This is a genomic window from Micromonospora xinjiangensis, assembly GCF_056150165.1.
The window spans coordinates 177,131-232,981 of the sequence record NZ_JAXCFO010000001.1 but is presented as its reverse complement, the minus strand read 5'-3'; the positions used below and the strand labels follow the sequence as shown (position 1 = coordinate 232,981).

Sequence of the window (55,851 nt, the reverse complement as noted above, 5' to 3'; positions counted from 1 at the left end):
TGTCCCTGATGGTGGCGTCCAGGTCGTCGACCGCGGCGTTGATCCGCTTCGCGAGCTCCGGCCGGGTGCTCATGGGCGCCGCGCTCTGCAGTTGCAGGCCGGTGGCGAAGAGCCGCTGGATCACCACGTCGTGCAGGTCGCGGGCGATGCGCTCGCGGTCCTCCAGCACCACCAGCAGCTCCCGCTCCTCCTGGCCGCGGGCCCGCTCCATGGCCAGCGCGGCCTGGCCCGCGAAGCTGCTCAGCAGGGCGACGTCGTCGTCCGTGGCGACGTCGCCGCCGTCCACCTCGCGGGCGATCACCAGCACGCCGTGCAGGATGTCCGCGGTGGCCAGCGGCGCGATCACGGCGGGGCCGGTGTGCAGCAGCGCCGGCCAGGGCGCGGCGTGCCCGAGGTCGTCGACCCGGTCGTGACGGCCGGCGGAGACCGCCGCGCCGAAGCTGGTGTCCGCCGCCGGCAGCGCGGTGCCCACCAGCGCGCGGGCCGGCTCGTCGCCGCCGTCGACCACCTCCACGGTGAACAGCTCGGCGTCGGGGTCGTAGAGCAGCACCATGGCCAGCTGCGCCTCGGCCACCTCGCGGGCGCGGCGGGCCACCAGCGCCAGCGCGTCGGTGCGCCGGACCTCGCCGAGCAGCACCGAGGTGATCTCGGCGGTGGCGGCGAGCCAGCGTTCCCGCCGGTGCGCCAGCGCGTAGAGGCGGGCGTTCTCGATGGCCACACCGGCCGCCGCGGCGAGCGCGACCACGATCTCCTCGTCGTCCTCGGTGAACTCGGCGGCGCCCTGCTTCTCGGCCAGGTAGAGGTTGCCGAAGACGCGCTCGCGGATGCGTACCGGCACGCCCAGGAAGCTGTGCATGGGCGGGTGGTTGGGCGGGAAGCCGTACGACCGGGGGTGCTGGGTGATGTCCGGCATGCGCAGCGGGCGGGGCTCGTCGATCAGCAGGCCGAGTACGCCGCGCCCGTGCGGCAGGTCGCCGATCCGCGCGTGCACCTCGGGGGAGATGCCGTGCACGATGAAGTCGTGCAGCATCCGGTCGGCGCCCACCACACCCAGCGCGCCGTACCGGGCGCCGACCAGCTCGCAGGCGGCCTGGACGATCCGTTGCAGGGTGCTGCGCAGGTCCAGGTCGGTGCCGATGCCGACCACCGCGTCGAGGAGGGCGCGTAGCCGCTCCCGGCTGGTGACCACCTCGCCGACCCGGTCCAGCATCTCCTGGAGCAGTTCGTCGAGGCGCACGCGGGACAGCGGGCTCAGCCCGAGCGACGGCGTCGGTCGGGCCTCGGGCCGGGGGTGCGGAGCGTTGCTCGCCACCGGGCGATGCTATCGCCGGGACCGGGACGGCTCGACCTCCGGCGTGGCGGGCCGGGCGGCGTTCAGGTGAGGTCCCCGCGCACGGCGGAGGTGTCGACGACCTGTTCGGTGGCGAGCCGCGGGGTGTGCGGCGGCCCCGCGTGCGCCGGGTCCGCGATGCCCAACCGCATCACGAGGTACGGGTGGCCGAGCCCGGCCAGCAGCCCGCGCAGGGTCTGCCGGGTGCCCTCGACCTCCACCGCCCCGCTCAGCGGCACCAGGGAGACACCGAGACGGGTGGCGGTCAGCCAGGCGGCGGAGAGCGCCTCGCCGGCGTGCAGCCAGGTGTCCGGCTCGTCCTCGTCGCCGTAGAGCAGGCCGTAGACGGCCGCGCGGTCGTGCCCCGGCCCGGTCGGCAGGGTGCCCGGCCGGCCGAAGTCGCGGCCGGGCACCGTGGTCCGGGGCGCCTCCTCGGGCAGCACCTCGGCGGGCAGTCCGGTGCCGGTGCCGGCCCGGCTGGTCCAGTAGGCCAGCTCCTCGCGGAGCTGCGGGTCCTCGGCCTCGACCGTGTCGGCGTGCCCGGCGGCGGCCGCCAGCTCCAGCACCTGGTCGCCGTCGAGGATTTGCAACCGGCACCCCTCGGCGGAGACCACCTCGGTGATCTCCTTGACCGCCTCGGCCGGCACCGGCTCCTCGCTGACCGGCCGGCGGTCGGTGTGCCGGACCTGCATGCACTGCACCAGCCGCATCGCCCCCGGGTCGGGCTCGGTGGGCCGCAGCCCGGTCAGCCGGGCCAGCAGCTCCGGGTCGCGGGGGTCGGGCAGCCGCTCCACCACCGGCGTCCAGCCCTCGGCGGAGAGCGCCACCCGGGCGTGGTGCAGCGCGGTGCCGCAGCTCAGCGTGAGCAGCCGCCCCTCCGGGTCGCTCGCCGCGAGCTGCCGGCTGCGGACCGCCCGCAGCTCCAACGCGTCGGGCAGCACCCGCCACTGCCACGGCTGCGTGTTGTGCAGCGAGGGGGCGTGACCGGCGGTGGCGGCGGCCTCCGCGAGCGCCGTCGTCAGGGGGCGGTCCGCCCGGCTCTCCTGGCTCATCGTCACGACCTTTCGTCCGCGCCCGTGCCCGGCCGGATGCTCGCTACGAGGCCGTCGCCGCCCGCGTCGGCCAGGTGGTCGCCCGCAGGGTCGTCGCCGCCCACGCCCGAGGGTCGGCCGGCCGGTCTGTCTGACCCATCCTGCGCCATCGTGCGGGCCCCCGCACGGTAAGCAGGTCCCCACCACCCGGGACCTTCGGCCCGAGGTTGGCGCGTCGATCGGGAGGTCTGCGCCGGGAACCGGCCCGGATCCCGACGCACACCTCCGGGAGGACCCGGGGTCAGCGCTCGCGGACGATCGCGACCGGGCAGCGCGCGTGCTGGATGAGCTGCTGGCTCACCGAGCCGAGCAGCATGCCCCGCAGCCCGCCACGCCCCCGGGTGCCGACCGCCACCAGTTGCGCACCGGCGCTCGCCTCGACCAGCGCGGACGCCGGGCTGCCGGCCGTCACCTCCACGATGACGGCCAGCTCCGGGAAGATGCGCCGCCACGGCGCGAGCGACTCCTCGGCGGCGGCCCGCTCCGCCGCCGCCGTCTCCTCCGCGTCCGTGGCGGCGACGTCGGCGCCCGGCCGCCACGCGCCCGGCGGGGACCAGGCGCGCAGCACCCGCAGCGGCACCCGCCGCTGCGCCGCCCGCTCGACCGCGAAACCGAGCGCCACCAGGGACTGCTCGGAGCCGTCGACACCGACCACGACCGGGCCGTCCTCCGGGCCGGTCGGCGCGTCCGCGCCCGGCGCGCGCACCACGACCACCGGGCAGTGCGCGTGCGCGCTCACCGAGACCGCCGTCGACCCGACGAGCAACCCGCCGAACCCACCGTGACCGCGGCTGCCGAGCACCAGCAGGGCGGCCTCCGCCGACCGCTCCTGGAGCACCAGCGCGGGTGGACCGTCCAGCACCTCGCCACTGACCTCCAGGTCCGGGTGCGCGGCGGCGGCGTCGGCCGCCGCCCGCCGGACCAGCTCCTCGACCTCGTGCCGGGCGGTCTCGTCCGGCCAGACGGCCGGTGCCACGCCGGGACCGAGCCAGCCGACCACCGTGACCCACTCGAAGACGTACGCCAGCCGCACCGAGCGGCCGCTGCGGCCGGCCTCGTCCAGCGCCCAGCGCAGGGCCACGGTGGCGTCGGGGGACCCGTCGTAGCCGACCAGGATCTGCTCGCCGCTCATGCGCCGCTCCGCAGCTCCGGGTCGGTCGACCGCACCCAGCGCCACTCCGCCACCCGGGGGTCGTCCTCACCGTGCCGGCGGGTGTAGTCGCGGCACTCCTGGCGGGTGTCGACCATCTGCTGACGCAGGTGGGCGGCGCGGGCGGCCAGGCCGGGCACCCGGTCGATGACGTCGATGACCAGGTGGAAGCGGTCCAGGTCGTTGAGCATCACCATGTCGAACGGCGTGGTGGTGGTGCCCTCCTCCTTGTAGCCGCGCACGTGCAGGTTGTCGTGGTTGGTGCGGCGGTAGGTGAGGCGGTGGATGAGCCACGGGTAGCCGTGGTACGCGAAGATGATCGGCCGGTCCGCGGTGAAGATGGTGTCGAACTCGCTGTCGGAGAGGCCGTGCGGGTGCTCGCTGGGCGGCTGGAGGCGCATCAGGTCGACCACGTTGACGAGGCGCACCTTCAGGTCCGGCAGGTGCTGGCGGAGCAGGTCGGCGGCGGCCAGCGCCTCCAGGGTCGGCACGTCGCCGCAGCAGGCGAGCACCACGTCCGGCTCGCTGCCGGCGTCGCTGCTGGCCCACTCCCAGATGCCCACGCCGCGGCGGGTGTGCTGGATCGCCTCCGGCATGGTGAGCCAGTTCGGGGCCGGCTGCTTGCCGGCCACCACCACGTTGATGTAGTGCCGGCTACGCAGGCAGTGGTCCATCGTGGAGAGCAACGTGTTGGCGTCCGGCGGCAGGTAGACGCGGACGACCTCGGCCTTCTTGTTCACCACGTGGTCGATGAAGCCCGGGTCCTGGTGCGAGAAGCCGTTGTGGTCCTGCCGCCACACGTGGCTGGAGAGCAGGTAGTTCAGCGAGGCCAGCGGCTGCCGCCACGGGATGCCCCGGGTCACCTTCAGCCACTTCGCGTGCTGGTTGACCATCGAGTCGACGATGTGGATGAACGCCTCGTAGCTGGTGAAGACCCCGTGCCGGCCGGTCAGCAGGTAGCCCTCCAGCCAGCCCTGGCACAGGTGCTCGGAGAGCACCTCCATCACCCGGCCGTCGGGGGAGAGGTGGTCGTCGCCGGGCACGGTTCCGGCCACCCAGGCCCGGTCGGTCACCTCGAAGGCGGCGCCGAGCCGGTTGCTGGCGACCTCGTCGGGCCCGAAGAGCCGGAAGGTCTCCGGGTTGGCCGCGATCACGTCGCGGATCCAGTCGCCGAGCACGCCGGTGGCGCCGGCCATCGGCTCGCCGGGGCTCGGCACGTCGATGGCGTACTCGCGGAAGTCGGGCAGGGTGAGTTCCCGCAGGACCGAACCGCCGTTGGTCACCGGGTTGGCGCTCATCCGCCGGTCGCCGTGGGGCGGGAACGCGGCCAGCTCGGCGACCGGTGCGCCGGTGGCGTCGAAGAGCTCCTCCGGCCGGTAGCTGCGCAACCAGCGCTCCAGCTCGGCGAGGTGCGCCGGATTGCTCCGCACCTCGGACAGCGGCACCTGGTGCGAGCGGAACGTGCCCTCGACGGGGGCGCCGTCGACCTCCCGCGGCCCTGTCCAGCCCTTCGGCGTACGCAGGATGATCATCGGCCAGCGGGGGCGTTCGACGGGGCCACCGGAGCGGGCGCGGCGCTGGATGTCGGCGATGTCGTCCAGCGCCCGGTCGAGGGTGGCGGCGAGCGTCTGGTGCACCTGGGCCGGGTCGTCGCCCGCGACCACGTACGGCTCGTGGCCGTAGCCGCGCATCAGTTCGAGCAGATCCTGCTCGGGGATCCGGGAGAGCACGGTCGGGTTGGCGATCTTGTAACCGTTGAGGTGCAGGATCGGCAGGACCGCGCCGTCGCGGGCCGGGTTCAGGAAGACGTTGGAGAGCCAGCTGCCGGCGAGCGGCCCGGTCTCCGCCTCGCCGTCGCCGATCACGCAGGCGACCAGCAGGTCGGGGTGGTCGAACGCGGCGCCGTACGCGTGGCTGAGCGCGTACCCCAGCTCGCCGCCCTCGTGGATCGAGCCCGGCACCTCGGCGGCGACGTGGCTGGGGATACCGCCGGGGAACGAGAACTGGCGGAACAGCCGGGCCATGCCGACCTCGTCGCGCGTCACGCCGGGGTAGCGGTCGGTCCAGCTGCCCTCCAGCCAGGAGTTGGCCACGATCGCGGGGCCGCCGTGGCCCGGGCCGGTGATGAACATGGCGTTCAGGTCACGGGCGACGATGACCCGGTTCAGGTGGGCGTAGAGCAGGTTGAGGCCCGGGCTGGTGCCCCAGTGGCCGAGGAGCCGCGGCTTGATGTGCTCGGGAGTCAGCGGCTGCCGGAGCAGGGGGTTGTTGTCGAGCAGGTAGATCTGCCCGACGGTGAGGTAGTTCGCCGCCCGCCAGTACGCGTCCAGCCGGCGCAGCTCGTCGTCGGTCAGGGGGCTCTGCAGGTCGAGAGCGGTGTCCATGGTGACTGAGCCTCTCGCGGTTCGGGGAGTGCTGCATCCGGAAGCGCCATTCCTCCGGCCGATCCAGCCTGGCGGGTGGGGGCGCTGGCGGTTCAGGGTCGTTGGTCCCGAGCGGGACGGACGTCATGCCCGTTCGGTGGCGGTGTCGGTCACGCCGCGGACGACGATCACGGGCGACGGCGCGTGGTAGAGCAGGGACTGCGCCACCTCGCCGAGCATGCCCCGCCACGGTTCGTCACCGCGCGCCGCGACCAGCGCCAGCTGCGACGAGCGGGCCTGCTCGACCAGCACCAGACCCGGGTCGCCGCGGATGGTGTGGCACTCGACGGGCACGTCGGGGCGTCGGCCGGCGCACCGCTGCACGACCTCGGTGAGCTGCCGGGTGACGGCGTCCTCGTCCTCGCCGGGCTCGACCACCCGGACGGCGAGCAGGCGGGCCTCCCGTCGCGCGGCGCACTCGACGGCCCACTCCAGGGCGGCGTGCGAGGTGGGCGACCCGTCCACGCCGACCAGGACCGGGCCCTGCGGTGGCGGCTCCCGCCGGGCCACCAGCACCGGGCAGCCGGCCCGGGCAGCGAGCTGGATGGCGGGCGCGTCGGCGGGCACGCAGTCGTCGCAGGTGGCTATCCCGCCGTCGCCCACCGCCAGCAGGAACGCCAGCTCCGCCCGGCGGAGCAGGACGGGCACGCGGGGGCCCTCGACGATCTCGCCGGTGACGGTCAGCTCCGGCTCCACGTCCCGGGCTAGGTCGTTGGCGCGGGCGATCAGGTCCTCGGCGGCGTCGCGCGGGGCGGCCACGGTGTCCGCCTCGAACGCGGCGGCCCAGTCGAAGGCGTGCACCAGGTGCAGCGGCCGGCCGTGCGCGGCGGCCTCCTGCGCGGCGAGCCGGACCACGGGGAGGTTGCGCTCCGAGCCGAGACCGACCAGCACCGCTCGACCGGCGGCTGCGGTCATCCGACATCACCTCCCGGGCGTCGCGCCCGGCACGACCACGCTCCCTCGACCGAGGGTAGTCCGGTCACGGACGACGGCGGGTCGGTTCGCGGCCGTCGGTCACCTCCGTCTGTCAACAAGGGTTGACACGGCCATGCTGTCAACGTACGTTGACAGCATGAGCCATGCTACGGAACTCGCGGCGGCAGCCGGCAGCACCGACCCCCGGGTCGGGCTGCGCGCCGTCCGCGCGCTGCGCCGGCTGCTCGAGCGGCTCGAGGTGGTCCAGGTCGACAACGCCCGACGACAGGGCTGGTCCTGGCAGGAGATCGCCGACGCACTCGAGGTCAGCCGGCAGGCGGTCCACAAGAAGCACGCCGGGCGACCGGCGGTCCCCACCTCCTGGGAGGCGTGATGTTCGAACGGTTCACCGACCGGGCCCGCGAGATCGTCCACCGGGCACTGGACGAGGCCCGGGCCGAGGGGCGGCGGCCGGTGGGCACCGAGCACCTGCTGCTCGCCCTGCTCGCCGACGAGCACAGTCTCGCCGCCCGGGTGCTCACCGAGGCCGGCGTCGACGCCGACGACCTGCGCGCCCGCGTCCGCCGACACACCGAGACCGGCGGCGTCGGGCTCGGCGACGCCGACGCCGCCGCGCTACGGGAGATCGGCATCGATCTGGCCGCCATCGTGGCCCGCATCGAGGAGACCTTCGGCCCGGACGCGCTGCGCGAGGCGACGCCCGCGCCGCGCCGGCGCTGGGGGCGTCGCCGCCACACCGGCGGCCACTTCTCACCCCGCTCGAAGAAGGTGCTGGAGCTGTCGCTGCGTGAGGCGCTCCGGCTGCGGCACAAGCACATCGGCAGCGAGCACATCCTGCTCGGGCTGCTCCGCGAGGGCAACGGGCTGGCCGCGCTGGTGCTCGCCGAGTCCGGTGTCGACCTCGACGACCTGCGCCGGCGGGTGGAGACCGCGCTGCGTACGGCCGCCTGAGCGGGGACCGGGCCGGTGGCCGGACGCCGCCCGCCCCCGGTCGCCCGGCCCGGCAAACCTGTCTGTGGCACTTCCGACCCCGCCGTGGCCAGGGCTCGCTGAAGGTCGCGGGTTGCTGCACACTGACGCCGTGAATGCTGGACGGCAGAGGGGACCGGGGGGCGGCGACGGCGGGCTGCGCTCCGCCGTGGTGGTCAACCCGGTGAAGGTCGCCGATCTCGACGAGCTGCGGCGCACGGTCGACGACGCCCTCACCGCCGCCGGCTGGCCCGAGCCGCTGTGGTACGAGACCACCGTCGAGGACCCGGGCCGGGGCCAGACGGAGGAGGCGGTACGGGCCGGCGTCGACGTGGTCTTCGCCTGCGGCGGCGACGGCACCGTGATGTCGTGCGTCAGCGGCCTGGTCGGCACCGACGTGGCGCTGGCCGTGCTGCCCCAGGGCACCGGCAACCTGCTCGCCGCCAACCTCGGCCTCTCCACCGACCTGGCCGCCGGCCTGCAGGTGGCCGTCGACCGCGGCCGCCGGCTGCTCGACGTCGGCGAGGTGGACGGGCGCTACTTCACGGTGATGGCCGGCATGGGCTTCGACGCCCAGATGCTCGCCGCCACCAGCGAGGCGACCAAGGCGCGGATCGGCTGGCCCGCGTACGTGGTGGGCGCCGCCCGGCACCTGCGCGACCGTCCGATGCGGGTGTCGATCCGCGTCGACGACCGCCCGCCCGTGCGCCGCCGGGCGCGCTCGGTGCTGGTCGCCAACGTGGGGCGGCTCCAGGGCGGCATCCGGCTGCTCAGCGAGGCCGAGCCGGACGACGGCTGGCTCGACGTCGCCGTCCTCACCCCCCACCACCTCCGGCACTGGCTCTCCCTGGGCTGGGCGGTGATCCGCCGGCGCGGGCGGGTGCCCCGGATGGAGGTCTTCCGCGGTCGACGGGTGATCGTCACCGCCAGCCGCACCCAACCCCGGGAACTCGACGGCGACCTCATCGCGCCGGGTCGCCGGCTGCGCGTGGTGATCCGGCCGAAGGCGCTCTGGCTCTGCGTGCCGCAGCCCGAGCAGGCGCCGGACCTCGCCGTCGACGCGGACCGCGCCGCCGAGCGGGGTGAGGAGCTGGTCGAGGAGGCGCGCCATGAGTAGCACCCGCATGGTGCCGGAGACCCGGCTCATGGCGGACGAGGAGCTGTCGGCCGACGACGCCTGGCACACCCTGCGGCGGCAGGGCGGCTGGCACCTGCTGCGCGACGCCTTCGTCCGGTTCCGCTACGGCGACGGGTTCAGCCACTCCCGGGCCTTCGCGCTGCAGCTCTGCCTCGCCGTCGTGCCGTTCCTGATCGCGCTCACCGGCCTGATCAGCGAACTGGGCGTCGAGGAGGGCGGCGAGGTCGTCGCCGACACGGTGCTGGCGCTCACGCCCGGGGCGAGCGAGGCGGTGGTGGCCGAGCTGCTCGGCGAGGGGGAGAGCACCGAACGGGCCGGCGAACTGGCCCTCACCCTCGGTCTGCTGACCGGCCTGGTCGCGCTCACGACCACGATGGCCCAGATCGAGCGCGGCGCCAACCGGATCTACGGCGTGGAACGGGACCGCCCCGCGCTGTGGAAGTACGTGCGGGCCGCCGCGCTGGCGGTGGTCGCCGGCGTACCGGCGCTCACCGGGTTCCTGATCCTGGTGGGCGGCGGGCCGATGGGCGACTCGGTGCGGCGTCACTACCCGTGGGGCGAGTACGTCCACGGGCTCTGGGCGGTGGTCCGCTGGCCGCTCAGCCTCGCGTTGACGGTGCTCGCGGTGGCCGTGATCTTCCGGCACGCGCCCCGGCGCCGCCAGCCCGGCCTGTCCTGGCTGTTCTTCGGCGCCGGCATCGCCACCGTGCTCTGGTGGCTGACCAGCCTGCTGCTGGCCGCGTACGTCAGCCTCAGTGACGCGTTCGGCCAGACCTACGGCGCGCTGACGGGGATGATGGCGCTGCTGCTCTGGGCCAACCTCACCGGCATGGCGCTCTTCGGCGGGCTCGCGTTCGCCGCCCAGCTGGAGGCGCTGCGGATCGGCGTGCGGGAGCCGGCGCAGCCGGACCTGTGGGAGCCGGAGGCCGAGCGCGCGGAGGTCTTCGACACCGGGGAGATGACGGCGCTCTGAGCCGTACCCCGGCTGCGCGGGCCCTCGGTGTACGGGCGGCGCGGATCGGGTAAAGCCGCTCGCCAGGGACGGTGAGGGAGGTGCGGGGTGACCGCGGTCAGAGAGGCGCTGCGGCGACCGATCGGGCATTTCGCCGAGCGGAGCGTCGCCGGGCTGGTCGTCGTCACCGGGGCGGGCGCCGCGTTCGGCCTCCTGCTCGCCCTGGTGCGCTTCCGGTGGAGCCCGTTGCAGGCCGCCGACCGGGCGGTCGCCGAGTGGTTCAACGACCTGGTCGCGCCGCACGGCCCGCTGGTGACCGTGCTCCAGGCGCTGACCGACCTCGGTGGACGGCCGATCCTGATCTGGCTGGTCACCATCGCCGTGGTCGGCCTGCTGATCCGCCGCCAGCCCCGGCTGGCCGTGTACCTGGTCATCACCGGGGTCGGCGGGCTGATCCTCGATCCGTCCGTCAAGACGCTGGTCGGGCGGCTACGCCCGGTGGTCGACGTGCCGGTGGCCAGCGCGCCCGGCAACAGCTTCCCCAGCGGGCACGCCCTGGGCTCGTTCGTGGCGTACGGCGCGCTGCTGCTGGTCTTCCTGCCGGCGCTGGCGCCCCGCTGGCGCCGGCCGGCCATCGCCCTGGTCGCCACGCTGGTGCTGCTCGTCGGGCTGACCCGGATCGCGCTGGGCGTGCACTTCGTCTCCGACGTGCTCGCCGGCTGGCTGCTCGGCGCGGTCTGGCTCGGCGTCACCGCGTACGCCTTCCGGCTCTGGCGCCGTGAGCGCGGCCGGCCGGTGCCGCCCCTGAGCGAGGGGCTGGAGCCGGAGGCGGGGCACGACATCGCCCCCGCCCCGGCCGAGGAGCACGTGCTGGAGCATCCCCGCTCCGCCGTGGCCGAGCTGATCGTCGGCTGGGTGCTGGTCTTCGGCGCCCTCTACGGCTTCGGCATGTTCGTCAGCTACCACGCCGGGGGCACCTTCCTGGCCACCCTCGACACGGAGGTGCCGCGCTGGTTCGCGCAACGGCACACCACGGCCCTGACCGAGCTGAGCTGGTGGTGGAGCAAGTTCGGCGACACCCACGCGATCCTGCTCGTCTCGCTGGTGTTCTGCCCGCTGGTGCTCGCGGTGTGGCGGCGGTGGCGGCCGGTGCTGTTCGTGGCGCTGGCCATGTTCGGCGAGCTGACCCTCTTCCTCGCCAGCGCCCACGCGGTCGACCGGCCCCGCCCGCCGGTGGAGAACCTGGACGGGCCGATGCCCACCTCCTCCTTCCCCTCCGGCCACATCGCCGCGACGATCTGCCTCTACGCGGCCATCGCGGTGCTGGTGATGCCGCGCACCGACCGCTGGTGGCGGTGGCTCACGGTCGTGCTCGCCGTCGTCATGCCCCTCGGCGTGGCCACCTCCCGGATGTACCGGGGAATGCACCACCCCACCGACTTCATGGGCGCGATGCTGCTCGGCGCGCTCTGGATCGGCCTGCTCTACTGGGTGATCCGGCCCAACGCCGACGTCCACGCGGGCAACCGGCCGAGCATCGGGTCGGAGGACGTGGCCGACCTCGACGACGAGCTGGCGCGGGCCGCCCGGGTGGACTGAGGGCGCTGTGCTGCGGGTGATGACGTGGAACATCCGGACCGGTGGACGTGACCGTGACGGCGGCGACCGGCGGGACGCGATCGTCGAGGTGGTCGACGGCGAGCGGCCGGACGTGCTGCTGCTCCAGGAGCTGCGGGGGTTCGACGCCACGGGGGTGCTGGCCGGGTTCGCCGACCGGCTGGGCCTGCGCCCGCACCTGGCCGGCAGCCTGCTCGGCCAGCCCGTCGCGGTGCTCGTGCGCCCGCCGCTGCGTACCGTCGCCGCGGGTCCGCTGCGTCGACCGTTCCACCACGCGGCGGCGCGGGTGGTGCTGGCCACCGACGGCGGGCCGCTCACCGTGCTCGGCACCCACCTGAACCCGTACTCGGGCGGGTGGCGCCGGGTGGAGGTGGACTGGCTCGCCCGCGCCGTACGCCGGGCGCCCGGCGAGCTGAGCCTGGTCGGCGGGGACCTGAACACGCTCGACCCGACGACCGACCACACCGAGCGGATCAGCCGGCTGCGGCCCGTGCACCGGCGTCGGCACCTGCGTCGCGACGGGCGCACCGCGGACACCCGGGCGGTGCGGGTGCTGCTCGACGCGGGCCTGGTGGACCTCTGGCGGGCGGCCGGCGGGCCGGACGAGGGGCTCACCGTGCCCACCCGGCACGGCGGGGCCGAGTTTGTCGGGATGCGGCTGGACTACCTGCTCGCCACCCCCGCGCTGGCCGCCCGCGTGCGGGCCTGCCGGGTGGTGCGCGGTGGCGCGGCCGACCACGCCTCCGACCACTACCCGGTGGTGGCCGAGGTGGCCCTCGACGCGGCCTGATCCCCGGCCCGACCCGGCCGGCCCACCCGGGGTGGCCGGTCCCGGCGGGTCTCAGAACACCAGGTTGACCAGGACGGTGAGCACCACCGAGGCGAGCACCGAGAAGAGGATCATCAACAGGCAGCCGAGCCCGCCGCCGAGCGGCCGGACCTCCACGTTCCCGATTCGCATCGCACTCCCTCCCGTTCCCGTCCGTTACCCACACCGGATCGTCAGCGCTGAAGTCGCGGGCGGCTCGCCGCCACGGCGGCCGGACGCACGACCGGCCGGCCACCGTGCGCCGCCACCGAGGACCCCGTCACGGGAGCACGCCCGCGCGCCCGGAGCCGTCCCGCCGGGGTGCCGCCGCCAGCGGTCCGGTGTCCGGCGCGTCCAGCAGCCGGCGGATCGCGTCGGCGAGCTCCGCCGGGGCGGTGGTGGCCACGTTGTGCGCAGCGTGGGGCACGACCAGGGCCCGGGCGCGCGGCACCAGGCGCGCCGCCTCCGCGCGCCACCGCTGCGGCACCACCGGGTCGCGTCCGCCGGTCACCACGAGGGCCGGCGCCGCGACCCGCACCAGGTCCGCCTCGACGGCGTTGCGCACCGAGTGGGTGAGGGTGGCCGCGACCCGCCACGGTCGGGCGTCCCACACGTCCCGCAGCAGGATGGGCGCCTGCGCCTTCGCCTCCCGCAGGGTGTCCACGAGCCAGCGGCCGACCTGGGCACGCCGGGTCCGGGCGGCCGGGTCGCTGGTCGGCCCGGCCAGCACGAGGGCGCGCACCGCCTCCGGGTGTCGGGCCGCGAGCGCCGCGGCGACCTCCGCGCCGAACGAGTGGCCGAGGACGCAGGCCGGCGGCAGCCGGTACGCGGCCATCCAGGCGATCAGGTGGTCGACGTGCCGCGACACGTCGTAGGCCTCGCCGGGCCGGGCGCTGAGCCCGAACCCGGGCAGGTCCGGTACGTACACCGGGTGGGTGGCCGACAGCGCGACGGCCAGCGGGGTGAGGTAGCGGTGCGAGACGGCGAGGCCGTGCACCAGCACGACGGGCGGCGCGCCGGTGCCCGGGTCGCCGCCGCGGCGGGTGTGCGTCCGCAGCCCGTCGACCGAGCGCCACTCGCTGGTCAGCCCGGCGGCCGGCCGGGGCGCGGCCAGCGCCAGCCGCAGCTCCGCGAGGGAGAACCGCCCGGCCGGGCTCGGCAGCCGGCTCACAGCTCGCGGAGCCGGGGAAGCAGCTGCTCCTGCGCCCAGTCCAGGAACATCGGCTGGCTCTCCCCGCCCACCTGCAGGAGCGCCACGTGGGTGAAGCCGGCGTCGACGAACGCCTTGAACGCCTCGACGTGCCGGTCGACGTCCGGGCCGCAGGGGATGCCCCGCGCCACGTCGTCCTCGCGGACGAACTGCGAGGCGGAGGCGAACGACTCGGGACCGGGCAACTCGGCGTTGACCTTCCACCCCAACCCGAACCAGCGGAACTGGTCGTGCACGATCTTGCGGCACTCGGCCTCGTCCGGGCCGTAGCAGATCGGCACCTGGCCGTAGCGGCGCCGGCCACCGCCGCCCGCGTCGTCGTAGAGCTGGATGATGCGCGGGTCCGGCTCGGTGGCGATGACGCCGTCGCCGTACTCGGCGGCGAGGCTCGCCGACTGCGGGCCGGAGGCGGCCACCGCCATCGGCACCGGCGTCTCGGGCCGGTCCCACACGTACGCGTCGGGCACGTCGAAGTGGTTGCCGGAGAAGGTCAGCGTCTCGCCGTTGAGCAGCGGACGGATGATCTGCAGCGCCTCCTCGAACATCTCGTGCCGCTGCTGCACGTGTGGCCAGCCGCCGACGACGTGCTCGTTGAGGTTCTCGCCGGCGCCGAGGCCGAGGGTGAACCGGCCGTCGGAGAGCACGCCGACGGTGGCGGCCTTCTGCGCCACGACCGCCGGGTGGTAGCGGCGGATCGGGCAGGTCACGAACGACATCAGCTCGGCGCGGCTGGTGGCGTGCGCGACGGCGCCCAGCACCGACCAGGCGTACGGGGAGTGGCCCTGCGCGTCCAGCCAGGGGTAGTAGTGGTCGGAGACGACGAGCTGGTCGAAGCCGGCCGCCTCCGCCCGCACCGCATGGTCGACCAGCTGTTTCGGGCCGGTCTGCTCGCACATCAGGGTGTAGCCGACGCTGACCATGTGGCATCTCCTTCCCCACCGGCGGATCCTCCCCGGATACCCCGTCGCGCCCCGGTCAACCCTCGGGTCCGGTTCGCCCGCCGGTGAGCCGGGTCAGTGGGCGCCGTTGAGGTTCACGATGACCACGCCCGCGATGATCAGCGCGATGCCGGCGAGCTTCACGGCGCCGACCGGCTCGCCGAGGAAGACCGCGCCGATCGCGACGATCGTCGCGGTGCCGAGCCCCGACCAGAGGGCGTACGCGACGCCGACCGGAATCTGCTTCACCGCCTGCGAGAGCATCACGAAGGCCAGCCCGTAGCCGGCGAGGCAGGCCACGGTGGGCCAGAGCCGGGTGAAGCCGGCGGTGGCCTTCAGCAGGCTGGTGGCCATCACCTCGGCCGCGATCGCGATGCCCAGCAGGACGTACGCCATGTCGTACCTCGTCAGTCGTCGGGCGGCGGGGCCTCCGCCGCGGCGAGCCGGGCGGCCCGCATGGTCAGGTACCGCTGCTCCGGCACGCTGTTCGTGCGGCCGGCGGCGGCCCGGTAGTCGGCCACGGCGCGGGCCCGGTCGCCGGCCATCTCGTGCAGGTGCGCGCGGGCGGCGTGCAGGCGGTGGGTCCCGGCCAGCCGGGGGTCGTCGGCGAGCTCGGTGAGCGCGGCCAGACCGGCGGCGGGCCCGTGCACCATGGCGGTCGCCACCGCGCGGTTCAACGCCACCACCGGGCTGCCCGACTGCCGCTCCAGCACCTCGTAGAGGGCGAGGATCTGCGGCCAGTCGGTCTGCTCGGCCGACGGCGCCTCGTCGTGCAGCGCCGCGATGGCGGCCTGGAGCTGGTACGGCCCGACCGGCCCCCGGGGCAGGGCACGGGTGACCAGCGCGACCCCCTCGGCGATCGCCGCGGCGTCCCACCGGCCGCGGTCCTGCTCGGCCAGGGAGATCAGCTCGCCGGACGGGCCGGTCCGTGCCGGGCTGCGCGCCTCGGTGAGCAGCATCAGCGCCAGCAGCCCCGTCGTCTCGCTGTCGTCGGGCAGTCGGGCGTGCAGGGCGCGGGTCAGGCGGATCGCCTCGGCGGACAGGTCCACCCGGCGCAGGTCGGGCCCGGCGCTGCTGGTGTGCCCCTCGGTGAAGATCAGGTAGAGCACGTGCCGGACGGCGGCCAGCCGCCGGGCCCGGTCGGCGTCGTCGGGCATCCGGAACGGGATCCCGGAGGCGCGGATCTGCTGCTTGGCGCGGCTGATCCGCTGGGCCATGGTGGCCTCGGGCACCAGGAAGGCGCGGGCGATCTCGGCGGTGCTCAGCCCGCCGACCGCGCGCAGGGTCAGCGCGATCGCGGAGGCGGGGGAGAGGGCCGGGTGGCAGCAGAGCAGGAGCAGGATCAGCTCGTCGTCCCGGTCCGCGGTCAGTTGCTCGTCCGCCGCCGGGGCGCTCTGCCGGTCCTCCGGGTCGCGCCGCGCGGCCAGGTCCTCCCGGCGGCGCCGGGCCGTCTCCGCCCGGACCAGCTCGATCATCCGGCGGTACGCGACCTGGATCAGCCAGCCCCGCGGGTTCGCCGGCACGCCCTCGACCGGCCACTGTGCCGCCGCCGCCAGCAGCGCCTCCTGCACCGCGTCCTCGGCGGTCGCGAAGTCACCGAAGCGTCGGGCGAGCACGCCGAGGACCTGCGGCGCCAGCTCGCGCAGCAGGTCCTCGGTGCGTCGGTCGAGGGTGGTCAGCCGCTCACAGCTCCTGCGGCGGGGCGGACAGCACCGGGTGCACCTCGATGGGCATGTTGAGCGGCCGGCCGCCGGGCCCGGGCGCGGTGGAGATGTGCGCGGCGATCTCCACGGCCCGCTCCGGAGTCTCGCAGTCCACGATCCACCAGCCGGCGAGGAACTCCTTGGTCTCGGCGAAGGGCCCCTCGGTGACCACCGGGGCGCCGTTCTCCCCGGCCCGGACGATGCGCGCCTGCTGTGGGCCGCCCAGACCCTCGCCCTGCACCCACTCCCCGTCGGCGACGAGCTTCGCGTTGACCTCACCCATGAACGCGATGTGCGCCCGGATCTCCTCCGGTGACCAGGTGTCGATCGACGGGAAGTCGGTCCCGGCGGAGCTGAACTGCATCAGCAACATGTACTTCACGGTGGGCTCCTCACGCCTGCGCACCTCATTCTCGGTGCTCTCACCCTGAGGTAGAAGCAGCAACCGCCGGTCTCGACATGCTCGACGGAAAATCTTGGAGAAAAGTCAGCCGGCCGCCGTGACCTCCAGCACCAGCGCCTGCTCGGGGTGCAGCGCCGGCAGTTGCACGCCCACCGTGGCCAGCGCCGCGCCGGTCAGCGTCACCCCGGCGGGCAGCCAGCCGGGCGCGGCCCGCTGCACCGTCGCGGGCCCCGGCACGCCCCGCGCCGGCCGCACCGTGTAGCGCCGCCGCGGGTCGAGGCCGGGCAGCCGTACCGCGCCGGGCGTCTCGGCCACCGACGTGGCCAGGCGGCTGACCGTGTACACCGCCCGCGAGCCGTCGTGGGCGACCACGCCGTGGCCCCAGACGGCCGGGTCGGGGTGGTCGAGGCGGACCGTGCGCCCGGTGTGCAGCAGCGGGCGCAGCCGCTTGTGCAGCGCCACCCAGTCGGCCAGCTCGGCGCGCTCGGCGGGGCTGACCGAGGCGATGTCCCACTCGATGCCGTAGTGGCCGAAGAGCGCGGTGGCGGCCCGGAAGCCCAGGTCGTGCACCCGGTTCGTGGTGTGCGAGCGCTCCGGGCCGATGTGGCTGCCGACCAGCTCCGGCGGGAGCAGCAGCCCCGTCCAGCGCTGGATGGCGAGCCGCTCCAGGGCGTCGTTGCAGTCGCTGGCCCACACCCGGTCGGTCCGGGCGAGGATCTCCAGGTCGACCCGCGCCCCGCCGGAGGCGCAGCTCTCGATCTCCACGTCGGGGTGGTCGCGGCGCAGCTCGTCGAGGAGCCGGTAGACCGCCTCGGTCTGCGCGTGCACGCCGGGCCGGCCGAGGTGGCCCGCCTCGGTGAGATCCCGGTTGTGGTCCCACTTCAGGTAACTGATGCCCGGATGCTCGGTCAGCAGGGCGTCCAGCCGGTCCCGCAGGTACGCGTACGCCTCGGGCCGGGCCAGGTCGAGCACCTGCTGGTTGCGCCACGGCGGGGGGAGCCGCCCGGCGGTGGCGAGCACCCAGTCGGGGTGCGCGCGGAACAGGTCCGAGTCCGGGTTGACCATCTCCGGTTCCACCCAGAGGCCGAACCGCAGGCCGAGCTTCGTGACGTGCTCGATCAGTGGGTGCAGGCCGTCGGGCCAGACGCCCTCGTCGACGTACCAGTCACCGAGCCCGGCCGTGTCGGCGCGGCGGCCCCGGAACCAGCCGTCGTCGAGCACGAACCGTTCGACGCCGACCTCGGCGGCCTGGTCGGCGAGCGCGCGCAGCCGGTCCAGGTCGTGGTCGAAGTAGACGGCCTCCCAGACGTTCAGGGTCACCGGCCGGGGTGAGCGGGGGTGCCGCGGCCGGGCCCGCAGGTGCGTGTGCAGGACGTCGCTCAGCCCGTCCAGGCCGGCGTCGGACCAGACGGCGTAGAGCAGGGGAGTGGCGTAGGACTCGCCGGGCCCGAGCACCACCTCGCCCGGGGCGAGCAGTTCGCCGCCGCCGAGGACGGCCGCGCCCGTGGGGCGACGCTCGGCGAAGGTGACGTGGTCACCGCTCCACGCGGTGTGCACCGCCCACACCTCGCCGTGCCCGAAGCCGAACCCGCTCGTGCCGGCGACCAGCAGCAACGTCGCGTCGTGGCCGGTGCGCCCGTGCCGGCCCTCCCGCACCCAGGTGCCCATCGGCCACGGGTGCCGCTGCGGGGACCGCTCCCGGCACCACCGGCCGGTGAGGTCGAGCAGTTCGGTGGCGACCGCCGGCACCGGCAGCACCGGGGTCAGCTCGCGCAGCTCGTACGGGCTGTCCCCGTCGTTGCGGACGCGGTGGCGCAGCAGCAGCAGGCCGGTGGGGTCGAGGGTGAGCTCGACGGTCAGCGAGAGCCCGGCGTCCGGGTCGGTGGCCCGCACCGTCGCCCGCGCCTCCCGACCCGGGACGTCCTCGACGTCGACGCCCTCGAGCCGGAACGCGGTCGACCAGTCCGCGCGGTCGCGGTGCCCGGCCAGCGCCGGCCGCCCGCTCCAGCCGGCGCCGGCCTCGGGCAGCAGGGAGAGCAGGCTGGGGGTGTCGAAGCTGCTCGGCACCACCGGCGGCACGGTCGCGTCGGCGAGCTGGCGCAGCCCGTCGCTGTCGAGGTCGCCGATGTCGCCGCCCCAGTGGACGACCCGGGGCAGGCCCGGGCCGCGCGCGTCGAGCACGAGGCTGGTCCGCGTGCGGCGCAGGTGCAGGAGACTCATCCCTTGCTCGCTCCCAACGTGAGGCCCCGGACGAAGTGACGCTGAAGCAGGAAGAAGATCACCAGCGTCGGGATCGCCACCAGCACACTGCCGGCCGAGACCAGGTTGTTGTCGGTGAAGAACTCGCCGCGCAGGTTGTTCAGCGAGCTGGTGACCGGGAACTTGTCCCCGGTGCGCATAAGCACGGTGGCCCAGAAGAACTCGTTGTAGATCCAGGTGACCTCGAGCGTGGCGAGCGCGGCCAGAGCCGGCCGGCACAGCGGCATCGTCACCTGCCAGTACTGCCGCCAGACGCTCGCCCCGTCCACCATCGCCGCCTCGTACAAATCGCGCGGCAGGGCCTTCATGTAGTTGCTGAGCACGAAGACGCAGAAGCCGCACTGGAACGCGACGTTGATGAGGATGAGCCCCCAGTAGCTGTCGTAGAGCAGCTCCGAGTCGCTCATGAACGGCGGCAGCGGCACCTCGGTGAAGAGCCGGAACAGGGGGATGAGCAGGGCCTGCTGCGGCAGCAGGTTGGCCGCGGTGAAGAGACCGAGCAGCACCAGGTTGATCTTCCAGCTGAACCGGGCGATGACGAAGGCCACGCAGGAGGCGAGGAAGAGGGTCAGCAGCACGGCCGGGACGGTGATGTAGACGGAGTTGAGGAAGTGCTGGCCGAACTCCGCCTGCCGCCACGCGGTCAGGTAGTTGTCGATGGTCCAGCCGCCGAACGAGACGTACCCGTGGCTCGCGGTGTAGTCGTACGACCGGAACGAGGTGAGCACCGCCCAGAGGATCGGGAAGAGCCAGCCGATCGCCACGGCGGCGAGGAAGACGTGCAGCACGACCCGCTGCGGGGTGGGCCGTCGCCGCTGCGGCGACACCTCCTCCGCGGCGCGCGGCCGGGTCACGGTGGCGGTCATCGGTCGTCCCCCCGCATGACGGTGGCCAGGTAGATGGTGATGAAGACCAGCGAGACGACCAGCATGATCGTCGCCAGCGCCGAGCCGAAGCCGATCCGGCTCGCCTCGCCCACCACGTTCTGGGTGACCAGCGCGGAGAGCAGTTCCAGACCGTTGCGCCCCTTGTTGACGACCCAGACCAGGTCGAACGCGCGCAGCGACTCGATCACCGTCACCACGAGCACGATGATGTTGATGGGACGCATCACCGGGAACACCACCCGGAAGAAGCTCTTCGTCTCCGACGCGCCGTCGACGGCCGCGGCCTCGCGCAGCGACGGGTCGACGCCCTTCAGCCCGGCGAGGTAGAGCAGCATGATGTAGCCGACGTGCCGCCAGCCGGAGGCGAGCATGACGGCCCAGATGTTCACGCCGGGGTCGCCGTACCAGTCGACGTCCGTGCCGAGCACCGCGTTGAGCAGGCCCTGGTCGCGGGAGTAGATGAGCTGCCAGACGAAGCCGATGAGCGCCAGCGAGAGCACGACCGGCAGGTAGAGCGCCGTCTGGTAGAACCGGCTGCCGCGCAGCTCCTTGTCGAGCAGCACGGCCAGGAACATGCCGAACGGCGTGGCCACCAGGAAGAGCACCGCGAGCCAGAGCAGGTTGTGCTGCACCGCGGGCACGAACGGTGGATAGATGGTGAACACGTCGCCGTAGTTGCGCCCGCCGACGAACTCGATGTCGCCCAGCGGGCCGATGCCGTCCCAGTCGGTGCCGGAGAGCACCACGGTGGCCAGCGCCGGCAGCCACACCAGGGCGGTGACCAGGAGCAGTGGGACCAGCACCATCAGCGTGATCACCACGCGGTCGGTACGGGACAGGAGCCGCAGCCGGCGGCCGCGACCACCCGTGGTGGTGGTCGCGGCCGGCGGTTCCACGGCGCGATCCGCTTGGATCAGGGGCAGGTCGGACATGATGTCCTCCCCCTCTCGCCGTCAGCTCGTGAAGATCGACTTCTTCTGGTTGTCGATGCTGGTCAGCAGCCCGCCGATGTCCTTCGGGTCCTTGATGAACTGCTGGAGGGCCGGGATGATCACCGTCGAGGCGAAGTCCGGCCGGGTGTCCCGGTCGAGGAACTGGGCGATCTCGGTGGCGGAGCCGACCAGCTCGGCCGCCTTCTTCTGCAGGGCGCTGTAGCCGCTGGTGTCCGCGCCGCTGTTGGCGACCAGGGTGCCGGGGTCGGTCTTCACGGCGATGTTCGCCGCCTCCACGCCGCCGATGTACTCCAGCAGCTTCTTGGCGTTCTCCTCGGACTTCGGCTTGCGCGCCATCATGTAGCCGTCGATCGGGGCGTCCAGCGCCTTGGCGCCGATGGACGGGTCGATCTCGGGGAACGTGAAGAAGTCGATGTCGTCCTGCTCGTCGGCGTTGAACTGCTGGGCGACGAAGAGGCCGAGCAGGTACATGCCGCTCTTCTTCTGCTGCAGCGACTGCGCGGCCTCCTGCCAGGTGCGCCCCAGCGCGTCCGGCTGGTGCAGCGGCAGCAGTCCGGCCCAGGTGTCGAAGACCTTCTTCACCTTGTCGGAGGTCCACGCCTCCTTGCCGGCCATCAGGTCGACGTGGAACTGGTAGCCGTTGATCCGCAGGTTGAGGATGTCGAAGGTGCCCATCGCCGGCCAGCCGTCCTTGTCGGCGAAGGCGATCGGGGTGAGGCCGTCGCTCTTCATCTGGTTGGCGAGGCCGGTGAACTCGTCGAGGTTCTTCGGCACCTGGTAGCCGTGCTGCTGCCAGACGGACTTGCGGTAGAAGACCGCCCACGGGTAGTAGGAGAACGGCACGAAGTACTGCTTGCCGTCGTCGCCGGTGGAGGCCTTCTTGAAGGCGTCGGAGAAGCCGGAGAGCTTGCCCCACACGTCGGACACGTCGCCGGCGAGGCCCCGGGCGGCGAAGAACCGCATGCGGTAGCCGGCGAACCAGGTGAAGGTGTCGTCCGGCTTGCCCTGCAGGTAGTTGTTGATGTTCTCCTGGAACGTGTTGTGGTCGACCGTGTTGATCGCGACCTCGATGCCCGAGGAGGTCTTGAAGGCGCCCGACACCTTGGCGAGCACGTCCTTGGGCGTCGGGTCGGACGCGTTCGAGCCCATCGACACCGTCTTGGATCCGGATCCGCCGGAGTCGGAGCCGCCGCAGCCGGCGAGCAGCCCCGTGCCGAGCAGGGCGCCCGCCCCGGCCGCCCCGCTGAGCAGCGTGCGGCGGTCGAGGCCGGCGACGGAGGGCGGTACGAGTCTGGCCAGGTACTCGGCTTGGGTACGGGGACGGGACATTGTTCCTCCTGCGGATGAAGAGGTGCGCTGCGCCCAAGGGCCGTCAGGGGTGGCGGTAGGTGCTCGTGATCGCACATTGGATCCACCGTGAATCCACATTGGTGAACACGAACTGCCGGTGGCGCCTCAAGCTACCCCTCCCTGCGGCGCTGTCAAGAGGGTGAATACGGGCGGATATCCCAGTCGTGACGGGGCCGTTATGAGGTAAACGTTGGAAAGCATGTGCATGTTGGAAAGTGTTGACTTGATGGATCGATCGGGGCACGCTCTGCTGCCATGCGGCGATGGCAGGGTGACCGGATCTACTTCGGCGGCGACTACAACCCGGAGCAGTGGCCGGAGGAGGTCTGGGCCGAGGACGTCGAGCTGATGCGCCGCGCCGGCGTCAACCTCGTCTCGGTCGGCATCTTCTCGTGGGCCCTGCTCGAGCCCACCCCCGGCCGGTACGACTTCGGCTGGCTGGACCGGGTGCTCGACCTGCTCCACTCCGGAGGGATCGACGTCGACCTGGCCACCGCCACCGCGAGCCCGCCGCCGTGGCTGGCCCGGGCGCACCCGGAGACGCTGCCCCGCCGTGCCGACGGCACGATCCTCTGGCCGGGCGGCCGGCAGGCGTACTGCCCCAGCTCACCGGTGTTCCGGGAGCGTTCGCTCGCGCTCGTGGAGGCGATCGCCGGCCGGTACGCCGCGCACCCGGCCGTGGTCATGTGGCACGTCTCCAACGAGCTGGGCTGCCACAACGTGCACTGCTACTGCGACGTCAGCGCCGAGGCGTTCCGGGGCTGGCTGCGCGAGCGGTACGGCGACCTGGACCGGCTCAACGCCGCCTGGGGCACCGCGTTCTGGAGCCAGCGGTACGGCGACTGGGCCGAGATCAACCCGCCGCGGACGGCGCCCACGTTCGCGAACCCCACGCAGCAGCTGGACTTCCTGCGGTTCTCCTCCGACGAGCAGCGCGCCCAGCTGCGCGCCGAGCGGGAGGTGCTGCGCCGCCTGGTCCGCCAGCCCGTGACCACGAACTTCATGATCGGCACCGGGGTGAAGTACCTCGACTACCACTCCTGGGCCGACGACGTGGACCTCGTCGCCAACGACCACTACCTGACCGCCGCCGACCCGCGGGCGCACGTCGGGCTGGCGCTCGCCGCCGACCACACCCGCGGCGTCGCCGGAGGCGACCCGTGGCTGCTCATGGAGCACTCCACGAGCGCGGTCAACTGGCAGCCGCGCAACGTCGCCAAGACGCCGGGCCAGCTGCGCCGCAACAGCCTGGCGCACGTCGCCCGGGGCGCCGACGGGGTGCTGTTCTTCCAGTGGCGCGCGTCCCGTGCCGGCGCCGAGAAGTTCCACTCCGCGCTGGTGCCGCACGCCGGGCCGGAGACGAAGGTGTTCCGCGAGGTGTGCCGGCTCGGCGCCGACCTGGGCGCGCTCGCTGAGGTGCGGGGCAGCCGGGTGGAGGCCGAGGTGGCCATCCTCTTCGACTACGAGGCGTGGTGGGGCGTCGAGCTGGACTCGCACCCGAGCGTCGACGTCACCTACCTCGACCGCCTGGCCGCGGTGCACGACGCGCTGTGGCGGGCGGGGATCACCGCCGACATCGTGCACCCGTCGGCGGATCTCGACCGCTACCGCCTGGTGGTGGCGCCCACGCTCTACCTGGTCCGCGACGGCGACGCCGCCGCGCTGCGCCGGTTCGTGGAGGCGGGCGGCTCCGCCCTGGTGACCTACTTCAGCGGCATCGTCGACGAGCACGACCACATCCGCCTGGGCGGCTACCCGGGCGCGTTCCGGGAGCTGCTCGGCGTCCGCACCGAGGAGTTCTTCCCGCTGCGCGCGGGGGAGCGCGTCCACCTCGACGACGGGTCGACCGCCGACGTGTGGACCGAGTGGCTGCACCCGGAGGGCGCCGAGGTGCTCGCCTCGTACGCCGACGGGCCGCTGCCCGGCGTGGCGGCGGTGACCCGCCACGCGGTCGGCGCGGGCGCGGCCTGGTATCTCGGCACCCGGCTGGACCAGCCGGCCACCGACCGGCTGGTCGCCGGGCTGGTCGCCGAGTCGGGGGTACGGCCCGCGGCCGCGGCCCCGCCCGGCGTCGAGGTGGTGCGCCGCGGCGACGGCGAGCGGAGCTGGCTGTTCGTGATCAACCACACCGACGACCCGGCGCGGCTGCCCGTCCGCGGTGTGGAGCTGCTGACCGGCGACCGGTGCGAGGGCGAGCTGGCGGTGCCGGCCGGCGAGGTCGCGGTGGTCCGGGAGGACCGGGCCGCCACGACGGCCTGAGCCAGGGTGACGAGGGCCGAAGGAGGTACGACCGGATGCTCGCCCAGCAGCGGCAGAGCGCCATCCTCGAGCTGATCCGGCAGCACGGCGGTGTCCGGGTGAGCCAGCTCGTGAGCCGGTTCGGCGTGTCGGACATGACGATCCGGCGGGACCTGGAGGTGCTGGCCGAGCGCGGCCTGGTCGACAAGGTGCACGGCGGCGCGACGCTTGCCGGTCCGGGCTCCGCCGACGAGCCGGGCTTCGCCGCGAAGTCGATCCGCCAGCAGGCGGAGAAGCGGGCCATCGCCGAGCGGGCGGCCCTGCTCGTGGAGCCCGGCATGGCCATCGCGCTCTCCGCCGGGACGACCACGGCGGCCCTGGCGCGGCTGCTCTCCGAGGTGCGCGGCCTCACCGTGGTGACCAACTCGATCCCCGTGGCCGACGCGCTCTACCAGGAGCCGCGCGCCGACCAGACGGTCGTGCTGACGGGTGGGATCCGCACGCCGTCGGACGCGCTGACCGGCCCGGTCGCGGAGGCGGCGATCAGCTCCCTCAACGTGGACCTGCTCTTCCTCGGGGTGCACGGGATGAGCCCGCGCACCGGCTTCACCACCCCGAACCTGCTGGAGGCCGGGGTGAACCGGTGCCTCATCGGCTCGGCCCGCCGCCTGGTGGTGCTCGCCGACCACACCAAGTGGGAGACGATCGGCATCGCCACCATCGCGCCGCTGGAAGCCGCCGACATCCTCGTCACCGACGCCGGGCTGCCGGCCGACGCCCGCAGCGTGATCGGCGACCAGGTCGGTGAGCTGGTCGTCGTGCACGCGGGGTAGACGCGCCGTCGCGCTTCACAGGGACCTCACAGGGCCGGCCGATAGGGTGCGGTCGAGCAGAGTCCGGCTCCACGGTGGAGCCCTTCGGCGTTCGCACGGGAGTTCCGATGGTCTTCAAGAAGATGATGAGCGCGTTCGGTGTGGGCGGGCCCAGCGTCGACACGGTGCTGGCCAACCCCAACACGCGCCCCGGCCTGTCCCTCGAGGGTCAGGTCAACCTCCTCGGCGGCGAGGCGCCGGCCAACATCGAGCAGGTCGTGCTCAGCCTGGTGACCCGGGTCGAGATCGAGGGCCACGACACCGAGTACGCGGGCATCATGGAGTTCCACCGCATGTCGGTCAGCGGCCCGCTCCAGCTCGCCCCGAAGCAGCAGCTCTCCATCCCGTTCCAGCTGCCGGTGCCGTGGGAGACGCCGATCACCGACGTCTACGGTCAGCGGCTGCACGGCATGACGATGGGTCTGCGCACCGAGCTGGCGATCGCCCGGGCGGTGGACAAGAGCGACCTGGACCACGTGGCGGTGCATCCCCTGCCCGTGCACGAGCGGATCCTGGACGCGTTCCAGCGGCTCGGCTTCCGGTTCAAGGGCGCCGACCTCGAGCGGGGCCAGATCTACGGCGTGCAGCAGACGCTGCCGTTCTACCAGGAAATCGAGTTCTTCGCCGCGCCCCAGTACGCGCAGACGGTCCGGGAGGTCGAGCTGACCTTCGTGACCAACCAGTACGGCATCGACGTGGTGCTGGAGTGCGACAAGCGCGGCGGGTTCCTCAGCTCCGGGCACGACAGCTACGGCCGCTACCAGGTCTCGCACGCCGACGCCGACCGGCTCGACTGGACCCAGGTGGTCGACGGCTGGCTGCGCGAGACGACCTCGCGCTACGGCAGCATGCACGCCGGTGGCTTCGGTCACGGCGGCCACCACGGCCACGGCCACGGCCGGGGGGCGGGCATGGGCGGCATGCTCGCGGGCGCCGCGCTCGGCGTGGCGGGTGGCATGATCGCCGGCGAGATGATCGAGGACGCCTTCGAGGGCGACCTCGGTGAGGACCTGGGCTTCGACGAGTAGGTCCACGCCCGCCGGGTGTGGGACGGCGCGGCGGTGGACGCGGCGTTCCGCTGCCCCGACGGAGGTCGTGGGGCGAGGGCGACGGCAGGTGGATGCAGGAACGGGTCACCCGCACAGGCCGACGGATCCCGTGCCGGACACGACGTCGAGCACGGGGTGGGCCCGCGGGTGATCCGTTCCCGCATCGTCCGGTCAGATGCTCTTGACCTGGCCGCCGTCGAGGATGAACTCGGCGCCGGTGGTGTTGGCGGAGCGGGTGGAGGCGAGGAACAGGACGAGGTCGGCGACCTCGCGGGCCTCGGTGATCCGGCCGGTGCTGATCGCCATGCTGCTCGGCACCACCTCGTCGAGTGCCTGCTGGGCGGTGACTCCCGCGCCGGCGGCGACCGCGTGGGCGAAACCGTCGGGCGCGGTCCAGAACGGAGTCCGCACCGGACCGGGCGAGACGGCGTTGACCCGCACGCCGCGCGGCGCGAACTCCTCCGACAGGGTCTTGGTCAGGTTGGTCACCGCCGCCTTGGCCGCGGAGTAGTCGACCACCATCGGGAACGGCACCCGCGCGTTGATGCTGCTGATGTTGACGATCGCGCCGCCGTTGCCGAGCAGGGCGGGCAGGGCGGCCCGGGTGGTGCGTACGGCGCTCAGGAACGTCACGTCGAAGATCCGCGCCCACTCGGCGTCGTCGACGTCGAGGAATCCTGACCGGACGCTGCCGGCGCCGACGTTGTTGACCAGCACGTCCAGGCGCCCGTACGTCGACAGCGCGGTGTCGACGAGCCGCTGCGGGGTGCCCGCGTCGGTGATGTCCGCCAGCACCACGGTGGCCCCACGCGCGGCGAGTGCCTCCAGCTCGGGTGTGTTCGTGCGGCTGCTCGCCACGGCGTGCGCCCCCTCGTCGAGCAACGCCGACACGGTCGCCAGGCCGATGCCCTTGCTCGCCCCGGTGACGATGGCGACCTTGCCCTGAAGTTCGAGATCCACTTCAACTCCCAGTTATTGACTGATCGGTTCCTAATTCGGGTAGCAAAAACTCAGTCGAGCGCGCCCAGGGCGACCTCCACGGCGTTGCCGAGGAACTCGCGATCCGCCCGGGCCTTGCCCATGACCCGTAGACCCTGCAGAAACGTGGTCAGGAACTGGGCCAGCTCCCGCGGCTCCTTCTCCGCCGCGATCTCCCCGCGGACCCGGGCCCGCTCCAGCGCTCCCGCCAGGGCCGACTCGACCTGACCCATCGTGCGGGACACCTGCCGCACCGTCTCCGGGTGGGCCGAGCGCTCGGTGGCGGCGTTGACCAGCAGGCATCCCCGCTCCGGATCGGCCAGGTCGGCCTCGACCAGCTCGAGGAGCACCGCCCGGATCGCCGGGCGCACCAGTTCCGCCCGGTCCAGCACCTCGACGAGCCCTCCCGCGTGGCGCTGGCAGTAACGGCGCAGCGCCAGCGCGTAGAGCTGCTCCTTGGATCCGAACGCCTTGTAGAGGCTGCCCCGGGCGATCCCGAGACCCTCCACGAGGTCCTCGGTCGAGGTCGCCTCGAACCCCTGACGCCAGAACAACTCCATCGCACGGTCAACCGCCGCGTCGATGTCGAATGTCCTCGGCCTACCCATGGGACAACCGTAGAGGATAAGGAACCGATCGGTCCACAACTGTGGGAGCAGTCACTCGAACTCTGGGCGAGCCGGCGGGGTCACATCCAGGTCAGCGGATGAGGGCGCGGGTGAGGAGGTGCTGCAGGACCTCCCGCTCCTCGGGGCCCAGCGGGGCCAGGGGGGAGTCCTCGGCGAGCAACGTGAGCAGGCGTTGGCGCAGTTCGGTGCCCTCGGGAGTCAGGACGAGCTGCTTGGCCCGGCGGTCGTCGGGGTGCGGATGGCGTTCGAGGTAGCCCTGCTCTTCGAGGCGGTCGGCGACGAAGGTGACGTTGGAGGGCTCGCAGCTCATCCGGTCGGCGAGTTCACGCAGGGTCATGGGGCCGGTCAGCTCGCGCAGCGCGGTGCCCTGTGAGGCGGTGAGGCCGAGGGTGGCCGCTCGGACCCGAAGGTGGGCCTCGATGTGACTCGCCAAGCCGTTGACCAGCCCGCACAGCTGGCGGTCGGCTTGGGCTCGGGTCTCGCTCTCGGTGGCCACGGTACGAGTTTACTAGAACTTAGATAGTTGCAACTTGAGCTGTTCTAGTTGTAACTTTCGGTCCGCCCAGCCGCCCCCGCGGCACCTCTTCGAGCACGAGGTAAGGACCATATGGCCACGGCGCCCGATTTCGATCGCGCACGACTGACCATCGCATCGCCCGTTCGGTCGCTCTCCCTGGGCGACCTGACGATCACCCACGTCCCGGACGGCCTGGCCCGGCTCAAGCCGGGCGGCTGGCTCCCCGCCGCCACCGACGCCGACTGGGCGGCCCACCCCGATCACCTCGACGACGGCGGCTTCCTGGCCGCGAGCATTGGTGGGCTGCTGGTCGAGCAGGGCGACCGGGCGCTGCTCATCGACACCGGCTTCGGACCCGAGTCCTACCCCGACGACCCGAGCAACCCCCTGGTCGGAGGTATCCACGGCGGCGAGCTGCTCGCCAACCTGCGGCGGCTGGGCCGCGAGCCGGCCCGGATCGAGGCCGTGGCCATCACTCACCTGCACACCGACCACCTGGGCTGGGCGTGGAGCCGGGTGCCCGGCACCGACGCGCAACCGTTCGGGCACGCCACCCACTTCGTCGCCGCACCCGAGTGGGAGCGGCGCGACCTGGCCGCCCGGGGCGGGGCGACCGAGGACCGTCTGGCCACCTTCGCGGCCCGCGTCCGCGCGGTCGAGGACGGCGAGGAGATCTTCCCCGGCGTGCGGGTCTCGTTCGCCGCCGGCCACACCGTCGGCCACACCACGTACACCATCACCGGCGGCGGCCGGCGGCTCATCGCGTTCGGCGACGCGTTGCACGCGCCGGTCCAGGTCAGCCACCCCGAGTGGTCCTGCGGCATCGACCACGACCCCGTCGAATCCGCCGAGCACCGTCGTCGCCTCGTCCGCGAGCTGAACCGCCCCGACACCATCGGCTACGGCTGCCACTTCGCCGACGTGGTGTTCGGGCGGGCCGAGCGCCGCCCCGACGGGCGGTTCACCTGGGTCCCCGTCGCCTGACGGTCCGCCACCGCAAACACGTCGTACGCAGCTCACCAGAGGAACGGAGAACACGTGAAGCACATCAAGCTGGGGGATCTTGACGTCTCCCGGATCGGTCTGGGCCTGGTGTCGATGTCCTACGCCTACACCGGAGCCGGCACGGACGACGCCGAGTCGATCCGCACCATCCATCGGGCCCTGGAGCTGGGTGTCACGCACCTGGACACCGCCGAGTTCTACGGTCCCTACGTCAACGAGGAGCTCCTCGGCAAGGCGCTCAAGGGCCGTCGCGAGCAGGCCGTGGTGGCGACGAAGTTCGGCATGATCTCGCACGGCCGCGGCGGGGCAGCCCAACTCGACAGCAGCCCGGCCAACATCCGGACCGCCGTCGACGGCTCGCTGAAGCGGCTGGGCACCGACCACATCGACCTGTACTACCAGCACCGAGTCGACCCGAACACGCCCATCGAGGACACCGTCGGGACGCTGGCCGAACTGGTCACCGAGGGCAAGATCCGCCACATCGGCCTCTCCGAGGCCGGACCGGAGACGATCCGCCGCGCCCACGCCGTGCATCCCGTCACCGCGGTCCAGTCGGAGTACTCCCTGTGGACACGGCACCCGGAGGCGCAGGTGCTGCCCCTGCTGCGTGAGCTGCACATCGGCTTCGTGCCCTACTCGCCCCTGGGCCGCGGCTTCCTCACCGGGCAGATCCGCTCGACCAGCGGCTTCGACGACACCGACCTGCGCAAGAACAACCCGCGCTTCACGGGCGAGAACCTCCAGCGCAACCTGCGTATCGCCGACGAGGTGCAGGCCGTCGCGGCCGAGGCGGGGGTCACACCCGCGCAGGTCGCACTGGCCTGGCTGCTGAGCCGCGGCGACGACATCGCGCCCATCCCCGGCACCAAGCGCGTCGCGCGCGTCGAGGAGAACACCGCCGCCGACGCCGTCGAGCTGACCGCGGACCAGTTGGAGAGGCTCGACAACCTTCCTCCCGCCGTCGGCGACACCCACGACGAGGCCGGCCTGCGCATGCTGGAGCGGTGACCCCGGCCCCGATCACCGCGTTGCGTACAGCACCTACCTAGATGGAAGCGGATTACTGTCGTGTCAACTGACCTTCGCTGCGCCGTGCTGGACGACTACCAGGGAGTGGCACTCGCCCTGGCGGACTGGTCCCGCGTCCGGGCGACCAGCTTTCGCGAGCACTTCACCAGCACCGACGAGCTCGTGGCGGCCCTCCACGACTACGAGATCGTGGTCGCCATGAGGGAGCGCACCCCGTTCCCGGCCGAGGTGTTCGACCGCCTGCCCCACCTGCGGCTACTCGTCACCACCGGCATGAGCAACGCCGCCATCGACCTGGCGGCGGCGCGGGCGCACCACGTCACGGTGAGCGGCACGGGCGGCGGCTGGACCTCGACCGTCGAGCTCACGTGGGCGCTGATCCTCGGCCTGGCCCGCCATCTGGTGCCCGAGGCGAACGCGCTGCGCAGCGGCGCTCCGTGGCAGCACACCCTCGGCACCGACCTGCACGGGCGCACCCTCGGGCTGCTCGGCCTGGGCAGGATCGGATCACAGGTGGCGGCCGTCGGACGGGCGCTGGGCATGGAGGTGCTGGCCTGGAGCCGGAACCTCACGCGGGAGCGGGCCGAGGCGGCCGGCGCGCGGCTGGCCCCCGACCTGGACGCCCTGCTCGCCGGCTCCGACGTCGTCTCCATCCACCTCGTCCTCGGCGACCGCACGCGCGGGCTCGTCGGGGCGCGGGAACTCGCGCTGATGAAGCCCACCGCCTACCTGGTCAACACCTCGCGGGCGGCGATCGTCGACCAGTCCGCCCTGACGTCCGCGTTGCGCGCCGGGCGGATCGCGGGCGCCGGGCTGGACGTCTTCGACGAGGAGCCGCTACCCGCCGGCCATGAGTTCCGTACGCTGCCGAACGTGCTGGCCACGCCGCATCTTGGCTACGTCACCGAGCAGAACTACGGGACGTTCTTCCGTGACGCCGTGGACGACATCGGCGCTTTCCTCGACGGCAACCCGATCCGGACGCTGACCTGACTCACGCGGCGTCGGTCCCGGCGTGTGGACGGCGGCCTTCCAACCGCCGTCGGCACGCGAGATGGCGGCCCCGGAACGATGTTCCGAGGCCGCCATCGGCACGAGCGTCACCGCCGGCCCGTACGCCGTTCGCTCAGCGAACGCTTCGGCGATCCGGCCTTCGAGAGGCCACGGCTCACCAGGTAGCCGGCCGTCAGAGCGGCGATGATCCACCACGACTGAACCGGGTTGTTGATGTTCAGCCCGTTGGTGGCGGAGCCACTCCAGAACGCGGCGATGACCACACCGGCGACGGCCACGGCGTAGATCCAGAACTCGGTGGTCAGGAACGCCTGCTTGGTCTCGGTGCCCGTCTGCTGCGGCATCTGCTCCCGGTGCCCGTCGCTCACCATCGGCATCGGACGGGTCGGCGTCTCCTGCATCGCCTGCCGGTTCTGGATGTCCGCGTTCGGCCGGTTCATGGGCCTGGTGGATGCAGCTTGCGTGCTCATCTTGTCCTCCTCAGGATGCGATGAGTCGTGCGCTCCCTCGCCCCGCTACCGCGTTCCGGCCACGGCACGGTTTCGTGATTCGTGGCGGGGACGCCCACCGACTACCCGAGGCCCGGGGAGAGGTAACACCCGGCCACGGCCGGAAATCCGGGCCCGGACGCCGCCGCCGGTGGCGCCCGCCGGGCCGCGGGCACCACCGGCGGGGTACGTCAGCGCAGGCCGTTGCGGATGGCGACGCTGACCAGCAGCTCCGGGTTGTCGGTGATGATGCCGTCCACCCCGAGGTCGATGACCCGCTGCATCACGGACGGGTCGTCGACGGTGTAGGGGACCACCTTCAGCCCGTACCGGCTCTGGAGGGTCCGCACGTCCGGTCCGTGGAAGTACGCGGGGTTCTCCCGCAGGTACCAGTCGGCCGAGGCGACCGTGCCCTGCGCCGGGTCGTGCACCTGCCAGTTCGCCGACACCGTGCCGGCGCGCGCGGCCCGGGTCAGCTTGCCCAGGTCCCGGTACTTCCACCAGTCCAGGCCGCCGGTCCAGGGGCTCTTCACCTTCGGGTCGCCGTAGACGGCCTGCAGCGAGCACTCGTCGGCGAGGCCGGCGCACTCGGCGGGGCCGTACTGCCAGACCAGCGCTACCGTCTCGATCCGCTTGTTCAGCTCACGGGCGTACCTGATGGTGCGCCAGTCGAACGACTGGATGGTGGCGCGGTCGGTGAAGCCGGCCCGCTCGACGGCGGTGACCAGCTTGCGGGTGAAGCTGCGGTACGGCTCGGTGTCGTCCACCAGCGGGCTGATCTTGGTCTCGATGTTCATCCGGACGTCGCGCCGGCCGCTCTGCTTCACCAGCGCGAAGACCTCGTCGAGAGTGGGGATCCGCGCGCCCGGGGCGGGCACCTGCTCGGGCAGCTCGGGCAGGGTTTTGGTGCCGCAGTCGATCGTCTTGATCTGCGCGAGGGTCAGCTCGTGCACCGGCTTGCCGACGTAGGGGAACCGCGGGTCGCCCGGGCGGGCCGGGGCGGTGTCGACGCAGTGCGAGCCGTTGACGGTGCGGTCGTGCGACACGACGAGCACACCGTCACGGGTCACGCCGGTGTCCAGCTCCAGGGTGGAGATCGCCTTGTTGGACAGTGCGTTCGCGAACGCGGGCAGGGTGTTCTCCGGCCGGGTCGCCCGGCCGCCGCGGTGCGCCTGGACGTCGAACGGCGAGGCGTACGCCTTCGGCAGCCGGTAGCCGCGCTGCGCGAGCAGGCCGCGCAGCCGGTCCGGGTAGTCGGTGATGATGCCGTCCACACCGTCGTCGACGAGCTTGGCCATGGTCGGAACGTCGTCCACCGTCCACGGGATCACCTTGATGCCGTAGCGGTGCGCGTGCGCCACCATCTCGCGGGTGACGTACGGCCGGTAGCCGGGCTCGCCGACCGTGCCGTTCTGCGGGAAGCCGTGCACCGGGGAGAACGCGCTGGCGCCGAAGGTGCGGATCGCCTTGATCGGGTCGCCGCCGAAGTCGTCGATGTCCAGCCCGCCCAGCCACGGCGAGGCGCCCGGCTGGCCGGTCTGGAGGAAGTCGTAGTTGGTCAGCGCGACCAGCGGCAGGCGGGGCTCCACCTGGCGCATCCGCTTCAGCGCACCCCAGTCGAAGCTCTGGATCGTCACCTGCTTCAGCAGCCCGGCGCGGCGGATCTCGGCCGCCGTGACCTGCACGAACTGCTCCCGCGGGGCGGTCTCGGTCGGCGCGCCGGCCTCCACCTTGGTCTCGACGTTGAGCTTCACGTCGTCGGCACGGTAGCGCTTGACCAGATCGAAGACCTCACGCAGCAGCGGCATCCGGGCGCCCGGCACGGCCAGCTGCCCGGGCTTGTCCGCCAGCGTCTTCGAGCCGCAGTCGAGAGTGCGCACCTGGGCCAGGGTGAGCGTGTTGACGTACTTGCCGACGTACGGGAACTCCGGGTCGCCGGCGGTCACCGGGGCGGTGTCGACGCACTTCGCGCCGCTGACCTTCCGGTCGTGGGTCACCACGGCCTGCCCGTCCTGGGTGATCTGCACGTCGAGTTCGAGCGTGCTCACCCCGAGCTGGAGGGCGTTGCCGAACGAGGCGAGGGTGTTCTCCACCCGCAGCCCGAGCCCACCGCGATGGGCCTGAAGGTCGAATGTCCGGTCGGGTCGCGGCTTCGCCCCGGCGGGCGCCGCGAGCCCGGTCGTCACGGTTGCCGCCGCGAGGGCCGCGACCGCGATACGGCGTACTGTGCGCACGCTGTCACTCCTCCTCCGGCGGGCCTCTCCCGCCGGTCCGCCGGTCAGCATGGGCAGCGGGAACGGCGCTCAGGCGGCCTGCGGGAGACGTCCGGGTGAACCGGCGCGGACGGTGTCCCGTCCGGCCGGGGGTGTTTGGCCGGGCCGGGGGCGGGCACGCAGAGAGACCGACGTTTCTGCGAGGTGGTGCGACGTGCGTGAGGACGACATGCGACAGGACGCCGCCCGGCGGGCCGAGGACCGGATCGCCGGCGGGATCTACGGCGAGGGCGCCGTGGACGAGGTGACGGTGCCCCAGACCGACGTGCAGCGGGTGATCCAGGACGTCGACCCGGACGACCCGGCGCACGCGCGGACCGACGCGAACGTGCTCCGCGACGGTGGCCCGGTCGCGGGTCAGGGGGCGGTCACGACGACGGGCGGCACGGCCGGCCCGGCGAGCGTGCGGCGGGTGGCCCGCCAGCCGGAGCGGCACCCGGGCAAGGTGGCCCCGACCACGACGGGGGACGCCACCACCGGTGGCATGAGCACCCCGTCCGGCGGCAGCACGAGCGACCAGTCCACGATCAGCTCCGGCCCCGCGAAGTCCATCCAGGACTAGCGCGCCGTGTGTGCCGGGCCGGCCGGGACCACCGGCCGGCCCGGCCCGTTCGCGTCCGACGTCGGTACCGCGACACGCCGGCCGGGCGCCGAGGGGACGCCGGTCTCCTCGGTCAGGCCGGGGTGGACGGGCGCAGGACGCCGAGGCGTTGAGTGGCGCGGGTCAGGGCGACGTAGAGGTCGCTGCGGCCGCGCGGCGACTCCGTCACGATCCGGTCCGGGTCGACCACCAGCACCGAGTCGAACTCGAGCCCCTTGGCCTGGGCCACGGTGAGCAGCACGACCCGGCTCTCCAGCTCCGGGTGGTCACCGACGGCCGCCTCCGGCAGCGCGGCGGTGAGCGCCGCGCCGAGTTCGTCCACCCGGCCGGCGGGCACGATCACGCCGAGGCGGCCCTCGTCGAGGCCGGCCGCCTCCCGGGCCGCGGCGTCGACCAGCTCCGCCGCCAGCCGGTCCGCGGCGACCGTACGGTCCCACGGTGGTACTCCGCTCTCGCGTACCGAGCGGGGCGGGCGCAGATCCGGGTCGATCTCGGTGAGCAGCCCGGCGGCGACCGCCATGATCTCGGCCGGGGTGCGGTAGCTGACGGTCAGCTCGGTGAGCCGCCACCGGTCCGCGACGTACGGCTCCAGCGCCTCCCGCCAGGACGGGGTGCCGGTCAGCGCGCCGGTCTGCGCGACGTCGCCCACGATCGTCATCGAGCGGCTCGGGCAGCGCCGCATGAGCAGCCGCCACGCCATCGGCGACAGCTCCTGCGCCTCGTCCACGATGACGTGCCCGAAGGCCCACCTGCGGTCGGCCGCCGCCCGCTGCGCGGTGGTCAGCCGGTCCGCCTCCTCCTGCCGTTCCAGCAGCCGCTCGGCGTCGATCAGGTCGGCGACGCCGAGCACCTCACCGCCGTCGGCCTCGTCCTCCACGTCGATGCTGCGCGAGCCCCGGGCGATCTCCAGCACGCCCTCGGCGTACTCGCGCTGGAAGGAGCGGATCCGCTCCCGGCGCGCCGCGGCCTCGCGGTCGTCCTCGCCGAGCAGTTCGGCGGCCTCGTCCAGCAGCGGCACGTCGGCCGGGGTCCAGCCGCCCGGCTCACGGTGCAGCAGGGTCCGCTCGTCGGCGCTGAGCATCGGCGCGGCGGTGGCGATCCGGTCGGGGTCGGCGTACAGGTCGGCGAGGAGCGCCTGCGGGGTGAGCACCGGCCAGAGTTCGTCCAGCGCGGCGCGGACCCCGGGCTCCTCCCGCAGCTCCCGCCGGATCTCGGCCCGGTCGGCCTCGTCGAGCAGGTTCTCCCCGCCGAGCGGGTCGGCGCCGATCCGCTCGGCCACCTGGTCGGCGAGGGCGTGGATCACCTCGATGTCGAAGAGCGCCCGGGCCAGGTTGTGCGGCCGGCCGGAGCGCCGGGCCCGGTCGCGGGCCGCCCGCACGGTGTCCGGGTGGAGGGTCAGCACCTCCCGTTCCACCTCGACCTCCATGGGCTCGTCCGGCACCCGCTGCCGGTCCCGGACGGCGGCGGTCAGCACGTCGACCATCACGGCCCGGCCCTTGAGCGCGGCGGCCTGCGCCGACTCGACGCGGCGGGCCCGCACGCCGGGGAAGAGGTCGGCCTGGGTGCGCAGCAGGACGCCGGTCTCGGCCAGGGCCGGGAGCACGTGGGAGATGTAGCGCAGGAAGGTGGCGTTCGGACCGACCAGCAGCACGCCGCGGGTGGAGAGCTCGCGCCGGTGCGTGTAGAGCAGGTACGCCGCCCGGTGCAGGGCCACCGCGGTCTTGCCGGTGCCCGGGCCGCCCTGGACCACCAGGACGCCGGACAGGTCGGAACGGATGATCTTGTCCTGCTCGACCTGGATGGTCTCGACGATGTCCCGCATCCGGCCGGTGCGCCCCGCGTTGAGCGCGGCGAGCAGCGACGCCTCACCGGTCAGCTCCTCGTGCCCGGTGGGCGAGGCGGAGGTGATGTCCAGCACCTCGTCGTTGAGGCCGGTCACCTTCCGCTGCCGCGTCCGCAGGTGCCGCCGGCGGCGTACGCCCTGCGGGTTGGCGGCGGTGGCGAGGTAGAACGGGCGGGCGGCCGGGGCGCGCCAGTCGATCAACAGCGGGTCGTAGTCGCCACTGGTGTCGAAGATGCCGATACGACCGATGTAACGGCGGGAGTCGTCATCGCCGTCGAGGCGCCCGAAGCAGAGCCCGTTCTCCACCGCGGAGAACTGCTCGACCTGTTCGGCGTACATCTGCACGGAGCTGTCGCGCTGGGAGCGGGCCTGCTGGGTGCCGCCCGTCGTCCGCAGCTCGTCGGTGAGCCGGCGGGCGGCCTGCTCACGCATCTCGTCGAGGCGGTGGTAGAGCATGGACAGGTAATCCTGCTCACGGCCGATCTCGTCATCGAGCGGCAATTCGCCGGTTGCGCCGGAGTGCCTTGACAAGCCGTCTCCCTATGACTTAGAATTCATTGCAAGAACGGCACTTTCGCCGTTCTTTTTTTGTGCCTGAACACTGAAAGATAGCCCTGCGGCGCCTGCCCGGCCAAATGAACAGGCCGGCCGGGGTGAACCCGGCCGGCCGGTCACACCACGGCGCCGCCGGCGATGTGCCGGCGGCGCCGTCGAACCTCGATCACCCGTGAGCGGGCGTCCCGGGTCAGCCCCGGGCCACCTCGTAGAGCCGCTCCGGCGTCACCGCGCCCGCGAGCACCCGGCCGTCGTCGGTGAGCAGCACGCTGAACAGCTTGCCGGTGAGCAGCCGGCCGCTGCCCCAGTCGCCGCTGACCGCCGGCAACGACCCGAGCACGCCGGCGAACTCCTCGCCGGCCGGGCTCTCGGCCCCGGCGGTGCCCTTCGTGCCGGCCGCGCCGATCCGGGCCTCCAGCACCGTGGTCCAGCCAGCGCCGACCGTACGCACCCGCGGGTGCGCCGCCGACGGCTCCCGCGCCGGGCGCTCGGCCCGGGGCGCCGACTCCTCCTTGACGGTCACGCCGGGCGGCGGGTTGAAGGTGAACTGGTCGGCGGCGGGGCGGCGGAAGTCGACCTGTGTGAACGCGACCTCGAACGCCGGCTGGTCGCTGCCGGTGGCGAAGACCTCGAACCGCAGCGGCAGGTGCTCGCGCGCGTCGATGGCGATCCGCAGCTGGTGCACCAGCGAGGTCTTGTCGCGCGGCTCCAGGACCAGCTCGTACGCCTCGCGGCCGGCCACGGTGGCGGCCCGGCCGACGCTGACCTCGGTGGTCGGGTCGATGGCGGCGAGCGCCTGGTCGGCGGCCTCCTGGGGCGTGGCCGGCAGCTCCGGCACCTCGTCGCGGGCGCCGGGCTTCCCGGCCGCGTCGCCCAGGGTGCGGTGGGTCGCGGTGTTGCTGCGGCTGTCCCAGGTCCACACGTCCCGGCCGTTGCGGATCAGGTCGCGCTCGCCCAGGGTGTCGAGCAGCGCCACCCGCTGCTTGTCCGGCCCGGAGTGCCAGACCCGCAGGGTGTGGGTGCCGGCGACCAGGGAGGTCAGCTCGTCGTCGGGCAGGAGGCCGGCGATCGGCGGCAGACCGAGGTCGGCCCGCTGCACGACCGTGCCGGAGAGGCCCTCCAGCCGGGCGGTCTGCAGGTCGACGAGGAGTTGGGCGGCCGTGCGGGGCGGCAGGGCCGGCTCGGCCTCGGCGGCGAACGTGCCGACGGCGGCCCCACCGCCGATCACGGCGACCGCGGCGGCTGCCGGGACCACCCAGCGCAGGACGGGACGGCTCTTCAGGACGGACATGTGTGGCACCTCCTGGGAACATCCTGCCCGGTCGACGCTGTGAGGGCGCTGAGGACGACGGTATCGGTGTGCGGTCGGGTGGCACCCTTGACCCGTGCGGCTGCTGGTGGTGGAGGACGAGGCGCGGCTCGCGGCCTCGTTGCAGCGCGGGCTCCAGGCGGAGGGCTTCGCGGTGGACGTGGCGTCGACCGGCCCGGCCGGGCTGGACGCGGCCCGGGGCGGCGGCTACGACGCGATGATCCTGGACGTCATGCTGCCCGGGTTCTCCGGTTACGAGCTGGTCCGCCGGCTGCGCGCCGAGGAGCACTGGCTGCCGGTGCTCATGCTCTCGGCCAAGGACGGCGAGTACGACCAGGCCGACGGTCTGGACTGCGGCGCCGACGACTACCTCACCAAGCCCTTCTCGTACGTGGTGCTGCTCGCGCGGTTGCGGGCGTTGCTGCGCCGGGGCGCGCCCGAGCGCCCGACCGTGCTGGCGGTGGGTGACCTGCGTCTCGACCCAGCGCGACGGCGGGTGACCCGGGCCGACGTCGAGGTGGCCCTGACCGTCCGCGAGTTCGCCCTGCTCGACTACCTGATGCGCCGCCCCGGCGAGGTGGTCTCCAAGACCGAGCTGCTGGACCACGTCTGGGACGCGAGCGTCGAGACGGCGCCCAACGCCGTCGAGGTGTACGTCGGATACCTGCGTCGCAAGATCGGCCGCGAGCGCCTGGAGACGGTCCGCGGCGCCGGCTACCGGCTCGCCACGTGAGCCCGCTGCCCCGCCCGTGGCCGCGCGCGCTCGGGCTGCGCGGGCGGCTCATGGTGATCGGTGTGCTCGGCCTCTCGGCGGGGCTGGCGCTCGGTGGGCTGGTGCTGCTCGGCGTGCTCGGCTACGTGTTGCAGCGCAGCGTGGACAGCGAGGCGTTCCGCACGGCCGACGCGGTCGCCCTGCTCGCCGCCGAGGACGCCCTGCCCGATCCGCTGCCGGTGGCCGGCGGGCAGGTCCGGGTCCAGGTCGTCGACGCGCGGGGCCGGGTGCGCGCGGCGTCGATCGACGCCGACCGCCTGGTGCCGATGGTCCGCCCCGAGGGGCTCGATCCGGACCGCCGGCAGCGGCTGCTGGTGTCGGGGGAGCGGGTCGGGCTCCCCGGCCCGGTCCGGGTCGTGACGGTGCCCACCGGCACCGCCGGCGACCCGCTCACCGTCCTGGTCGCGAAGTCGATGACCGACGTACGGCACAGCACGCACGTGGTCGGGGCCATCCTCCTGGTCAGCTTCCCGGTGCTGGTCGGGGCGCTCGCCGCGGTCGCGTGGCGGGTGGTCGGCGCGACCCTGCGGCCGGTCGAGGCGCTGCGCCGCGGCGCCGAGGAGATCACCGGCCGCGCGGGGCCGGGCCGCCTGCCGGTGCCCGCCTCCCACGACGAGGTGCACCGGCTCGCGGTCACCCTCAACGGGATGCTGGACCGGCTGGAGTCGGCCCGGCGGCGGCAACGGGCGTTCGTCGCCGACGCCGCGCACGAGCTGCGCAGTCCGGTCACCAACATCCGTACCGAGCTGGAGGTGGCCCGTCACCTCGGTGACCGTACGGACTGGGCGGCGGTGACCGAGAACCTGCTCGCCGACACCGAGCGGCTGGGCCGGCTGGTGGACGACCTGTTGCTGCTGGCCCGGCTCGACGAGGCCGGCGCGGGCCCCGGCGGGCCGGTCGCACCGGACGGGTCCGGCGGCGCCGCCGGGTCGAGCGCGGTCGGCCCGGTCGAGCTGGGCGAACTGCTCGCCACCGCCGCCGCCCGCTACCCGTCGCCGCCGGTCCGGGTGACGCCGCCAGGCGAGCCGTTGTGGACCGTGGGACACCCCGACGAGCTTCGCCGCGTGCTCACGAACCTGGTGGACAACGCCGTGCGGCACGCGCGTACCCGGGTGGTGCTCGCCGCCGTGCCCGACGGGGCGTACCACCTGGTGACGGTGACCGACGACGGGCCGGGCATCCCGGTCGCGGACCGCGAGCGGGTGTTCGACCGGTTCACCCGGTTGGACGACGCGCGGGCCCGCGACGCCGGCGGGGCGGGTCTGGGCCTGGCGATTGTCCGCGAGCTGGTGCGCCGGGCAGATGGCACGGTCGACCTCGGTGACGCCGACGGGCCGGGCCTGCGGGTGTCCCTGCGGCTGCCGGCGCTGCCCGTCACCGAGGCCGGTGACTGACCGCCGGGCGCTCGCGGTGGCCGCCGGAGCCCGGCCGCGCCCGGCGCGTCAGCGGCGGCGGGTGCAGACCTCGTCGGCGGCGGCGACCGTGTCGGTGGACCAGACGACCGCGACCGTGAAGCAGTAGTCGTTGCTCGGGCTCAGCCCGTAGATGACGAAGTCGCTGGTGCCGGCCGGCAGGTCGGTGAGCGCCGACTTGGGCTGGCCGGCCCGGCCGCCGGAGATGACCACCGGGCCCTCCCCGCCGGCCGGGTACGTCCAGCGCAGCGCGACGTTGTCCCGGTTGTCGCGCAGGCTGACCCCGGTGGGGGGAGTGCCCGGCGAGGCGGCGCCCCCGGTGGGGGTGGGGCTGGCCGGACCCGTCGCATCCGTCGGTGCGGCGCTCGTCGCAGGGGCGCTCGCGGTGTCGCGGGCCGCCTCGGGTGGCCGGTCGTCGCCGTCCATCGCGGCCACGCCGGCGATCACCGCCGCCGTGCCGAGCAGCACCACGGCCACCCCGGCGACCACGAGCGGGATCAGCCGGTTTCGCGGTGCGGCGGGTGCCCGGCGCACGGGCACCGGCAGCAGCCGGGCGGCGTACGGGTCGTCCGGCTCGTCGGCGCCGCGCCGCACCCGGTGGACACCGTCCGCCTCCTCGTCCGCCCCGGTCAGGGCGACCACGCCCGGTGGTACGGGGGCGCCCGGCGACGGGTCACTCCCGACCGGCGGGGGCGTGCCCTCCGGCACGGCATCCGCCGCCAGGCCGCCCCGGTGGGAGTGCGCCTCGTCGGCGGACGGGACGTCGGCGCGCGGGTCGGCGGTGAGGGGGTCCTCGTGCTCCGGCGGCCACCACGCCTCCGCGGCCCCGGCCGGGTCGTCCACCGGTTGCCGCGGGATCGGCACGGCCGGGCCCTCCGGCTCGTAGGCGAGCCCGTCGCCCTGGGCCGGGGTGCGGGCGGAGGGGACGACGGGGGCGTCCCGGCCGACCGGTGGCTCCTGCGCGCAGACGTGGTCGGGGTTCGCGGCCGCCCGGGCCAGCGCCGCGACCTGGGCGGCCAGCGGGTCGTCGACGGCGAGGTGCTTACGGCACAGCTCCCGGGCCAGCGCCAGGTTGTCGTGGGCATCGGCGAAGTGCCCGCAGTCGCGCTGCATCGCGCCCAGCCGGGCCAGCATCTTGATGCCGCTGGGGTGCCCGTCGCCGTACACCTCGCGGTGCAGCTCCCAGGCGTCCTGGAGGCGGTCCCGGGCGATCCGGCACTGGCCGCGGGCGTACTCCACGGTGGCCAGGTCGGCGTGCGCGGCGAGCACCCGCAGCGACTCCGGGCCGTCCTGCGCGGTCAGCTCGATGATGACGTCCTCGTAGAGGCGGGCGGCCCGGGAGTGACTCCCCACCCGGTGCAGGACCGCCGCCAGCGTCGCGGCCGCCGCCACGGTGCGCGGGTCGCTGCGGCCGTGCAGCCGGGTGTGCGCCGCGTACGCGTAGGCGGCCCAGCCTCGGGCGGAGTGCGGCTCGCCGAGGGCGACCAGCACCCGCGCCTGGAGGCTCGCCGCCTCGGCCAGCTCGACGGTGGCGTTCGCCGGACGGGGGTCGGCGTCGCTCAGCGCGTCGGAGAGCAGCCGTTGCGCACCGGCCAGGTCGCCGGTGGACACCAGGTGGTGGGCCTGATCAGTCAGTTCGCCGAAGCCGGAGGGCACGCCCCATCGTGCGCAACCGACGACGGTAAGTACAAGACCCGCGCCGGTGCGGATACGTCAGGATCCGGCCAGGTGGGCGGCGAGCGTCTCGCTGATGCGACGCAACTGGTCGACCTGGGCGGGGGTGAGCGCGTCGAACAGGTGCCGCCGTACGCCCTCGACGTGGCCGGGCGCGGCGGCCGCGAGCGTCTCGAAGCCGGCGTCGGTCAGGTGGGCGACCTGGCCGCGCCGGTCGGTCGGGCACTCCTCGCGGCGCACCCACCCCGCCGCCTCCAGGCGGGCGACGGCGTGGGAGAGGCGGCTGCGTGACGAGCCGGTCGTCTCGGCCAGCTCGCTCATCCGCAACCGGCGCTCCGGTGCCTCCGACAGGCGGACGAGGATCTCGTAGTAGGCGTGCGGCATGCCCGCGTCCCGCTGCAACTCGCGGTCGAGGGTCTCCATGAGCCCTCGGGAGGCGGCCAGGAAGGCCCGCCAGGTGCGCTGCTCGTCCGGGTCCAACCACCGCGTCATGACGACCATCATAACCCCGTTAGTTGAATGCTCAACTAAATCGGGCTACCGTGGCACCATGGGAATCCACCGGCTCAACCACGCGGTCCTCTACGTCAGTGACCTCGCCCGCAGCGTCGCCTTCTACCGCGACGTCCTGGGCTTCCGTCCGGTCGAGATGACCCCGGACGGCTTCCGCGGCGCCGCCTTCCTCCAGGCGCCCGACTCCACCAACGACCACGACCTGGGCCTCTTCGAGATCGGCGCCGCCGCCGGCGCCTCGACCGCCGGTCGGGCCACCGTCGGCCTCTACCACCTGGCCTGGGAGGTCGACACCCTCGACGAGCTCGCCGCCACCGCCGAGCGCCTGGCCGCCGCCGGAGCGCTCGTCGGCGCGTCCGACCACGGCAGCACGAAGAGCCTCTACGGGCAGGACCCGGACGGCCTGGAGTTCGAGATCGTCTGGCTCGTGCCGGCCGACCTGCTCGACGACGCCGCGCTGCAGGCACGCAAGCGGATCGGCCGGCTCGACCTCGACCGTGAGCGGCAGCGCTACGGCGGTCAGACCCGAGGCGGCGTGGGCGTCTCCGTACCCGCCTGACCGGCGGTGCGGTAGAACGGCAGGATGCCGACCGACGCGACCTCCATCCTGCGCGAGCTGCTCGTCCGCCAGCTCCAGAGCTGGCTGCCGACCGCCCTGCACCGTTCCCGGCGGGCCACGCTGGCCCTCGCGTACGCCGAGGGCGACGCCGGGTCCGCCGAGGCCGCGCTGCGGGTGGTCGCCGACCACGCCGACCGGCTGCGCGGGCGACGGCTCACCGTGCTGGTGCTCGCCGACGCGGCGACCGACCTGCCGGGGCGGCTCGGCCCGATCGAGGCGGGTCTGCCGGCCGACGTCGCCGTGCACCTCGTGCCGGGCGACCCGGAGCGGCTGCCGGTCGCGCTGAAGGCGGCCGGCGCCGCGGGCGCCCCGCTGCTCTCCTTCGTGGACGCCCCCGCCGGCGCCGCCGTGCTGACGGCGGCCGCCGGCGGGCGTCCCGCCGAGGTCCTGCTCCACGGCGGCGGCAGCGCGCGGGCCGGCCTCGCCGCGGCGGGTTTTCCCCTGGTGACCGAGGTGGAGCTGGTGACCGCCGACGGCACGGCGACGACGCTCACACTCGGCACCGGGCTGGACCGGAGCCTGGAGGCGTTCAAGGACGCGCTCTGGTCGGTCGACCCGGCCGGCGTACGCCTGCGTGACCCCGCCGACCCCGAGGGCCGGCCGCGGGACGTCGTGGCCGAGCCGGACGTCGGCCCGCTGAGCCGGGAGCTGCTCGCCGAGCTGGCCCGCTCCGGGCCCCGCACGGTCACCGAGCTGCGCCGCCACGCCCTCACCGCGACCGTGCACCGTTCGGCCGACGCGCTCCGGGCGCTCACCGGGCTGCTCGCGGCGGGCCAGGTCACGCGCGATCCCGCCGACGGCCGCCTCGGCGGCGACGTGGTCATCACCGGGCCGTCCACCTGAGCCGGGCCGGCCCGGTACGCCGAGCGGGGTGACGGTGGACCCACCGGCACCCCGCTCGACCTCGGGAGATCAGCCCCGGGACTTGTCCTGCTTCCAGGACAACGGCCCGGGCAGGTCGACCCGGTGCGCCCGCGTACGGGAGTTCCAGGACCATCTGCCGATCTTGATGCTCCACGAGGAGAAGCCGTTCTCGGTGAAGTTGAGGATCAACGGCCCGAACTTCTGCCGCTTCCGGAAAATCACACCCATCGCCGCGCTCCCTTCCCCGCCGTGTCTGCCGTGTCGGCACGGGAATGCCCGTAACGCCGATCCGGGAAACTCCGGTCCACGGTGGAGTCAGCGAGGCTCCCAGGCGTCCGGGATCGTGGTGAGCTCGCGGACGTGCGCGGGGAGGCGACCGCTCACGATCTCGGCGAGGCTCACCTCGTCGACCACCTGCCGCACCGCCGCCCGCACCGCCACCCAGAGCGTGGGCAGGTTCTCCGCCGAGCCCTCGTACCGGGTCTGCTCCGGGCGCAGGCCCCGCACGCCCGCGAGCGGCCCCTCCACCGCGCGCAGCACCGCGCCCACCGTCACCTCGCGCGGCGGGCGGGCGAGGGTGTAACCGCCCTCGGCGCCGCGCTGCGCGCGCACGATCCCGGCGCGGCGCAGGTCGGCGAGGACCGCCTCGAGGAACTTGCGGGGCATGTCCTGCTCGGCGGCGATGGCCTGGGTGGACAGCAGGGACGGGTACGCGGTGGCGAGGCTCAGTGCCGCCCGGACCGCGTAGTCGCCACGCGCGGAGATCTGCACCAGGTCATCATGCCCGCCCGCGCGCCCGCCACGCCGCCGGCCGGTCAGCGCAGCGAACGGGACGGTTGCGGGCGCGGCCGGCTCGGCTCGGTCGGCGTACGGGGACGGACGATCCGCTCCGGCGTGGCCTGCTCGCGGGCGGCCCGGAACGCACCCGGGCTCATCCCGACCTCGCGGGTGAAGAACCGGCCGAAGTTGGTCGGCTCGGAGAAGCCGAGGCCTCGGCCGATGCGGGCGATCGGCTCGTCGGTGGCGGCGAGTAGCCGGCTGGCCTGCAACGCCACCCGCTCGTCGATCACCTGTTTCGCGCTGCGCCCGGTGACCGCGAGGCAGGCCCGGGTGAGCGTACGCACCGAGCAGCCGAGCCGGGCCGCGTAGTCCTCGACGCGGCGGCTGTGCCGGTAGCCGCGCTCGACCTCCCGGCAGAGCCGGCGGAACGTGGCCTCCTCCGGCCGGGTGGCCGGGCCGGACTCGGCGGCCAGCGTGAGTCGCAGCAGCAGCACGGCGAGCTGGTGGCGCAGCAGCCCGCGGGCGGCGGGCACCCCGCGGTGCCGGGCGCAGTCCACCGCGAGCTGGCTCACCTCGGTGATGACGGCGTCCTCGTCCTCGCCGGCGAGCTGCCGCCACGTCGGCACGGCGTCCGGGTCGACGTCGAGGCCACGCAGCGCGGCCGGCTCCCAGCGCACCACCGTCGCGTCGAGCTGGGGGCAGGGACAGCGCAGCACCTGCCCGGCGCGCACCCGCAGCAGGGTGCCCGGCCGGCAGGGGAGCGGCTGGAAGTCCAGTTCCGCGTCGCCGTGCCCACTCGTGGTGAGCACCAGGAGGTCCTTCTCGACCAGCACCGGCCGGCGCCAGCCCGGGTCGCCGGCCAGGTCGGCCAGCGCCAGCGTGTCGATCTCGACGGGGAAGGGGTGCGGAGCGCTGACCGATGCCGGGGGGAACTGACCGCAGAAGACCATCGCAGCTGACGGTAGCCCGCGACGCAGGTCAACGCATCCCGCAGGGTGCCGGTAACCGGAAGCGGCTCTTGTCGCGGTCCGGACAGCCGGGCTACGTTACCCGGCGGTAGCGCCGTTCGGCCCGGCACGGCGGCGGCCCGCCCGTGTCACCCGACCGGCGGTCGCGCCACCCGGGCCGCCCCGCGGCGGCCTCGGCGACTCGCGATGGGATGGGCATGACGGATCTGTTCTCGGTCGAAGGCAAGACGGTCCTGGTCACCGGGGGTTCCCGGGGCATCGGCCTGATGATCGCCCAGGGCTTCGTCCGGGCCGGCGCACACGTGATCATCTCGTCGCGGAAGGCGGACGTCTGCGCGGCGGTCGCCGAGAAGCTCTCGGTCGAGGGGCGCTGCGAGGCGATCCCGGCGGACCTGTCCGGCGACGCCGGCGCCGAAGGCCTCGCGGCCGCCGTCCGGGACCGGTTCGACCGGCTCGACGTGCTGGTCAACAACGCCGGCGCGACCTGGGGCGCCCCGCTGGAGACCTACCCGGAGAGCGCCTTCGACAAGCTCTGGGCGGTGAACGTCAAGGCGGTCTTCCGGCTCACCACCGCGCTGCTGCCCGCGTTGCGCGCCGCCGCCAGCGACGACGACCCCGCCCGGGTGATCAACATCGGCTCGATCGACGGCATCCGGGTGCCGTGGATGGAGGTGTACGCCTACTCGGCCACGAAGGCCGCCGTGCACATGCTCACCCGCAGCCTCGCCCACCAGCTCGCCGGCGAGCGGATCACCGTCAACGCGATCGCGCCCGGGCCGTTCGAGAGCAAGATGATGGCGTTCGCGCTCGACGACCCCGAGTCCCGGGCCGCCATCGAGCAGCAGGTGCCGCTCGGCCGGATCGGCCGGCCGGAGGACATGGCCGGGACTGCGATCTACCTCTCCTCGCGCGCCGGGGCGTACCTCACGGGAGCGGTCATCCCGGTCGACGGGGGCATCACCACCCACGGGTGAGGCGGCTGGGCGTACGTCCAGGCGTGCGGGAGCCGCGCGGACTCGGCAGATCCGCGCGGCCCCGGTGGCCGGAGTGGCCGTTGTTCCCGCTGGTGAGGGTGGTGTCAGCGGCCGGCGAGCAGCCGGTTCACCGCGGTGTCGACGTCCAGGTGCTCGGCCTCACGGCCGCGCGGGACGACGACGTACGTCCGCCGCAGGAAGCGCACCAGAACGCTCCTCGGCACCTCGAAGAGAGCATTGCCGTCGGGTGACGACAGCGCGAGCGCGACGAAGTCGCCGCGCGGAGTGGCCCACGGCCACACCCGTACGTCGCCGATGCCGGCCGGCTCGTCGAGGCCGGTCACCAGCAGCTCGCGGGCGAAGGACCAACTCACGGCCTCGCCCCCGGCCGATTCGGCGTGGAACAGGACATGGACCGCATACGGGTCAGCAGGGTCGTACCGCAAGCTGGCACGCACCGGCAAGGCGGTGGCGTCAGGCGCTACGAGCCTTAGCGACGTCTCGACCTCTACGGTCGTCGGTCGGATGACACTCATGGACGTTCTCCCCCCGGCACCGCTGCGGAACGCGCGTGTCCCGCTTTTCCCATACTCAGGTGCTACTCCTGGCTACGCTCCGCCATACGCTGACTTCACCCAGTGGTGGGAAGGGGTTCGGAAAGGCCTCCTGAATGTGAAAATTCATGTAGGATTTCCGGTTCGGCCCAGTGCGTCGTCCCGCCCGGCATCGGGTGGCTCAGTCGTCGACTTACTCCGGTAACGTCCAGTCGTCGGAAGGGGTGACGGGCCCGAGCGACACTAGGGGGTGAAATGGTCACGAACCGATCCTCAGTGGATCCGATCGCGGCGTCTCGCCCACCGAAAGTCGTGGTCCGAGCAGCCGAAAAGCGGGGGTACGCGGTGCCGATGGATCAGCAGGACCGAGCCGGTCGGTCGGGCCCCGGCGAGGGCATGCCGAAGCGGGGGTCGGGGGGTGTGGCCGTGGCCGAACGGACGCCGCCGCGATGGCGGCGACGCATCTCCACCACCCTGGAACTCATCCGGGCCAACCCCACCGGCCGGATCGCCCTCAAGGTCTTCGTCGCCATCGCCGGAGCGATCGTCGTCACCGTCGGTGTCGCCCTCATCCCCCTGCCCGGGCCGGGCTGGCTGCTGGTGATCGCCGGCCTCGGCATCTGGGCCGTCGAGTACCACTGGGCGCGACGACTCCTCACCTTCACCCGCCGGCACGTCCACAGCTGGACGCAGTGGGTGACGCGACAGTCACTCGGCGTACGCCTCGTGCTCGGCTCGGTCGGCCTGGTGTTCGTGGCCGCGGTGCTCTGGCTCTCCCTCAAGTACAGCCTCGGCATCGACGTGGTCGCCCGGGTCATGCACTACCTCGCGACGCACTGACCCCGGATTCGCGGCCGGGGCGGAGGATCAGGTACAGTCATCCGCGCTGAGGGCGATTAGCTCAGCGGGAGAGCGCTTCGTTCACACCGAAGAGGTCACTGGTTCGATCCCAGTATCGCCCACGCAGGTCAAGGCCACTTCCCGGCCTCGGGAGGTGGCCTTTCTGCTGCCGTACGGCAGCCTGGTCACTGCCCGAGTGGTTCCCCGAGGCGCTTCTGCGCGTCACGGATCGCCTTCGATGAGACCTGGGCGTAGATCTCCATCGTCACGGAGAAGCGGGCGTGCCGGAGCACCTGCAGGGCGACTCTCGGGTGGACGTCACGAAGGTCGGCCAGGAGCGTGACGTAGGTCCGTCTGGCGTCGTGGACAGTGACGGCTTGACGTTCGCCTTGTCGCACCTGGTTGCCGGGAGTGCTGGAAGTTGCGCGGCTCGATCGGGTCGCCTGGGATTCAAGGAGCCGGAACTCCTGGAATGCATCACCGTAGCGACAGCCGCTTAGGCTGCATGGTTACGAAGGAGTGATCGCGCCTCTTCTTTCATGGCCGCCACCGCCTCCTCCGCCTGCTCATACGTTGCGCCCCATCCGGCGTACAGCTCCAGAAAGCGATCGCCCACCGATCGCAGTCTCGGCAATCCCGAGTGGTATGCCTGCCAGTAGATTTGGTGGGCCAGCTCCTCAGGGTCGCCCTTCTCGGCAATGATGTTCGCCGCCGCCTCACGCATGAGGTGTAGCCGGGCGCCGCTCTTGTCCGGGACCGGACGGCCGAGCTCCTCCATCGCCTGCCGGAACATGTCGACGGCTTCCCGTGACTGGCCCTTCGAAAGGCCGGCGAGCTCCCGAAGGGTCGGAGAGTCGACGTCTCGAGCCAATGCATGAGCGGCAGCCATCGGCAGGTCATCGCCGACCGGCTCGTCCATGGCCAGCCTGATAGCAAGGTTGTGCAGCTGCTCCACCCCACAATGCTAAGCGGTGTGCCGACCGACAGCCGAGGTGTTAACGGCGGATCGCACGCGCGGATCGCTGGCTGACCGTAGAGGGCCGTCCGGCAGACCGCATCACGTAGCCTGCCTGCTCGTTCGGGCCGCGGCGGAGCCGGAGGCCGGCGACCGCGGCGAGGCCGCATCTCGCCGGGTGCACGCTGTAACGCCGCATGTCGGAGCCCAACGGTGCTCGACTGCGGGAGCACATCGCGGTAATCGCCGCTTCCGATTCGTGTTGTCGTCAACCAGCATGGCCAAGAGGATTGGCACGTGGCCGACCGCCGTGCGGCCAGGCGTGCAGATGTCCGGCACGCGGCTTAGGCAGGGGCTTCCGGCGGTGGAGGGAGTGTCTGCAAGCTACGGCGGAAGGCCGGTTCTGGCCATGTGCACGGGGTCAGTAGAAGGACGAAGTCCGGCAACGAGTGTGGTGATGGGCATCCAGACAAACCCGCTGATCTCGGCTCGCTCTCCCAGTCGATGAGGTGGATGGTCACCGTGTAGCGGCCGGCGGGTGCTGCCACCTGGAGAGCGCCATCGTCCAGGTCCGCTGACACGTCTTCCAGACCGCTCAGGTAAAGGAGTCCGGCTGAGATGATGAGGTAGGGGTCCGATGTGGCAAGCAGCCGCGCTCGCTCACGCTCTGTCAGGTCTGCCATCTGCTCGGAGTCGCCGACACGGACTACGAATTGGAAGGCTGAGTCCCCCAGGTTGATCGGCACGAGCATGCCGGCCAAGACGTGCTGGAGAATGTCCTCGTCTTCGAGCAACGAGTCTTCCCATGAGGCGTAGTCGACGACGGAGGCGAAGTGCTCGGGGTTCCAGAGCACCTGCATCCCCGCCTCAGTCGCTACGGGTCCCGTTACCTCGATCATTCCGTCGTCTCCCTGCACGTATCCCCGTCGGGCGGTCGAAGGTTAGCCAATAGCGGTGGACGACGAACGACTGCGTTGACCGGCTCACGTGGTCGCCGTGCATGGCGCAGCCGCCGCGGACAAGGGCGAACACCAGCGCACCGTCGGGGAGGCGCACGCGGCCGGCATGGACGTTGTCAGACACTACGGGTCCTGCCAAGGTCGTCCTGCAAACGAGAGCGGCGTTTGGCCCTACTAATGTTCGCGCCGTGAACCTCACGATCGACGAGAGCAGCCGCCAGGTGCGAGAGTTCGTTTGCCAATGTTGCAACACTCGAGCGGACCGGACCTGGGCGCACGTCCACCGGGGTGACGTCGCGGTGGCGGTCTACTTTGCCAGTTGCTACCACCACAACGGTGTGCACGAGGCTTGGATCGATGCCGTCTTGGGGACCTGGGGCGACACCGGTTTCGACGACCACACCACCTTCGGCTGCCGGGTCGGCCCCGTAACCGGCTCGCCGACGCCTGCCGCGACGCTCGTCAATGGCGGCGAGGCTGCAGGAGATAGCCCGATCTTCGGCCGAAAGCTCAGCCGTGAGGAGGGACTGAGCCACCCTCGGCTCTCCGAGTTCTGGCATGTTGTCGACGTGATCCTGGAGCAGGACAAGCTTGTACGCCGCCATGTGTACAGGCCGGTGTCCTCGTACGACGCGTAGCCCGTGAGGTAACCTGCGAGCTCGCGCCGAGTAGCCACGCGAGGAATGCGGAAGTGGCACAGCACCGCCGGAGATGTCTTCGCCCGTAGACGTTCACCTTGATCGGACGGGCTACTCCGGCGGCGGAGGAGCGAGCCAGGCGAGAGGTTGCCCGTTGAGGGCGGCGTCGGCAAGGCGGTGTGCGCTGGCTGTCTTGAGTGCCGCCCGTGAGCTGTCTATCCAGCGCTGGACGTTGTCGATGCCCTGATGGCGGTACTCGACGGCTTGCACGAGGCATTCCAGCTTGTCAGCGTCGCGGGCGACGATGGCGTCCAACGTCTCGCCGGCTTCGTACTCCGCGACGGCGTCGGTGATGACGTCGGCGACGGCCGGTGGGCAGGCGGCGACCTGGTCGGCGGTGACGGCGGTGTTGGGTGCGGCGGTGAGGTAGCGCTTGGCGATGTGCGGGATGTCAGTGATCCGGGTTTCCTGGGTGTCGTGCAGGACGCAGAGCATGGACACCCGGGCCGGGTCGGCGCCTTCCATGGCGGCGAGCATCATCCCGATGAGCGCGGTCCGGAACGAGTGTTCGGCGATCGACTCGGGGTGCTTGACGCCGGCGAACCACCAGCCGGTGCGGGCGGCGCGTTTGAGGACGCCGGCTTCGAAGATGAAGCTCATCGCTCCGGCGGCGTCGTGGTCGTCGGTCATCTGCCCGTCCCTGTGCCGGTGAGTCCGTCCGCCCGCAGGCTGTAGACGATAGAGGTTAGTTCCTGCCGGGACTGCGCGGAGATCTGGTCACTGTCCAGGAGCGGGACACTGCGGTCGAGGAGTGCCCGAGTCGCGGCGGGGCTGTCGACGGTGAGACCGCGTCGTGCGGCCAGCAGAGCCCAGGTGTTGTGGATGTTGAGGTCGACGAAGGGGTGCGCTGGGTCCAGGCGTTGGACCAGGTGCCGAAGAAGGACGGAGCCATGCCAGTCAGCGAGCGCTTCGGGCATGAAGGAGTCGTCGCGGTGGCGGTACGGCAATTCGCCCACCCAGTAGGCCGAGTAGTTGAGGCCTGCTCGCTCGCAGACGTCGTCCGGGTGTGCGCGGGCGATGAAGTCCCGCAACGGTTCCGGGTCGCCCTGGTTGGCGAGGGACGTGACGACGGAGCGGGCGTCCGGCCACAGCGGTGACCAGGTGCGGAAACTGGTCGCCCGGCGGGCGCGGGTGGTGGCCTGGGTGAGCCATCCTGCCGCCGCCCCGGTGGGATCCATGCCGGCGAGGAAGCAGGCCTGTCGGTGCAGCAGTACGTACGGATCCCGTCCGGCGGCCGCGCGCCCGGCAAGCACGTGAAGGTGAGCGAAGAACGTACGTTGCTCATCAACGGCCAGGGTCGGCCCGGACGCGACCGGACCTCGCCGCGGGTGGGCGATGGGTAGCCCTTTGGCGAAGGTGGGCGTCTGTCCGAGGACGGCCCAGAGGATCAGGTCGGTCAGGCGGTGAGTGAGTACGGACCAGCCGAGCGGCTGCTCGGCGATGTCACAGCGGTCCACCTGCTCGTCGAGGACTGCGGCGAGGATGAAATCTGCCTCGGCAGCGTCGTCGAGTGCGGCGAGCAGGACTGCGTTCGCGGCGAGCCGTCTGAGTCGGTGCCGGACGGTGATCGCTTGCCCGAGCGGCACCGCGGTGAAAGGCCGGCCCCGGATTCCCAACTCTGCACGGTCACGCGGTCGACGCCCAGGCCGACGGCGAGTTGCTCCTGCGTTAGCGGGATGGACTCCCGGATCAGCTTGAACAGGTAGCCGGTCACCCCGCCGCGCTGTAGTGCCGATCGCCCGCGACCTGCCATCCGTCATCCCTACATTGACCGGTGGTCGGCGTTCCCGCCGTCGAACCAACGCTGAAGAAGGGCATTTGGCCTGCTCACTCGTACTACGGGTGAGTCCAACCGCCGTCCCCGTGATCGTAGCGTCGCAGTTACTGAACGTTCCGGATTCGGTCCCGTGGTTCGGGGTCGGCCGTGGAGGGCTGCCCGGCGGAGGGAGGCAGTGATGCGGGACAGGACGCTGCCATGGCGACGAGTTTCCTACGAACAGTACCTGATCGCCGTCGCGATGACCCTGGCGCGGCGACACCGCCCGGCATGGTCGTGGCGCAAGTGGGCGTGGGTCTGTCGCTGCGGGGTCGACCTGCCCTGCCGTAACCGACACCGCATCCCAGTCAACCGGAAGCACTGGCCCGCCCAGGAGGACCAGTGAGCAACGAGGCGGAGCCGATCCTGGTCGCACATCTGGCAGGGACGGACGGCCTGTGCACTGGTTGTCGGGGCTTGGTGGTCGCGGCTCGCGCCGTACCCGTGCTGGCAGGGCTGGAAAGATCACGCAGGCGTTGCGCCGTTGGGGCTACAACGTGCGCTCAGCGGTTGGGTCACCGCATGTCGGCTTCCTGTCCGAGGCCGAGTAGCGGCCGGGTCATCGAAGCCTGGTGGAGTAGCGGACGCCGATGCGGGGCAGCCGGCTGCCAGCCTGTCGGGTGCGAGGACCTGCGATCAGTCCCGGGACGTGGGTGACACGCCCGGGCTAGACGATCGCTGGTTGAGGGTAGCGCTTGTGTATGCCCTGGCTAGCTGGAGTTGGCAAGAACTTCGATGTGGATCGGCTCTTGATTGTTGAGGTAGAGGACGTAGCCCGCTTCTTGGTCTTCGATCGCGTCGACAGGAACCACCTCGAGCGCGTGATCCGGCCGGGGTAGGAATCCGAAGTCGGCGGGAGGATCGAACCTCTCGATGGAGGTGACCCGCACCTGCGTTGGTGGGATGCCGACGAAGCAAGGGTCACCGGCTTGGAGTTCGGAGGGGTCGGGCTCCAGTCGCCAGGGTGTGTTGAGCCAGCCGTGCGCGTCAGGGTCACGAGGGAAGCCCACAGTGCCGTCCCATGAGTTGGTCGACTCGGGGTCGGCCTCCCACCATGGCCAGTCGATGAGCAGGCGCTGAGGCGTGGTCTTGACGACCCGCGCGTCGAACGCCTCGGCTGAGATCACGAGCAGGTCGCCGACAGTGTAGCCGAGCGCGTGCGTCAACTGGGTGCTATCCATGGTCTGATCTGCCAGCCCTTCCATGCCCTCCTGCTCATACCAGGCCAGCCAGCGATGCACGGCCTGACGGGAGACTCCGAACCGTTCGGCGAGGCTCGATACTGTTGTTCCATCACGCTCATCTCCACCGGCACTCGGCGGAGTGTCACCAGGTCTTGATACCGATGTGTCACGCAAATCCCGGAGCGGACACCAGCTGCCGGCAAATGTCGGGCTCCACTTGATGCGTGACGGATTGGTGTCAGGTGTTGGGCGACACGTCCGGCGAGACGATCATGGCTTGTTCCCCTGTCTGACCTTGGTTCTCCAGTATCGCCTGCAGGAGAGCGGGCGGTAGCCGGCTGCGGGCGCCGAGGATTTCCAGGCCGACGACGTGGCCCTCGCGGTTGAGGTCGAGGTTGAACATGCCTTGATCGGCGTCGAACGGTATGACCCGCTGTGCGGCGGCGGGTGGGCTGGGGTGGTCGAGGTAGATGTATGCCGCGTCGGCGTCGCCGTCGTAGCTGCAGAGCAGCGGGATGCGTTTCTCCGTATACATGGTGGTCAGGCTGGCATACGGGCGGGATGGTTGGTGTGTCGCCGGGGGGATTCTGGCCTGCGTGCCTTGAACCGGGCGGGTTGGTGGTGGTGCCGGGCACTTCGGTGACCAGCTGGTCAGCGTCGAAAGCCGGCGACGACGAGGCATCCTCGGCAGTTGACGCGGCTTTCGACCCGCAGCGGCTGGGCTGCGGGCTGTGGTGGGCATCCGGCGGGGCGGGCGGCGCAGATGCGGGCGGTCTCGGCAGTGGTGAGAGGGTTGGGCTCGCTGCGCAGGACGACGCCGGCGGCGGTGATCTGCATGAGGCCGCGGTCGGGTCGGACGGTGACGCGCCTGCCGGCGAAGTGGTAGCCGACGGGGGTGTTGCCGGCCGGCGAGGCCGATCAGGCCAGCGGCGTTGATGAGCTGCTCGACCTCGATCGGGGCGCCGGTCCGGGCGGGGCCGGTGGTGATGGGTGGTGGCCCGGTCGGTTGGCCGTCGTCGACGAGCAGGTGGACGACGGTGGTGTCGGCCCAGAGGGGGACCGGGAGTCCGGCTTGGGTGGGGCTGAGCCAGAACTGTCTCCGCAGACGGTGAGATTATCTGAGGCGGGAACGAGGCGGGTGACCTCACGGCCAGGCCATCACAGGTCGCTAATGGCGCTGGTGGCACGACGGGTTGCCCGGTGGATGACCCAGGCGGTGGCACTGGTGTCTCCTCGGGCACCCCGAATCGCTGCGGCTGTTGGTTCCCTGGGATCAAGGGGTCCTCGAGGACAGTTCCAGGCCGTAAGAGCGGGAGCTGGCGCGGCGTGAGCGCGACACGAGCCGCGCAAAAAATGCGCCAGTAAGACGAAGCGCGGCGAGCGTGTGCGCCGACGCCGCCTCAGGGGACGACGGGAAACGGGCCATACTCGCTTGGGGCGCAGATGCAAAGACACTGTCGCACGTTGCAGGCAGCCAGCAGTCCTGTGCGGTACCAACGCCGCCTGACCTGGCTGCAGGTACGTCGGTGCAGGTCATCGGCGAGCCGGTCAAAGTTCCGCTTTGAACATCTGCGGTGCGGCGGTACGCGTACACGCGCCCGGCCTCGGCCGGGCGCGTGTACGGCTCGCGCTGTACTACACGATGCGGTTGTAGTTGCCCCAGCTGCTGCCGATCTGGCGTACGTCGCCGTACGGCATCGCGCCGTCGCGGGTGTAGTTGTTGGAGAACAGCCACATGGTGCCGTCGGT

General features: G+C 72.6%; 52 protein-coding genes, 1 tRNA gene and 2 pseudogenes (1 of these 55 running past the window's edge). 21 read left to right on the top strand and 34 right to left on the bottom strand.

The annotated features are described in order from the left end of the window. The 5 genes from SM573_RS01100 to SM573_RS01080 form a co-directional block, all read right to left on the bottom strand. A protein-coding gene (locus SM573_RS01100; RefSeq protein ID WP_474612475.1) for a sensor histidine kinase crosses the window boundary here: on the bottom strand, positions 1–1,255 show its 5' portion. It extends 422 nt beyond the left edge of the window; only the first 1,255 of its 1,677 coding nucleotides appear in the window; the start codon lies at positions 1,253–1,255; its stop codon lies beyond the left edge, outside the window. Positions 1,256–1,374: 119 nt separating this feature from the next. Continuing rightward, on the bottom strand, positions 1,375–2,382 hold the full coding sequence (locus SM573_RS01095; protein WP_474615213.1) for an Acg family FMN-binding oxidoreductase: 1,008 nt from the start codon (positions 2,380–2,382) through the stop codon (positions 1,375–1,377). 280 nt (positions 2,383–2,662) lie between these two features. Then, complete coding sequence (locus tag SM573_RS01090; protein WP_474615212.1) at positions 2,663–3,553, bottom strand: universal stress protein; 891 nt, start codon at positions 3,551–3,553, stop codon at positions 2,663–2,665. Next, a complete protein-coding gene (locus SM573_RS01085) occupies positions 3,550–5,955 on the bottom strand; it encodes a phosphoketolase family protein (RefSeq protein WP_474612262.1) in 2,406 nt (801 codons plus the stop codon). Before SM573_RS01085 ends, SM573_RS01090 begins: the two co-directional genes overlap by 4 nt. Before the next feature lie 123 nt (positions 5,956–6,078). Further along, complete coding sequence (locus SM573_RS01080; protein ID WP_474615211.1) at positions 6,079–6,909, bottom strand: universal stress protein; 831 nt, start codon at positions 6,907–6,909, stop codon at positions 6,079–6,081. A 157-nt stretch (positions 6,910–7,066) separates the two neighbouring features. Here SM573_RS01080 and SM573_RS01075 point away from each other — a divergent pair, with 157 nt between their 5' ends. The 6 genes from SM573_RS01075 (at position 7,067) to SM573_RS01050 (ending at position 12,396) form a co-directional block, all read left to right on the top strand. Continuing rightward, positions 7,067–7,303, top strand: coding sequence for a helix-turn-helix domain-containing protein (locus SM573_RS01075; RefSeq protein WP_474612260.1), 237 nt, complete (start codon positions 7,067–7,069; stop codon positions 7,301–7,303). After that, positions 7,303–7,881: a Clp protease N-terminal domain-containing protein gene (locus SM573_RS01070; RefSeq protein ID WP_474612259.1), complete on the top strand. Its 579-nt coding sequence runs from the start codon at positions 7,303–7,305 to the stop codon at positions 7,879–7,881. Before SM573_RS01075 ends, SM573_RS01070 begins: the two co-directional genes overlap by 1 nt. A gap of 130 nt (positions 7,882–8,011) precedes the next feature. Continuing rightward, positions 8,012–9,016 (top strand): diacylglycerol/lipid kinase family protein, encoded by a 1,005-nt coding sequence (locus SM573_RS01065; RefSeq protein ID WP_474612258.1) that lies wholly within the window; start codon positions 8,012–8,014, stop codon positions 9,014–9,016. Next, positions 9,009–10,010: a YihY/virulence factor BrkB family protein gene (locus tag SM573_RS01060; protein ID WP_474612257.1), complete on the top strand. Its 1,002-nt coding sequence runs from the start codon at positions 9,009–9,011 to the stop codon at positions 10,008–10,010. Before SM573_RS01065 ends, SM573_RS01060 begins: the two co-directional genes overlap by 8 nt. 87 nt (positions 10,011–10,097) lie before the next feature. Further along, entirely contained in the window at positions 10,098–11,588 is a 1,491-nt protein-coding gene (locus SM573_RS01055; RefSeq protein ID WP_474615210.1) for a phosphatase PAP2 family protein, read from the top strand. 7 nt (positions 11,589–11,595) lie between these two features. After that, positions 11,596–12,396 (top strand): endonuclease/exonuclease/phosphatase family protein, encoded by an 801-nt coding sequence (locus SM573_RS01050; protein WP_474615209.1) that lies wholly within the window; start codon positions 11,596–11,598, stop codon positions 12,394–12,396. Positions 12,397–12,694: 298 nt separating this feature from the next. On the opposite strand, the gene SM573_RS01045 is transcribed toward SM573_RS01050, so the two are convergent. The 9 genes from SM573_RS01045 to SM573_RS01005 form a co-directional block, all read right to left on the bottom strand. Continuing rightward, complete coding sequence (locus SM573_RS01045) at positions 12,695–13,585, bottom strand: alpha/beta fold hydrolase (protein WP_474615208.1); 891 nt, start codon at positions 13,583–13,585, stop codon at positions 12,695–12,697. After that, positions 13,582–14,544, bottom strand: coding sequence for a TIGR03557 family F420-dependent LLM class oxidoreductase (locus tag SM573_RS01040; protein ID WP_474615207.1), 963 nt, complete (start codon positions 14,542–14,544; stop codon positions 13,582–13,584). Before SM573_RS01040 ends, SM573_RS01045 begins: the two co-directional genes overlap by 4 nt. A gap of 93 nt (positions 14,545–14,637) precedes the next feature. Continuing rightward, the gene (locus SM573_RS01035) at positions 14,638–14,958 is read right to left on the bottom strand and encodes a DMT family transporter (protein ID WP_474612252.1); all 321 of its coding nucleotides are present in this window, start codon (positions 14,956–14,958) and stop codon (positions 14,638–14,640) included. A gap of 11 nt (positions 14,959–14,969) precedes the next feature. Next, positions 14,970–16,241 carry an RNA polymerase sigma factor gene (locus SM573_RS01030; RefSeq protein ID WP_474615713.1) on the bottom strand — a complete coding sequence of 424 codons (1,272 nt, stop codon included), beginning with the start codon at positions 16,239–16,241 and terminating at the stop codon, positions 14,970–14,972. Between the two features lie 4 nt (positions 16,242–16,245). Next, a complete protein-coding gene (locus SM573_RS01025) occupies positions 16,246–16,638 on the bottom strand; it encodes a YciI family protein (protein ID WP_474612473.1) in 393 nt (130 codons plus the stop codon). Between the two features lie 114 nt (positions 16,639–16,752). Further along, on the bottom strand, positions 16,753–18,888 hold the full coding sequence (locus tag SM573_RS01020; protein ID WP_474612251.1) for an alpha-galactosidase: 2,136 nt from the start codon (positions 18,886–18,888) through the stop codon (positions 16,753–16,755). Continuing rightward, positions 18,885–19,793, bottom strand: a complete 909-nt coding sequence (locus SM573_RS01015) for a carbohydrate ABC transporter permease (protein WP_474612250.1) — start codon at positions 19,791–19,793, stop codon at positions 18,885–18,887. The genes SM573_RS01020 and SM573_RS01015 overlap by 4 nt, the downstream gene beginning before the upstream one ends. Next, positions 19,790–20,746 carry a carbohydrate ABC transporter permease gene (locus tag SM573_RS01010; protein ID WP_474615206.1) on the bottom strand — a complete coding sequence of 319 codons (957 nt, stop codon included), beginning with the start codon at positions 20,744–20,746 and terminating at the stop codon, positions 19,790–19,792. Before SM573_RS01010 ends, SM573_RS01015 begins: the two co-directional genes overlap by 4 nt. Before the next feature lie 21 nt (positions 20,747–20,767). Next, complete coding sequence (locus SM573_RS01005; RefSeq protein WP_474615205.1) at positions 20,768–22,096, bottom strand: ABC transporter substrate-binding protein; 1,329 nt, start codon at positions 22,094–22,096, stop codon at positions 20,768–20,770. Positions 22,097–22,372: 276 nt separating this feature from the next. Between SM573_RS01005 and SM573_RS01000 the strand changes: the two genes are divergently transcribed. From SM573_RS01000 to SM573_RS00990, 3 genes are all read left to right on the top strand, one after another. After that, entirely contained in the window at positions 22,373–24,376 is a 2,004-nt protein-coding gene (locus SM573_RS01000; RefSeq protein WP_474615204.1) for a beta-galactosidase, read from the top strand. A gap of 35 nt (positions 24,377–24,411) precedes the next feature. Beyond that, positions 24,412–25,188, top strand: coding sequence for a DeoR/GlpR family DNA-binding transcription regulator (locus SM573_RS00995; protein ID WP_474612246.1), 777 nt, complete (start codon positions 24,412–24,414; stop codon positions 25,186–25,188). A 107-nt stretch (positions 25,189–25,295) separates the two neighbouring features. Further along, on the top strand, positions 25,296–26,255 hold the full coding sequence (locus SM573_RS00990; RefSeq protein ID WP_474612245.1) for a sporulation protein: 960 nt from the start codon (positions 25,296–25,298) through the stop codon (positions 26,253–26,255). Positions 26,256–26,447: 192 nt separating this feature from the next. Here the strand turns inward: SM573_RS00990 and SM573_RS00985 are convergent, their stop codons facing one another. The 3 genes from SM573_RS00985 to SM573_RS00975 form a co-directional block, all read right to left on the bottom strand. Continuing rightward, a complete protein-coding gene (locus tag SM573_RS00985; protein WP_474612244.1) occupies positions 26,448–27,236 on the bottom strand; it encodes an SDR family NAD(P)-dependent oxidoreductase in 789 nt (262 codons plus the stop codon). 50 nt (positions 27,237–27,286) lie between these two features. Further along, the gene (locus SM573_RS00980; RefSeq protein ID WP_474612243.1) at positions 27,287–27,862 is read right to left on the bottom strand and encodes a TetR/AcrR family transcriptional regulator; all 576 of its coding nucleotides are present in this window, start codon (positions 27,860–27,862) and stop codon (positions 27,287–27,289) included. Positions 27,863–27,953: 91 nt separating this feature from the next. Continuing rightward, complete coding sequence (locus tag SM573_RS00975; protein WP_474612242.1) at positions 27,954–28,379, bottom strand: MarR family winged helix-turn-helix transcriptional regulator; 426 nt, start codon at positions 28,377–28,379, stop codon at positions 27,954–27,956. A 111-nt stretch (positions 28,380–28,490) separates the two neighbouring features. Between SM573_RS00975 and SM573_RS00970 the strand changes: the two genes are divergently transcribed. Genes SM573_RS00970 through SM573_RS00960 form a run of 3 tightly spaced genes read left to right on the top strand, consistent with a single transcriptional unit; the run spans position 28,491 to position 31,430 of the window. Further along, positions 28,491–29,384 carry an MBL fold metallo-hydrolase gene (locus tag SM573_RS00970; RefSeq protein ID WP_474615203.1) on the top strand — a complete coding sequence of 298 codons (894 nt, stop codon included), beginning with the start codon at positions 28,491–28,493 and terminating at the stop codon, positions 29,382–29,384. 54 nt (positions 29,385–29,438) lie between these two features. After that, on the top strand, positions 29,439–30,416 hold the full coding sequence (locus SM573_RS00965; protein ID WP_474615202.1) for an aldo/keto reductase: 978 nt from the start codon (positions 29,439–29,441) through the stop codon (positions 30,414–30,416). Positions 30,417–30,476: 60 nt separating this feature from the next. Further along, positions 30,477–31,430, top strand: coding sequence for a D-2-hydroxyacid dehydrogenase family protein (locus tag SM573_RS00960; RefSeq protein ID WP_474615201.1), 954 nt, complete (start codon positions 30,477–30,479; stop codon positions 31,428–31,430). A gap of 107 nt (positions 31,431–31,537) precedes the next feature. On the opposite strand, the gene SM573_RS00955 is transcribed toward SM573_RS00960, so the two are convergent. Continuing rightward, the gene (locus tag SM573_RS00955) at positions 31,538–31,921 is read right to left on the bottom strand and encodes a hypothetical protein (RefSeq protein WP_474615200.1); all 384 of its coding nucleotides are present in this window, start codon (positions 31,919–31,921) and stop codon (positions 31,538–31,540) included. A gap of 209 nt (positions 31,922–32,130) precedes the next feature. Beyond that, the gene (locus SM573_RS00950; RefSeq protein WP_474615199.1) at positions 32,131–34,173 is read right to left on the bottom strand and encodes a glycerophosphodiester phosphodiesterase family protein; all 2,043 of its coding nucleotides are present in this window, start codon (positions 34,171–34,173) and stop codon (positions 32,131–32,133) included. 193 nt (positions 34,174–34,366) lie between these two features. Here SM573_RS00950 and SM573_RS00945 point away from each other — a divergent pair, with 193 nt between their 5' ends. Further along, entirely contained in the window at positions 34,367–34,774 is a 408-nt protein-coding gene (locus tag SM573_RS00945) for a hypothetical protein (protein ID WP_474612236.1), read from the top strand. Positions 34,775–34,886: 112 nt separating this feature from the next. Here the strand turns inward: SM573_RS00945 and SM573_RS00940 are convergent, their stop codons facing one another. Then, a complete protein-coding gene (locus tag SM573_RS00940) occupies positions 34,887–37,112 on the bottom strand; it encodes a HelD family protein (protein WP_474615712.1) in 2,226 nt (741 codons plus the stop codon). 289 nt (positions 37,113–37,401) lie between these two features. Then, entirely contained in the window at positions 37,402–38,502 is a 1,101-nt protein-coding gene (locus SM573_RS00935) for a LolA family protein (RefSeq protein ID WP_474615198.1), read from the bottom strand. A gap of 94 nt (positions 38,503–38,596) precedes the next feature. Between SM573_RS00935 and SM573_RS00930 the strand changes: the two genes are divergently transcribed. Both SM573_RS00930 and SM573_RS00925 read left to right on the top strand, forming a co-directional pair. Next, on the top strand, positions 38,597–39,253 hold the full coding sequence (locus tag SM573_RS00930; RefSeq protein ID WP_474612233.1) for a response regulator transcription factor: 657 nt from the start codon (positions 38,597–38,599) through the stop codon (positions 39,251–39,253). A gap of 50 nt (positions 39,254–39,303) precedes the next feature. Continuing rightward, on the top strand, positions 39,304–40,686 hold the full coding sequence (locus SM573_RS00925) for a sensor histidine kinase (RefSeq protein ID WP_474615711.1): 1,383 nt from the start codon (positions 39,304–39,306) through the stop codon (positions 40,684–40,686). Between the two features lie 48 nt (positions 40,687–40,734). Here SM573_RS00925 and SM573_RS00920 read toward each other — a convergent pair whose 3' ends face one another. After that, entirely contained in the window at positions 40,735–42,360 is a 1,626-nt protein-coding gene (locus tag SM573_RS00920) for a fibronectin type III domain-containing protein (protein ID WP_474615197.1), read from the bottom strand. Between the two features lie 57 nt (positions 42,361–42,417). Then, positions 42,418–42,879, bottom strand: coding sequence for a MarR family winged helix-turn-helix transcriptional regulator (locus SM573_RS00915; protein WP_474612231.1), 462 nt, complete (start codon positions 42,877–42,879; stop codon positions 42,418–42,420). Between the two features lie 49 nt (positions 42,880–42,928). Here SM573_RS00915 and SM573_RS00910 point away from each other — a divergent pair, with 49 nt between their 5' ends. Continuing rightward, positions 42,929–43,450 carry a VOC family protein gene (locus SM573_RS00910; protein WP_474612230.1) on the top strand — a complete coding sequence of 174 codons (522 nt, stop codon included), beginning with the start codon at positions 42,929–42,931 and terminating at the stop codon, positions 43,448–43,450. Between the two features lie 24 nt (positions 43,451–43,474). Further along, complete coding sequence (locus SM573_RS00905) at positions 43,475–44,353, top strand: hypothetical protein (RefSeq protein ID WP_474615196.1); 879 nt, start codon at positions 43,475–43,477, stop codon at positions 44,351–44,353. Positions 44,354–44,422: 69 nt separating this feature from the next. Here SM573_RS00905 and SM573_RS00900 read toward each other — a convergent pair whose 3' ends face one another. The 3 genes from SM573_RS00900 to SM573_RS00890 all read right to left on the bottom strand — a co-directional run bounded on the left by SM573_RS00900 (position 44,423) and on the right by SM573_RS00890 (position 46,104). After that, positions 44,423–44,602 carry a DUF4236 domain-containing protein gene (locus SM573_RS00900; RefSeq protein ID WP_474612228.1) on the bottom strand — a complete coding sequence of 60 codons (180 nt, stop codon included), beginning with the start codon at positions 44,600–44,602 and terminating at the stop codon, positions 44,423–44,425. A gap of 87 nt (positions 44,603–44,689) precedes the next feature. Further along, positions 44,690–45,145, bottom strand: a complete 456-nt coding sequence (locus tag SM573_RS00895) for an RrF2 family transcriptional regulator (protein WP_474612227.1) — start codon at positions 45,143–45,145, stop codon at positions 44,690–44,692. Positions 45,146–45,189: 44 nt separating this feature from the next. After that, positions 45,190–46,104: a helix-turn-helix transcriptional regulator gene (locus tag SM573_RS00890; protein ID WP_474615195.1), complete on the bottom strand. Its 915-nt coding sequence runs from the start codon at positions 46,102–46,104 to the stop codon at positions 45,190–45,192. Between the two features lie 215 nt (positions 46,105–46,319). On the opposite strand from SM573_RS00890, the gene SM573_RS00885 reads away from it, so the two are divergent. Then, positions 46,320–47,096: a glucose 1-dehydrogenase gene (locus tag SM573_RS00885; protein WP_474612225.1), complete on the top strand. Its 777-nt coding sequence runs from the start codon at positions 46,320–46,322 to the stop codon at positions 47,094–47,096. A gap of 104 nt (positions 47,097–47,200) precedes the next feature. Here the strand turns inward: SM573_RS00885 and SM573_RS00880 are convergent, their stop codons facing one another. After that, a complete protein-coding gene (locus SM573_RS00880; RefSeq protein WP_007457244.1) occupies positions 47,201–47,632 on the bottom strand; it encodes an SsgA family sporulation/cell division regulator in 432 nt (143 codons plus the stop codon). Positions 47,633–47,905: 273 nt separating this feature from the next. Between SM573_RS00880 and SM573_RS00875 the strand changes: the two genes are divergently transcribed. Together SM573_RS00875 and SM573_RS00870 are read left to right on the top strand one after the other, a co-directional pair. Beyond that, entirely contained in the window at positions 47,906–48,490 is a 585-nt protein-coding gene (locus SM573_RS00875) for a TIGR02611 family protein (RefSeq protein ID WP_474615194.1), read from the top strand. Between the two features lie 50 nt (positions 48,491–48,540). After that, a tRNA-Val gene (locus SM573_RS00870) sits at positions 48,541–48,612 on the top strand. A gap of 63 nt (positions 48,613–48,675) precedes the next feature. On the opposite strand, the pseudogene SM573_RS00865 reads toward SM573_RS00870, so the two are convergent. The 3 genes and pseudogenes from SM573_RS00865 to SM573_RS00855 form a co-directional block, all read right to left on the bottom strand. Next, positions 48,676–48,934 (bottom strand): annotated as a pseudogene (locus SM573_RS00865) (site-specific integrase); the annotation flags it as partial. Positions 48,935–48,986: 52 nt separating this feature from the next. Then, positions 48,987–49,445 carry a hypothetical protein gene (locus SM573_RS00860; protein WP_474612223.1) on the bottom strand — a complete coding sequence of 153 codons (459 nt, stop codon included), beginning with the start codon at positions 49,443–49,445 and terminating at the stop codon, positions 48,987–48,989. A 344-nt stretch (positions 49,446–49,789) separates the two neighbouring features. After that, a complete protein-coding gene (locus SM573_RS00855; protein ID WP_474615193.1) occupies positions 49,790–50,344 on the bottom strand; it encodes a hypothetical protein in 555 nt (184 codons plus the stop codon). A 248-nt stretch (positions 50,345–50,592) separates the two neighbouring features. Here SM573_RS00855 and SM573_RS00850 point away from each other — a divergent pair, with 248 nt between their 5' ends. After that, positions 50,593–51,042 (top strand): hypothetical protein, encoded by a 450-nt coding sequence (locus SM573_RS00850; protein WP_474612222.1) that lies wholly within the window; start codon positions 50,593–50,595, stop codon positions 51,040–51,042. A 111-nt stretch (positions 51,043–51,153) separates the two neighbouring features. Here the strand turns inward: SM573_RS00850 and SM573_RS00845 are convergent, their stop codons facing one another. From SM573_RS00845 to SM573_RS00830, 4 genes and pseudogenes are all read right to left on the bottom strand, one after another. Further along, a complete protein-coding gene (locus SM573_RS00845) occupies positions 51,154–51,732 on the bottom strand; it encodes an HD domain-containing protein (protein WP_474615192.1) in 579 nt (192 codons plus the stop codon). After that, positions 51,729–52,855 (bottom strand): annotated as a pseudogene (locus SM573_RS00840) (helix-turn-helix domain-containing protein). The gene SM573_RS00845 and the pseudogene SM573_RS00840 overlap by 4 nt, the downstream one beginning before the upstream one ends. A 773-nt stretch (positions 52,856–53,628) precedes the next feature. Beyond that, positions 53,629–54,276, bottom strand: a complete 648-nt coding sequence (locus SM573_RS00835; RefSeq protein ID WP_474612218.1) for a helix-turn-helix domain-containing protein — start codon at positions 54,274–54,276, stop codon at positions 53,629–53,631. Between the two features lie 64 nt (positions 54,277–54,340). After that, positions 54,341–54,637 carry a DUF2283 domain-containing protein gene (locus SM573_RS00830; RefSeq protein ID WP_474615191.1) on the bottom strand — a complete coding sequence of 99 codons (297 nt, stop codon included), beginning with the start codon at positions 54,635–54,637 and terminating at the stop codon, positions 54,341–54,343. Positions 54,638–55,851 lie beyond the last annotated feature (1,214 nt).

Coding starts and splice junctions, on each gene's coding strand:
- SM573_RS01095 (WP_474615213.1), bottom strand. CDS start 2,382: ATGAGCCAGGAGAGCCGGGCGGACCGCCCCCTGACGACGGCGCTCGCG.
- SM573_RS01090 (WP_474615212.1), bottom strand. CDS start 3,553: ATGAGCGGCGAGCAGATCCTGGTCGGCTACGACGGGTCCCCCGACGCC.
- SM573_RS01085 (WP_474612262.1), bottom strand. CDS start 5,955: ATGGACACCGCTCTCGACCTGCAGAGCCCCCTGACCGACGACGAGCTG.
- SM573_RS01080 (WP_474615211.1), bottom strand. CDS start 6,909: ATGACCGCAGCCGCCGGTCGAGCGGTGCTGGTCGGTCTCGGCTCGGAG.
- SM573_RS01075 (WP_474612260.1), top strand. CDS start 7,067: ATGAGCCATGCTACGGAACTCGCGGCGGCAGCCGGCAGCACCGACCCC.
- SM573_RS01070 (WP_474612259.1), top strand. CDS start 7,303: ATGTTCGAACGGTTCACCGACCGGGCCCGCGAGATCGTCCACCGGGCA.
- SM573_RS01060 (WP_474612257.1), top strand. CDS start 9,009: ATGAGTAGCACCCGCATGGTGCCGGAGACCCGGCTCATGGCGGACGAG.
- SM573_RS01040 (WP_474615207.1), bottom strand. CDS start 14,544: ATGGTCAGCGTCGGCTACACCCTGATGTGCGAGCAGACCGGCCCGAAA.
- SM573_RS01035 (WP_474612252.1), bottom strand. CDS start 14,958: ATGGCGTACGTCCTGCTGGGCATCGCGATCGCGGCCGAGGTGATGGCC.
- SM573_RS01025 (WP_474612473.1), bottom strand. CDS start 16,638: ATGTTGCTGATGCAGTTCAGCTCCGCCGGGACCGACTTCCCGTCGATC.
- SM573_RS01020 (WP_474612251.1), bottom strand. CDS start 18,888: ATGAGTCTCCTGCACCTGCGCCGCACGCGGACCAGCCTCGTGCTCGAC.
- SM573_RS01015 (WP_474612250.1), bottom strand. CDS start 19,793: ATGACCGCCACCGTGACCCGGCCGCGCGCCGCGGAGGAGGTGTCGCCG.
- SM573_RS01010 (WP_474615206.1), bottom strand. CDS start 20,746: ATGTCCGACCTGCCCCTGATCCAAGCGGATCGCGCCGTGGAACCGCCG.
- SM573_RS01005 (WP_474615205.1), bottom strand. CDS start 22,096: ATGTCCCGTCCCCGTACCCAAGCCGAGTACCTGGCCAGACTCGTACCG.
- SM573_RS01000 (WP_474615204.1), top strand. CDS start 22,373: ATGCGGCGATGGCAGGGTGACCGGATCTACTTCGGCGGCGACTACAAC.
- SM573_RS00995 (WP_474612246.1), top strand. CDS start 24,412: ATGCTCGCCCAGCAGCGGCAGAGCGCCATCCTCGAGCTGATCCGGCAG.
- SM573_RS00990 (WP_474612245.1), top strand. CDS start 25,296: ATGGTCTTCAAGAAGATGATGAGCGCGTTCGGTGTGGGCGGGCCCAGC.
- SM573_RS00980 (WP_474612243.1), bottom strand. CDS start 27,862: ATGGGTAGGCCGAGGACATTCGACATCGACGCGGCGGTTGACCGTGCG.
- SM573_RS00970 (WP_474615203.1), top strand. CDS start 28,491: ATGGCCACGGCGCCCGATTTCGATCGCGCACGACTGACCATCGCATCG.
- SM573_RS00955 (WP_474615200.1), bottom strand. CDS start 31,921: ATGAGCACGCAAGCTGCATCCACCAGGCCCATGAACCGGCCGAACGCG.
- SM573_RS00940 (WP_474615712.1), bottom strand. CDS start 37,112: ATGCTCTACCACCGCCTCGACGAGATGCGTGAGCAGGCCGCCCGCCGG.
- SM573_RS00935 (WP_474615198.1), bottom strand. CDS start 38,502: ATGTCCGTCCTGAAGAGCCGTCCCGTCCTGCGCTGGGTGGTCCCGGCA.
- SM573_RS00925 (WP_474615711.1), top strand. CDS start 39,304: ATGGTGATCGGTGTGCTCGGCCTCTCGGCGGGGCTGGCGCTCGGTGGG.
- SM573_RS00915 (WP_474612231.1), bottom strand. CDS start 42,879: ATGGTCGTCATGACGCGGTGGTTGGACCCGGACGAGCAGCGCACCTGG.
- SM573_RS00910 (WP_474612230.1), top strand. CDS start 42,929: ATGGGAATCCACCGGCTCAACCACGCGGTCCTCTACGTCAGTGACCTC.
- SM573_RS00905 (WP_474615196.1), top strand. CDS start 43,475: ATGCCGACCGACGCGACCTCCATCCTGCGCGAGCTGCTCGTCCGCCAG.
- SM573_RS00900 (WP_474612228.1), bottom strand. CDS start 44,602: ATGGGTGTGATTTTCCGGAAGCGGCAGAAGTTCGGGCCGTTGATCCTC.
- SM573_RS00890 (WP_474615195.1), bottom strand. CDS start 46,104: ATGGTCTTCTGCGGTCAGTTCCCCCCGGCATCGGTCAGCGCTCCGCAC.
- SM573_RS00885 (WP_474612225.1), top strand. CDS start 46,320: ATGACGGATCTGTTCTCGGTCGAAGGCAAGACGGTCCTGGTCACCGGG.
- SM573_RS00880 (WP_007457244.1), bottom strand. CDS start 47,632: ATGAGTGTCATCCGACCGACGACCGTAGAGGTCGAGACGTCGCTAAGG.
- SM573_RS00875 (WP_474615194.1), top strand. CDS start 47,906: ATGGTCACGAACCGATCCTCAGTGGATCCGATCGCGGCGTCTCGCCCA.
- SM573_RS00855 (WP_474615193.1), bottom strand. CDS start 50,344: ATGATCGAGGTAACGGGACCCGTAGCGACTGAGGCGGGGATGCAGGTG.
- SM573_RS00845 (WP_474615192.1), bottom strand. CDS start 51,732: ATGACCGACGACCACGACGCCGCCGGAGCGATGAGCTTCATCTTCGAA.
- SM573_RS00830 (WP_474615191.1), bottom strand. CDS start 54,637: ATGTATACGGAGAAACGCATCCCGCTGCTCTGCAGCTACGACGGCGAC.